This is a genomic window from Pseudonocardia adelaidensis, from assembly GCF_039543345.1.
GTDB lineage: Bacteria > Actinomycetota > Actinomycetes > Mycobacteriales > Pseudonocardiaceae > Pseudonocardia > Pseudonocardia adelaidensis.
This window is the reverse complement of the sequence record NZ_BAABJO010000032.1, coordinates 55594-106314: the sequence shown is the minus strand read 5'-3', so window position 1 is coordinate 106314 and position 50721 is coordinate 55594. Positions and strand designations below refer to the sequence as shown.

General features: G+C 72.4%; 53 protein-coding genes and 1 tRNA gene (1 of these 54 only partly in view). 24 read left to right on the top strand and 30 right to left on the bottom strand.

All coding sequences use genetic code 11. The features are described 5' to 3' along the window. Positions 1–170: 170 nt before the first annotated feature. Entirely contained in the window at positions 171–407 is a 237-nt protein-coding gene (locus ABEA81_RS32715; protein WP_345610511.1) for a hypothetical protein, read from the bottom strand. Between the two features lie 12 nt (positions 408–419). After that, positions 420–1652 (bottom strand): S8 family serine peptidase, encoded by a 1233-nt coding sequence (locus ABEA81_RS32710; protein WP_345610510.1) that lies wholly within the window; start codon positions 1650–1652, stop codon positions 420–422. Between the two features lie 217 nt (positions 1653–1869). Here ABEA81_RS32710 and hemQ point away from each other — a divergent pair, with 217 nt between their 5' ends. The 3 genes from hemQ to ABEA81_RS32695 are packed head-to-tail and all read left to right on the top strand — an operon-like array spanning position 1870 to position 3242. Further along, positions 1870–2565: a hydrogen peroxide-dependent heme synthase gene (hemQ, locus tag ABEA81_RS32705; protein WP_345610509.1), complete on the top strand. Its 696-nt coding sequence runs from the start codon at positions 1870–1872 to the stop codon at positions 2563–2565. Positions 2566–2607: 42 nt separating this feature from the next. Then, positions 2608–2847 (top strand): FitA-like ribbon-helix-helix domain-containing protein, encoded by a 240-nt coding sequence (locus tag ABEA81_RS32700; RefSeq protein WP_345610508.1) that lies wholly within the window; start codon positions 2608–2610, stop codon positions 2845–2847. After that, entirely contained in the window at positions 2844–3242 is a 399-nt protein-coding gene (locus ABEA81_RS32695) for a type II toxin-antitoxin system VapC family toxin (RefSeq protein WP_345610507.1), read from the top strand. The genes ABEA81_RS32700 and ABEA81_RS32695 overlap by 4 nt, the downstream gene beginning before the upstream one ends. Here ABEA81_RS32695 and msrB read toward each other — a convergent pair. Then, entirely contained in the window at positions 3235–3660 is a 426-nt protein-coding gene (gene msrB / locus ABEA81_RS32690) for a peptide-methionine (R)-S-oxide reductase MsrB (protein ID WP_345610505.1), read from the bottom strand. The genes ABEA81_RS32695 and msrB overlap by 8 nt on opposite strands. Positions 3661–3722: 62 nt before the next feature. Beyond that, complete coding sequence (locus ABEA81_RS32685) at positions 3723–3986, bottom strand: hypothetical protein (protein ID WP_345610519.1); 264 nt, start codon at positions 3984–3986, stop codon at positions 3723–3725. Between the two features lie 67 nt (positions 3987–4053). On the opposite strand from ABEA81_RS32685, the gene ligD reads away from it, so the two are divergent. Continuing rightward, positions 4054–5088: a non-homologous end-joining DNA ligase gene (gene ligD / locus ABEA81_RS32680; protein WP_345610504.1), complete on the top strand. Its 1035-nt coding sequence runs from the start codon at positions 4054–4056 to the stop codon at positions 5086–5088. A 35-nt stretch (positions 5089–5123) separates the two neighbouring features. On the opposite strand, the gene ABEA81_RS32675 is transcribed toward ligD, so the two are convergent. Continuing rightward, positions 5124–5666 carry a GNAT family N-acetyltransferase gene (locus tag ABEA81_RS32675; RefSeq protein WP_345610502.1) on the bottom strand — a complete coding sequence of 181 codons (543 nt, stop codon included), beginning with the start codon at positions 5664–5666 and terminating at the stop codon, positions 5124–5126. An 11-nt stretch (positions 5667–5677) separates the two neighbouring features. After that, a complete protein-coding gene (locus ABEA81_RS32670; RefSeq protein ID WP_345610501.1) occupies positions 5678–6478 on the bottom strand; it encodes an SDR family NAD(P)-dependent oxidoreductase in 801 nt (266 codons plus the stop codon). Between the two features lie 83 nt (positions 6479–6561). Here ABEA81_RS32670 and ABEA81_RS32665 point away from each other — a divergent pair, with 83 nt between their 5' ends. Continuing rightward, on the top strand, positions 6562–7770 hold the full coding sequence (locus tag ABEA81_RS32665; RefSeq protein WP_345610500.1) for a zinc-dependent alcohol dehydrogenase: 1209 nt from the start codon (positions 6562–6564) through the stop codon (positions 7768–7770). Positions 7771–8090: 320 nt separating this feature from the next. Here the strand turns inward: ABEA81_RS32665 and ABEA81_RS32660 are convergent, their stop codons facing one another. From ABEA81_RS32660 to ABEA81_RS32635, 6 genes are all read right to left on the bottom strand, one after another. Then, positions 8091–8714, bottom strand: a complete 624-nt coding sequence (locus tag ABEA81_RS32660; protein WP_345610498.1) for a maleylpyruvate isomerase family mycothiol-dependent enzyme — start codon at positions 8712–8714, stop codon at positions 8091–8093. Positions 8715–8830: 116 nt separating this feature from the next. Then, positions 8831–9019, bottom strand: a complete 189-nt coding sequence (locus ABEA81_RS32655) for a hypothetical protein (protein WP_345610497.1) — start codon at positions 9017–9019, stop codon at positions 8831–8833. A gap of 72 nt (positions 9020–9091) precedes the next feature. Further along, a complete protein-coding gene (locus ABEA81_RS32650) occupies positions 9092–10756 on the bottom strand; it encodes a glycerol-3-phosphate dehydrogenase/oxidase (RefSeq protein WP_345610495.1) in 1665 nt (554 codons plus the stop codon). Then, complete coding sequence (locus tag ABEA81_RS32645; protein ID WP_345610494.1) at positions 10753–12225, bottom strand: FGGY-family carbohydrate kinase; 1473 nt, start codon at positions 12223–12225, stop codon at positions 10753–10755. Before ABEA81_RS32645 ends, ABEA81_RS32650 begins: the two co-directional genes overlap by 4 nt. Further along, positions 12222–12869 (bottom strand): class II aldolase/adducin family protein, encoded by a 648-nt coding sequence (locus ABEA81_RS32640; RefSeq protein ID WP_345610493.1) that lies wholly within the window; start codon positions 12867–12869, stop codon positions 12222–12224. The genes ABEA81_RS32645 and ABEA81_RS32640 overlap by 4 nt, the downstream gene beginning before the upstream one ends. Before the next feature lie 41 nt (positions 12870–12910). Next, positions 12911–13735, bottom strand: coding sequence for a DeoR/GlpR family DNA-binding transcription regulator (locus ABEA81_RS32635; protein ID WP_345610491.1), 825 nt, complete (start codon positions 13733–13735; stop codon positions 12911–12913). 226 nt (positions 13736–13961) lie between these two features. Here ABEA81_RS32635 and ABEA81_RS32630 point away from each other — a divergent pair, with 226 nt between their 5' ends. Genes ABEA81_RS32630 through ABEA81_RS32595 form a run of 8 tightly spaced genes read left to right on the top strand, consistent with a single transcriptional unit; the run spans position 13962 to position 22733 of the window. Beyond that, on the top strand, positions 13962–15467 hold the full coding sequence (locus tag ABEA81_RS32630; protein WP_345610490.1) for an FGGY-family carbohydrate kinase: 1506 nt from the start codon (positions 13962–13964) through the stop codon (positions 15465–15467). Further along, a complete protein-coding gene (locus ABEA81_RS32625; protein ID WP_345610488.1) occupies positions 15464–16132 on the top strand; it encodes a histidine phosphatase family protein in 669 nt (222 codons plus the stop codon). Before ABEA81_RS32630 ends, ABEA81_RS32625 begins: the two co-directional genes overlap by 4 nt. Then, entirely contained in the window at positions 16129–17562 is a 1434-nt protein-coding gene (locus ABEA81_RS32620) for an ABC transporter substrate-binding protein (RefSeq protein ID WP_345610487.1), read from the top strand. The genes ABEA81_RS32625 and ABEA81_RS32620 overlap by 4 nt, the downstream gene beginning before the upstream one ends. Positions 17563–17601: 39 nt before the next feature. After that, entirely contained in the window at positions 17602–18603 is a 1002-nt protein-coding gene (locus tag ABEA81_RS32615; RefSeq protein WP_345610486.1) for a carbohydrate ABC transporter permease, read from the top strand. Beyond that, positions 18603–19472 (top strand): carbohydrate ABC transporter permease, encoded by an 870-nt coding sequence (locus tag ABEA81_RS32610; RefSeq protein WP_345610484.1) that lies wholly within the window; start codon positions 18603–18605, stop codon positions 19470–19472. Before ABEA81_RS32615 ends, ABEA81_RS32610 begins: the two co-directional genes overlap by 1 nt. Further along, positions 19472–20584, top strand: a complete 1113-nt coding sequence (locus tag ABEA81_RS32605; protein ID WP_345610483.1) for an ABC transporter ATP-binding protein — start codon at positions 19472–19474, stop codon at positions 20582–20584. Before ABEA81_RS32610 ends, ABEA81_RS32605 begins: the two co-directional genes overlap by 1 nt. Next, positions 20581–21693, top strand: a complete 1113-nt coding sequence (locus tag ABEA81_RS32600) for an ABC transporter ATP-binding protein (RefSeq protein ID WP_345610481.1) — start codon at positions 20581–20583, stop codon at positions 21691–21693. Before ABEA81_RS32605 ends, ABEA81_RS32600 begins: the two co-directional genes overlap by 4 nt. Beyond that, positions 21690–22733: an NAD(P)-dependent oxidoreductase gene (locus ABEA81_RS32595; RefSeq protein WP_345610480.1), complete on the top strand. Its 1044-nt coding sequence runs from the start codon at positions 21690–21692 to the stop codon at positions 22731–22733. Before ABEA81_RS32600 ends, ABEA81_RS32595 begins: the two co-directional genes overlap by 4 nt. A gap of 14 nt (positions 22734–22747) precedes the next feature. Here ABEA81_RS32595 and ABEA81_RS32590 read toward each other — a convergent pair whose 3' ends face one another. Both ABEA81_RS32590 and ABEA81_RS32585 read right to left on the bottom strand, forming a co-directional pair. After that, positions 22748–22996 carry a hypothetical protein gene (locus ABEA81_RS32590; protein WP_345610479.1) on the bottom strand — a complete coding sequence of 83 codons (249 nt, stop codon included), beginning with the start codon at positions 22994–22996 and terminating at the stop codon, positions 22748–22750. Between the two features lie 174 nt (positions 22997–23170). Next, positions 23171–24028: a LysR family transcriptional regulator gene (locus tag ABEA81_RS32585; RefSeq protein WP_345610477.1), complete on the bottom strand. Its 858-nt coding sequence runs from the start codon at positions 24026–24028 to the stop codon at positions 23171–23173. Between the two features lie 88 nt (positions 24029–24116). Between ABEA81_RS32585 and ABEA81_RS32580 the strand changes: the two genes are divergently transcribed. Next, positions 24117–24992 carry an NmrA family NAD(P)-binding protein gene (locus tag ABEA81_RS32580; protein ID WP_345610476.1) on the top strand — a complete coding sequence of 292 codons (876 nt, stop codon included), beginning with the start codon at positions 24117–24119 and terminating at the stop codon, positions 24990–24992. A gap of 31 nt (positions 24993–25023) precedes the next feature. Here ABEA81_RS32580 and ABEA81_RS32575 read toward each other — a convergent pair whose 3' ends face one another. Further along, a complete protein-coding gene (locus ABEA81_RS32575; RefSeq protein WP_345610475.1) occupies positions 25024–25803 on the bottom strand; it encodes a phosphotransferase in 780 nt (259 codons plus the stop codon). 88 nt (positions 25804–25891) lie between these two features. Here ABEA81_RS32575 and ABEA81_RS32570 point away from each other — a divergent pair, with 88 nt between their 5' ends. Together ABEA81_RS32570 and ABEA81_RS32565 are read left to right on the top strand one after the other, a co-directional pair. Then, on the top strand, positions 25892–26374 hold the full coding sequence (locus tag ABEA81_RS32570; protein ID WP_425570770.1) for a MarR family winged helix-turn-helix transcriptional regulator: 483 nt from the start codon (positions 25892–25894) through the stop codon (positions 26372–26374). Next, positions 26371–27618 (top strand): MFS transporter, encoded by a 1248-nt coding sequence (locus ABEA81_RS32565; RefSeq protein WP_345610473.1) that lies wholly within the window; start codon positions 26371–26373, stop codon positions 27616–27618. Before ABEA81_RS32570 ends, ABEA81_RS32565 begins: the two co-directional genes overlap by 4 nt. Positions 27619–27643: 25 nt before the next feature. Here the strand turns inward: ABEA81_RS32565 and icmF are convergent, their stop codons facing one another. From icmF to ABEA81_RS32550, 3 genes are all read right to left on the bottom strand, one after another. Next, a complete protein-coding gene (gene icmF, locus ABEA81_RS32560) occupies positions 27644–30841 on the bottom strand; it encodes a fused isobutyryl-CoA mutase/GTPase IcmF (RefSeq protein ID WP_345610472.1) in 3198 nt (1065 codons plus the stop codon). Between the two features lie 100 nt (positions 30842–30941). Then, a complete protein-coding gene (locus ABEA81_RS32555; protein WP_345610471.1) occupies positions 30942–31547 on the bottom strand; it encodes a response regulator transcription factor in 606 nt (201 codons plus the stop codon). Next, complete coding sequence (locus ABEA81_RS32550; RefSeq protein ID WP_345610469.1) at positions 31544–33469, bottom strand: sensor histidine kinase; 1926 nt, start codon at positions 33467–33469, stop codon at positions 31544–31546. The genes ABEA81_RS32555 and ABEA81_RS32550 overlap by 4 nt, the downstream gene beginning before the upstream one ends. Before the next feature lie 207 nt (positions 33470–33676). Here ABEA81_RS32550 and ABEA81_RS32545 point away from each other — a divergent pair, with 207 nt between their 5' ends. Together ABEA81_RS32545 and ABEA81_RS32540 are read left to right on the top strand one after the other, a co-directional pair. Then, entirely contained in the window at positions 33677–34273 is a 597-nt protein-coding gene (locus ABEA81_RS32545) for a dihydrofolate reductase family protein (RefSeq protein ID WP_345610468.1), read from the top strand. A 125-nt stretch (positions 34274–34398) separates the two neighbouring features. After that, on the top strand, positions 34399–34872 hold the full coding sequence (locus tag ABEA81_RS32540) for a VOC family protein (protein WP_345610467.1): 474 nt from the start codon (positions 34399–34401) through the stop codon (positions 34870–34872). 23 nt (positions 34873–34895) lie between these two features. On the opposite strand, the gene ABEA81_RS32535 is transcribed toward ABEA81_RS32540, so the two are convergent. Together ABEA81_RS32535 and ABEA81_RS32530 are read right to left on the bottom strand one after the other, a co-directional pair. Continuing rightward, positions 34896–35492, bottom strand: a complete 597-nt coding sequence (locus ABEA81_RS32535) for a phosphotransferase (protein ID WP_345610465.1) — start codon at positions 35490–35492, stop codon at positions 34896–34898. A gap of 53 nt (positions 35493–35545) precedes the next feature. Continuing rightward, positions 35546–35818: a hypothetical protein gene (locus ABEA81_RS32530; protein WP_345610464.1), complete on the bottom strand. Its 273-nt coding sequence runs from the start codon at positions 35816–35818 to the stop codon at positions 35546–35548. 73 nt (positions 35819–35891) lie between these two features. On the opposite strand from ABEA81_RS32530, the gene ABEA81_RS32525 reads away from it, so the two are divergent. Beyond that, positions 35892–36635, top strand: a complete 744-nt coding sequence (locus ABEA81_RS32525) for a maleylpyruvate isomerase family mycothiol-dependent enzyme (protein ID WP_345610463.1) — start codon at positions 35892–35894, stop codon at positions 36633–36635. Between the two features lie 87 nt (positions 36636–36722). Further along, positions 36723–37313, top strand: a complete 591-nt coding sequence (locus ABEA81_RS32520; protein WP_345610462.1) for a hypothetical protein — start codon at positions 36723–36725, stop codon at positions 37311–37313. Here the strand turns inward: ABEA81_RS32520 and ABEA81_RS32515 are convergent. Genes ABEA81_RS32515 through ABEA81_RS32505 form a run of 3 tightly spaced genes read right to left on the bottom strand, consistent with a single transcriptional unit; the run spans position 37279 to position 40425 of the window. Further along, positions 37279–37803 carry a GNAT family N-acetyltransferase gene (locus tag ABEA81_RS32515; RefSeq protein ID WP_345610460.1) on the bottom strand — a complete coding sequence of 175 codons (525 nt, stop codon included), beginning with the start codon at positions 37801–37803 and terminating at the stop codon, positions 37279–37281. The two genes, ABEA81_RS32520 and ABEA81_RS32515, sit on opposite strands and share 35 nt — an antisense overlap. A gap of 13 nt (positions 37804–37816) precedes the next feature. Next, complete coding sequence (locus ABEA81_RS32510; RefSeq protein WP_345610459.1) at positions 37817–39442, bottom strand: alkaline phosphatase D family protein; 1626 nt, start codon at positions 39440–39442, stop codon at positions 37817–37819. Positions 39443–39483: 41 nt separating this feature from the next. Beyond that, positions 39484–40425: an ROK family protein gene (locus ABEA81_RS32505; RefSeq protein ID WP_345610516.1), complete on the bottom strand. Its 942-nt coding sequence runs from the start codon at positions 40423–40425 to the stop codon at positions 39484–39486. A 117-nt stretch (positions 40426–40542) separates the two neighbouring features. Here ABEA81_RS32505 and ABEA81_RS32500 point away from each other — a divergent pair, with 117 nt between their 5' ends. Continuing rightward, positions 40543–41523, top strand: coding sequence for a DoxX family protein (locus ABEA81_RS32500; RefSeq protein ID WP_345610457.1), 981 nt, complete (start codon positions 40543–40545; stop codon positions 41521–41523). 12 nt (positions 41524–41535) lie between these two features. Here ABEA81_RS32500 and ABEA81_RS32495 read toward each other — a convergent pair whose 3' ends face one another. From ABEA81_RS32495 to ABEA81_RS32480, 4 genes are all read right to left on the bottom strand, one after another. Continuing rightward, positions 41536–42468, bottom strand: coding sequence for a glycine betaine ABC transporter substrate-binding protein (locus ABEA81_RS32495; RefSeq protein WP_345610515.1), 933 nt, complete (start codon positions 42466–42468; stop codon positions 41536–41538). A gap of 107 nt (positions 42469–42575) precedes the next feature. Then, a complete protein-coding gene (locus tag ABEA81_RS32490; protein ID WP_345610456.1) occupies positions 42576–43379 on the bottom strand; it encodes an ABC transporter permease in 804 nt (267 codons plus the stop codon). Then, positions 43376–44545 carry an ABC transporter ATP-binding protein gene (locus tag ABEA81_RS32485; protein ID WP_345610454.1) on the bottom strand — a complete coding sequence of 390 codons (1170 nt, stop codon included), beginning with the start codon at positions 44543–44545 and terminating at the stop codon, positions 43376–43378. Before ABEA81_RS32485 ends, ABEA81_RS32490 begins: the two co-directional genes overlap by 4 nt. After that, complete coding sequence (locus tag ABEA81_RS32480; protein ID WP_345610453.1) at positions 44538–45185, bottom strand: ABC transporter permease; 648 nt, start codon at positions 45183–45185, stop codon at positions 44538–44540. The genes ABEA81_RS32485 and ABEA81_RS32480 overlap by 8 nt, the downstream gene beginning before the upstream one ends. Before the next feature lie 397 nt (positions 45186–45582). On the opposite strand from ABEA81_RS32480, the gene ABEA81_RS32475 reads away from it, so the two are divergent. After that, positions 45583–45657: transfer RNA gene (locus ABEA81_RS32475), tRNA-Ile, on the top strand. An 81-nt stretch (positions 45658–45738) separates the two neighbouring features. Then, complete coding sequence (locus tag ABEA81_RS32470; RefSeq protein ID WP_345610452.1) at positions 45739–47007, top strand: site-specific integrase; 1269 nt, start codon at positions 45739–45741, stop codon at positions 47005–47007. A gap of 137 nt (positions 47008–47144) precedes the next feature. Here ABEA81_RS32470 and ABEA81_RS32465 read toward each other — a convergent pair whose 3' ends face one another. Next, positions 47145–48602: an ApeA N-terminal domain 1-containing protein gene (locus ABEA81_RS32465; protein ID WP_345610450.1), complete on the bottom strand. Its 1458-nt coding sequence runs from the start codon at positions 48600–48602 to the stop codon at positions 47145–47147. A 194-nt stretch (positions 48603–48796) separates the two neighbouring features. Between ABEA81_RS32465 and ABEA81_RS32460 the strand changes: the two genes are divergently transcribed. After that, on the top strand, positions 48797–49363 hold the full coding sequence (locus ABEA81_RS32460; protein WP_345610449.1) for an NUDIX hydrolase: 567 nt from the start codon (positions 48797–48799) through the stop codon (positions 49361–49363). 164 nt (positions 49364–49527) lie between these two features. Here ABEA81_RS32460 and ABEA81_RS32455 read toward each other — a convergent pair whose 3' ends face one another. Both ABEA81_RS32455 and ABEA81_RS32450 read right to left on the bottom strand, forming a co-directional pair. Beyond that, complete coding sequence (locus ABEA81_RS32455; protein ID WP_345610448.1) at positions 49528–50076, bottom strand: hypothetical protein; 549 nt, start codon at positions 50074–50076, stop codon at positions 49528–49530. Positions 50077–50365: 289 nt separating this feature from the next. Continuing rightward, a protein-coding gene (locus ABEA81_RS32450) for a hypothetical protein (protein ID WP_345610447.1) crosses the window boundary here: on the bottom strand, positions 50366–50721 show its end. It continues 580 nt past the right edge of the window; 356 of the gene's 936 nt are visible here — the last part of the coding sequence; the start codon falls outside the window, past its right edge; its stop codon occupies positions 50366–50368.

Genomic DNA, 50721 nt, shown 5'->3' with positions numbered 1-50721 from the left:
CAGCCCCACGCTGCGCGCACCGGCCGACGTCCCGAGTACGCCCGGTACGAGGGCCGCCGCCCGGCACACGCAGCGAGAACCTGGATCCACCGACTTACCCAACGGACTTCCGGCGGGGGGACACTAGGAGCGCGCGAACCGGCCGCCTGCTCCGCGCGGCGGCTGCCGGGCTACTGCACGTCCGAGTCCGGTGGCGGCAGCTGCACCGTCCCCTGCGGCTCGACGGCGGCGACCCCGGCCACGCTGCCGAGCGCGTGGACGTGCCGGGTGTCCACCGAGCCGGTGATCACGCCGATCGGCCGCAGCACCTGCTCGACCTGCAGCCCGCCGCCCTCCAGGGCGGCGACGACCTCGTCGATCCGTTCGATCGCGTCGTCCGCGACGGAGATGGTGACCTTCTCGGGCACGGTGTTCCCCTCTCAGGCGCCGGGGGCCCGGACGAGCCCGGACCCGACGTCGCTCGCCGGAAGCGGCAGCCGCTGCGCGGCCTGCACGAGCTGCGCCCACAGCTCCTGGCCGGTGGCACCGGTGCGCTGCGACCAGAGTGCCGCGATCCCGGCGACGTGCGGGGTGGCCATGCTGGTGCCGGAGATCGTGTTCGTCCCCCTGGGCCGCGGCCAGGACGAGTACACGTCGACGCCCGGCGCCGCGATGTCGACCTGCCCGCCCTCGACGCTGGTGCTCGCCGCGGAGAAGTCGGCGATCGCCAGCGCGCCGTCCACCGCGCCCACGGCCATGATCGAGGGGCTGTTGGCGGGCACCCCGACGAAGCCGGGGTCGCCCGCGCCGCGGCGCGCGTTGTTCCCGGCGGCGGCCACGACGAGGGTGCCCGCGGCGAGGGCGCGCCTGCCCGCGGTCTCGTAGGCGGTGGAGACCTCCCGGACGTCGGTGCCCAGCGACATCGAGATGACGCGGGCGCCCGCGGAGATGGCCCAGCTCATGCCGGCGAGGATGTCGGCGTCGGTGCCGGAGCCGTCGTCTCCCAGCACCTTGCCGACGAGGATGCGCGCCTCGTGGGCGATCCCGTAGCGCCGCCCGGTGCCCGGGGCGAGCGCGCCGCAGGACGTCCCGGTGACGTGGGTGCCGTGCCCCTGCACGTCCTGCGCCGGCTGGCCATCGACGAACGACCTGGCCTCGATGTCGCGCCCGGCGAAGTCGGGGTGGTCGAGGTCGAGCCCGGTGTCGAGCACCGCGACGGTGATGCCCGCGCCGGTCTCCGGGGAGTCCGCGACGCCGGTGGCCTGCAGACCCCAGGTCAGCTTGTCGGTGTCGCCGAACTGCGCGGCCGCCACCGCACCCGCGTCCGCGACCCGGGAGTGCAGGAACTGCGCCGCGTCCCGGAAGCCCCGCAGGTACTCCTCGGAGAGCGACCCGCCGATCGCCCGCTGCACGCGCTCCGGCTCCACGCCCAGCAGCCGCCGGTCGGTGCGCGCCGCGGCCAGCTGGTCCGCGGACAGGTCCACGACGGCGACGCCGAGCTCGGCGAAGAGGGTCGGCCGGGCCGGCGCGGCGGCACGGTCGGCGTCCCGGGTGCTCGTGACCTCCGCGCCGCTCAGGTCCCGCACCGCGGCGCGGGCGCCGTCGTCGTCGTCCAGCAGGTCCTCGTTCAGCACCAGCAGATAGCGGCCGGTCAACCCCGCCCCGATGTCCACCACTCGACCCCTCTCGATCATCGTCCGGCGTAGGGGTCACATCGTGCCGGGGTGATCAGCTGGTGGCCACCGAGAGCGACGCTCCGCGTACCCGTCGTCGGTACCGCCTGCAGCACGGCCGTTGCTCGCGGACCTGGCGCGGCGGCTGGACGCGACCGTGCTCGGCGCCACCCTCGGCGGCGCGGGCGGCTGAGGCCGTGCGTGGCAGGATGGAAGCGTGGCACGCCTGGACTACGCAGAGCTCAACAGCGCCATCCGCTACGCGATGTGGTCGGTGTTCCGGGTGGAGCCCGGCCGGCTGGGCGACGACCGCGCCGCGGTGGCGAGCCAGCTCGGCGAGTTCCTCGACGCGCTGGCGGGCAAGGGCGTCACCGTGCGCGGCGTGTACGACATGGCGGGCCTGCGCGCCGACGCCGACTACATGATCTGGTGGCACGCCGACAACATCGAGACCCTCCAGGCGGCCTACGCCGACCTGCGCCGCACCACCGCGCTCGGCCGAGCGAGCACCCCGGTGTGGAGCCAGGTGGCCCTGCACCGGCCCGCCGAGTTCAACAAGAGCCACCTCCCGGCGTTCATCGCGGGGGAGGCGCCCCGGCGCTACATCTGCGTGTACCCGTTCGTCCGCTCCTACGAGTGGTACCTGCTGCCCGACGAGGAGCGGCGCCGGATGCTCGCCGAGCACGGCATGGAGGCCCGCGACTACCCGGACGTCCGCGCCAACACCGTGCCCGCGTTCGCGCTCGGCGACTACGAGTGGATCCTCGCGTTCGAGGCCGACCAGCTCGACCGGATCGTCGACCTGATGCGCCACCTGCGCGCCACCGACGCCCGCCGGCACGTCCGCGAGGAGACGCCGTTCTTCACCGGGCCGCGGGTGGAGCCGGGGGACCTGGTCGCCACGCTGCCGTGAACCGAGTAGCGCTGAATCAGCGCTACTCGGTACTCTGTCCACGTGGCCACGATCCAGATCCGGGACATCCCGGACGATGTCTACGAGTCGATCCGGCAGGAGGCCAAGGCCGCCGGCCAGTCCCTGCAGGCTTACATGCGGGAGCAGGTGACCGAGCTCGCGCGGCGGCGTGCGCGGTGGTCGGAGATCGTGGCCGAATGGGAGGCGGAGCTCGAGCGGTTCGGGCCGACGGTCAGCCGGGAGCAGGTCCTCGCTGACCTCGACGAGGACCGGCGCCGTTGACCGATGTCGTGCTGGATGCCTCGGTCACGGTGGCTGCGCTCGTCGAGCGCACGTCCGAGGCGCACGCGCTTCGGGAACGCCTTGGTCGGTTGGGGCGGCATGCACCCCACCTCATCGACGCAGAAGTCGGCAGTGTGCTGCGTCGGCGAGTTGCGGCAGGGGAGCTGCCTGCCGAGCTGGCCGAGGGCGCCCTTCGGGCCCTCGACACCCTGGTCGTCGACCGGTACCCACACGGCCCGTTGGCCCCGGCAGCCTGGCGGTTGCGCCACAACTTCTCCTACTACGACGCGCTGTACGTCGCTCTTGCCGCCCGGCTCGGCGCAACGCTGCTCACCGGGGACAACCGGCTCGCGAACGCCCCCGGCCTGCCGTGCGAGGTCGAGGTGATCAGCTAGCGTCCGGCTCCAGGCGGAGCGAGATCGAGTTGATGCAGTACCGCAGGTCGGTGGGCGTGTCGTAGCCCTCGCCCTCGAAGACGTGGCCCAGGTGGCTGTGGCAGGTGGCGCACAGCACCTCGACGCGACGCATCCCGAGGCTGGTGTCCACGCGCTCGATCACGGCGTCGCCCGCGAGCGGGGTGAAGAACGACGGCCAGCCGCAGTGCGACTCGAACTTGGTGTCGGAGCGGAACAGCTCGGCGCCGCACGCCCGGCAGGAGTAGACGCCCTGGGTCTTCGCGTCGGTGTACTCGCCGGTGAACGGCCGCTCGGTGCCGGCCTGGCGCAGGACCTGGTACTCGGCGGGGGTGAGCTGGGCTCGCCACTCGGCATCGGACTTGACGACCTTCGGGGCGGGCTCGGTGGCGGGATCCATGCTCCCCAGACTATGTCCGCGGCCCGGGAGGCGCACCGAGCCTGCGCCGGTGAACAGTGCGGCTACAGGAGCGCCGTGAAGACCAACGCCTCCCACACCACGTACGCCACGCCGAGGAGCAGCAGCACGACCACCGCCACCGCGGCCAGCCGCCGCCCGCCCCGGGCCCGGTTGGCGGACTCGGCGAAGTCGCGGACGCCGTCGAGGTAGCCCTCCACGGTGAAGGCGGGGCGCTGGCGCTGCATGCGGTCGAGGTGCTCGGCGAAGGCCTGGGCCTCCGGGTCGTCGGGGTCCAGCCCGAGCAGCTCGTCGTCGAACTGCCGGATCGGCCCGGACGGTCCGGTTCGTGGAGATCGGGCATCTCGTGCAGGGTAGCGGGTACCGTCCGCACTCGTGGCGAGCAAGAGCGCGGCGGTGCTGTTGTCGGTCCCCGGCCCGGACGGCGATCGCGAGGTGCGGCTGACCAGCGCCGACAAGGTGTACTTCCCGGAGCGGGGGATCACCAAGGGCGAGGTCGTCGAGTATTACCGCGCGGTGGCGGAGCCGCTGCTGGGCGCCCTGCGGGAGCGGCCGACGAACCTCAAGCGCTACCCGGACGGCGTCGACGGTGAGTCGTTCTTCTCCAAGCGGCTCCCGAAGGGAGCCCCGCCGTACGTCGAGACGGCCCGCGTGACGTTCCCCTCCGGCCGCACCGCCGACTCGCTGTGCCCCACCGAGCAGGCCGTGCTGCTCTGGGCGGCCAACATGGGCACCTTCGACTTCCACCCGTGGCCCGTCCGGCTGGCCGACACCGACCACCCCGACGAGCTGCGCATCGACCTCGACCCGCAGCCGGGCACCGACTTCGCCGACGCCGTCGCCGTCGCGGCGGTGCTGCACGAGGTGCTCGACGAGGCCGGGCTGGTCGGCTGGCCGAAGACGTCCGGCGGGCGTGGCGTGCACGTGTTCTGCCGCATCCGACCGGAGTGGGACTTCGTCGCCGTCCGGCACGCCGTGATCGCGGTCGCGCGGCGGGTGGCCGACCGGCTGCCGGAGAAGGCCACCGTCGCGTGGTGGAAGGAGGAGCGCGGCGAGCGGGTGTTCCTCGACTACAACCAGGCCGCGCGCGACCGCACCGTCGCGTCGGCGTGGTCGGTCAGGGGACGGCCGCGGGCTACGGTGTCCATGCCGCTGACGTGGGACGCGCTGCCCGACGTCGAGCCGGAGGACTTCGACGTGCGCACCGTGCCCGGGTTCTACGCCGAGCACGGTGACCCGCACGCGGGCATGGACGGTGAGGTGGGCGGGCTGGACACCGCGCTCGAGTGGTACGCCGCCGACGAGCGCGACCTCGGCTTGGGTGACCTGCCCTACCCGCCGGAGTACCCCAAGATGCCCGGCGAGCCGATGCGGGTGCAGCCGAGCCGGGCCCGCAACCCGGAGGCGTGACGGGTCGGTTTCGGCGACGGACGGCTCGGCCGGGATCACCGCGGTGCGGCGTCGACGTCCGGTCGGCCGGAGCCGCCGGCGCCTGCTCCGGCGACCCGCTTCGCGTAGCGGTGCGCGGGCACGCGGATCGGACCGTCCGGCCCCTCCGCGGCGTGGTCGAACGGGCCCTCGTCGGCCCACCCGTTGCGCTCGTAGAACCGGCGCGCCCGCGTGTTGCCGGCGACGACGGCGAGCCACGCCCGCTCGTGGCCACCCGCCCTGACGAGGCGCTCCGCCTCGGCCAGCAGTACGGCGGCAACCGCCGTGCCCCGGTGTTCCGTGGCGACGTAGACCTGCTCGACCTCGTCTCCGACGACCATGACGAACCCCGCGACGGCACCCCTGACGACCGCGACAGCGGTGTCGCCGGTCCGCTCGGCGGCGCGGGCGTCGAACGAGGCGTCCGTGCGCGCGGCGAGCAGCTCGTCGGGGACGTGGCCGAGGTGGCCGTCGCGCCAGCCGCTGCGCCAGATCGCCGCGACCGCGGGCGCGTCCTCGGGGCGTGCCGGCCGGAGCGTGACCGCGTCGCTGCTCACCACGCACGGAGACGCTAGCGTTCTGCCGAACCCGGTTCCGCCATCTTCCGGTGCATCTTCGCCTTGAGCGCGTCGGGAATGGCCTTGCCCGCGGCCTCCTGGGCCCGCGTGCCCAGCGACCCCGCGACGACGCGCCGCTCGCCCTTCATGAGCGCCTCGAAGCCCTGCTGCGCGACCTGTGCCGCGTCGTCCTTGTCCGAAGCGCCGACCTTCGTGTCCTCCATGTCGGCCCGCCGGAAGAAGTCGGTCTCGGTTGGGCCGGGCATGAGCGACGTGACCGTGACGGCGCTGTCGCGCAGCTCCTCCTGCAGCGCCTCGGCGAACGACTGCAGGAACGACTTCGACGCGTTGTAGACGGCCTGGAAGCTCCCTGGCATCGTCGAGGCGATCGACGATGTGATCAACACGCGGCCGTCGTCCCGGGCGGTCATGTCGCGCAGGACGTGCTTGGCCAGCCGCACCGTCGAGGTGATGTTGAGGTCGATGATCGCGAGCTCGTCGGCGAGCTCGGTGTCGACGAACCGGCCGCCCTTCCCGACACCAGCGTTGAGCGCCACGGCGTCGAGGGGGCGGCCGATCGCCGACGCGGCCGACCAGAGCCGCTCGACGCCCTCGGCCGTGCGCAGGTCGGCGCGCACGGACCGGACGCCGACGCCGGTGGCCGTCAGCTCGGCGGCGGCCCTGTCGAGCCGATCGTCCTCCGCGTTCAGCAGGAGGTCGAACCCGTGCCCCGCGAACTGCTTCGCGAGCTCGAGGCCGATCCCGCTGGACGCACCGGTGATCATCGCGAGGGGCCTGCTGGTGGACGAGGTCATGCCGGTCGGGCTACCCCGGCTCGTTTCCCGCAACCCCTCGCGGGAATGGCATGGGGCGACGGCGCCCAGCAGGAGGAGTCCCCATGCGAGCGGTCACCTGGCACGGCAAACGGGATGTGCGCGTGGACACCGTGCCCGATCCGGCCATCACCGAGCCGACCGACGTCATCGTGCGCATCACCTCGACCGGCATCTGCGGCTCGGACCTGCACCTCTACGAGGTGCTCGGGCCGTTCCTCTCCGAGGGGGACGTACTCGGGCACGAGCCGATGGGCGTCGTCGAGGAGGTGGGGAGCGGGGTCGCCGCCGTGGCGCCGGGCGACCGGGTCGTCGTGCCGTTCAACGTCTCCTGCGGCACGTGCTGGATGTGCGTGCGCGGCCTGCACTCCCAGTGCGAGACGACGCAGGTGCACGCCCACGGCAAGGGTGGGTCGCTGTTCGGCTACACGAAGCTGTACGGGCAGGTGCCCGGGGGGCAGGCCGAGTACCTCCGCGTCCCGTTCGGGGACACGTTGCCGATCAAGGTCCCGGACGGCCCGCCGGACGACCGGTTCGTGTACCTCTCGGACGTGGCGCCGACGGCCTGGCAGGCAGTGGAGTACGCGGCCGTGCCCGACGGCGGGTCGCTCGTGGTGCTCGGTCTCGGCCCGATCGGCGACATGAGCACCCGGGTCGCGCGGTACCGCGGCATCGAGAACGTGATCGGCGTCGACCTCGTGCCCGAACGGCTGGAACGGGCCCGCGCCCGCGGGGTCACCGTGCTCGACCTGTCCCGGCACGGCCGCGACCTCGTCGACCACGTCCGCGAGCTCACAGATGGTCGCGGCGCGGATGCGGTGATCGACGCGGTCGGGATGGAGGCGCACGGCTCCCCGCTCGGGAAGATCGCGCAGCAGCTGACCGGCATGCTGCCGGACGCGGTGGCGGCCCGGCTCATGGAGACCGCGGGCATGGACCGGCTGAACGCCCTCTACTCGGCCATCGAGCTCGTCCGCAGGGGCGGCACGATCTCGCTCAGCGGCGTCTACGGCGGCATGGCCGACCCGCTGCCGATGCTGACGCTGTTCGACAAGCAGATCCAGCTGCGGATGGGGCAGGCCAACGTGCACCGGTGGGTGCCGCAGATCCTCCCGCTGCTCGTCGACGGCGACCCGCTGGGCATGGACGACTTCGCCACCCACCGCCTGCCGCTCGACGCGGCCCCCGAGGCCTACGCCACCTTCCAGGCGAAGAAGGACGGGATGGTGAAGACGCTGCTTCAGCCGGCGTCAGGCCGCGCCCCGGCCCGATGATCAGCGGGGCGGCGGTGTTCGGCGATCACGGGCAGATGGTCGCTGGTCGATCTCCAACCGCGACCATCAGCCCTTGGTCACCGTGCTGTGCGGCCCGGAGCATCGCCGCACATCGGGTGTGCGTCCTGCCCCGCCCGCCGGGAATCGGTGGCCGGCCGCGGCTGGGCAGGGCCACCGCGAGCAGCACACCATCGCTCTCGCCACCACCGTGATGTGCTGATCGGTCGCTCGCCGCCGCCCGTCGCGACGAGCAGCAGCCGACCGCAGCGGCGCCACTACCGGGTAGCCCGATCACGCCCGGGTTGCTGTACGGCGGACAACTAGCCCTGGATCCGGGCAGCGAGCGTGGGCCGGCCGGGCCCGGTGAGCTCGCCGACGACGCCGCGGCGGCCGGAGATCGCCATCAGCAGGGACTCTCCGGGCCCGCGCACCTCCGGGCCCCGCCCGGCGGACCAGCCGAGATCGGTCGCGACCAGCCGGAGCCCGCGGGCGCGCCAGAACGCGCCGACCGGCGGCGCGAAGCGGGCGAACGAGAGCGCGGGCAGCAGCCGCTCCGGCGGGATCGTGCGCGGGGCGCCGAGGGGACGGCGGATGTCCTGCTGGTGGATCAGCGCGTCCAGCAGGGCGATGCGACCGCCGAAGCCGGTGGTGAGCCCGGTCGGTTCCAACCGCTGTTCCAGCAGGGTGAGCAGTTCGTCCGGGCCGGCGTCGCGCATCTCGGCCACGCCGACGGCGTTGGTCCGGCGCAGCCGGAACCGGCCCCGCGTGAGCCTGCGGACGAGAGCACGCCCGCGGAGCCCCTCGTAGCTGATCATGTGGGCCACCACGTCGCGGACCAGCCAACCGGCGCACAGCGTGGGCGTGTCCCACTGCTGCGGCGCCAGGCCTTCGAGGAGCGCGAGGAGGTCCGCCCGCTCCGCACGGGCGAGGGCCGAACACGTCATCGCCGGCGCACGCTACCCGACGGCGAGCCGGATCACCCTCTCGCGGTGGATCTGCGGCTCAGCCGACCGCTGATCACGCCTCCCGCACCGGACGGCCCCGCGTGCTGCACGCGGTCTCAGGCGCGCCGGGCCCGGACCGCCCGCACCACCAGCCAGATCCCGGCGACCAGAGCCAGCAGCCCGATCGCCAGCCACAGCCGCGAACCGGACATGAAGCTGCCGCCGAGCAGGTTGCTGCCCTGCAGGGTCCACAGTGCGCCGACCAGTACCAGGACGACGCCGAAGGCGGCGAGCACGAATCGCATCGGCCGATGATGCTCCCTCCCGACGGCGCCGAGAACCCCGTCTCGTCGGGGCATGCGACGAGGCCCTGCGATTCAGGATGCCCCCGCGGGTTCGGCGGCCAGGCCCGCCCGGTCGCGCTCCACCTCCGCCCGGTACGCGGCCACCTCCCGCGACTGCCGGTCGGCGTCCCAGCCCAGCAGCGGGGCGAGCAGGGCGGCGACGGCCGGGGCGGCCGGCAGGCCGGCGTCGCTGCGCTCGATCGCCAGGTGGGTGCGGCGGTGCAGGACGTCGGCGAGCGTGAGCGCGCCCTCGTGCGTGACCGCCCGCCGGAACTCCACGGGGAGGTAGCCGGCGATCGGCTCGCCGAGCGCGGGGTCGGTGTGGATCGGCGCGAGAACGTCCGGCAGCTCGTCGCCGTATCGGTGCAGCATCCGGCGCACGTGCTCCTCGGCCACCCCGTGCTCCGCGGCGAGCCGCGCCACCCGGTTGCCGACGGCCTGCCACCCGGCGGCGCCCACGAGCGGGAGGCTCGCGGTGGGGGACGCGGGCAGCCCGGTGCCCATGGCGCGGCCCACGGCGTCGACGGCGTCGCGCGCCATCCGCCGGTAGGTCGTGTACTTGCCCCCGACCACCGTGACCATCCCGGCGGGCTCCTCGACGACCGTGTGGTCGCGGGAGAGCGCCGACGTGGTTGCGGCGTCCTTCGCGATCGGCGCGAGCAGCGGCCGCAGCCCCGCGAACGTGCCGAGCACGTCCTCGCGCGAGAGCGGGCGGGCGAGGTAGCGGTTGACGTTGCGCAGCAGGTAGTCGACGTCCTCCCGCTCGACGGTGGGGGCGCGGCGGTCGCCGTCGTACGCGGTGTCGGTGGTGCCGAGGAGCCAGTGCCCGAACCACTTCCGCAGGATGATCACCGAGTCCTCGGCGCGGGCCAGGATGCCGGTCCGCGAGTCGAACGCTTCCTGGTCCACGAGCAGGTGCACGCCCTTGGCCGGCTGCACCGCGAACGTCGGCGGGCCGGCCATCGCCTGGATGTCGGCCGCCCACACGCCCGCTGCGTTGACCACCACCGACGCCGCGACGTCGAACCGGCTGCCGGACACCGTGTCCTCGGCGGAGACGCCGGTGACGCGCGGTCCGTCCCGGATCACGTCCACCACGGGCGCGTGGCTGAGCACGACGGCCCCGTGCGCCGCGGCCGTGCGGGCCACGGCGAGCGTGTGGCGGGCGTCGTCCATGCGCCCGTCGTAGTACTGCAGCGCCCCGGTGACGACGCGCGGGTCGAGGCCGGGCGCCTCCCGCAGCGCGCCGCGGCGGCTCAGGTGGCGGTGGTGCGGCACGCCGCCCCGGCCGCCGGTCCGCCCCGCCGCGGCCATCAGGTCGTAGAGCAGCACGCCCGCGCCGATGTAGGGCCGCTCCCAGTGCTTCGTCAGCGGGAACAGGAACGGTTCCGGTGTGACCAGGTGCGGGGCGAGCGTGCGGACCATCAGGTCGCGTTCGTGCAGCGCCTCGGCGACGAGCGTGAAGTTCAGCTGCTCGAGGTAGCGCAGGCCGCCGTGCACGGTCTTGCCCGAGCGGGACGACGTGCCCGACGCGAGATCGCCCGCCTCGAGCAGCACGACCGACAGGCCTCGGGCCGCGGCGTCGAGGGCGACACCGGCCCCGGTGACCCCGCCACCGACCACCGCGACGTCGAACGAGCCGCCCTTCACGGCGGCGAGGGCGGCCTCCCGGGCGGCGGGGGAGAGGACGGCGGTCATCGCGCCACCGCCGCCGACGCCCGCCGCGTGGCCCAGAACGGCCGCGCCGCCTGCACGTGGTCGAGGTAGCGGGCGTAGCCGTCGGTGTAGAACGCCTGCCGGGCCGGGTCGGGTTCGACGACGTCCTCCGGCGCGGTCCAGGTCTCGGCGTCGAGGTCCTCGCCGCGGGCGGCGGCCGCGCAGAGCACGGCGCCGCGGGCCCCGACCTCGGGGGTGCGGGCGAGTTCGAGCGGGACGCCGAGCACGTCGGCGAACACCTGCAGCCACGGCCGTGACCGGGTGCCCCCGCCGGCCGCGACGATCCGCGAGGCCCCTCCTGCGGCGTCGAAGCAGTGCCGCGCCGCGTACGCGAGGCCCTCGCACATCGCCCGCAGCAGATCGTCCCGGGTGGTGGTCAACCGCACACCCGTGACCTGTCCGGACGCGTGCGGGTCCACGAACGGGGCCCGCTCGCCGGACGTCGCCAGGTAGGGCAGCACCTCCACGCCGCCCGCGCCGGGCGGGCTGACCCCGAGCGCGGCGTCGATCGCCTCGACGCCGAGGCCGAGGGTCTGCAGCATCCAGTCCATCGACGCCGTGCCGACCATCGCCGGCATCGCCCGCAGCCAGCGGCCGGGCTCGCCCGTGGCCACCGAGAACCCGGCGGGATCGCCGCCGGTGGCGAGCTCGTCGACGTGGACCATGCAGCCCAGCGTCGTGCCGACGATCAGCAGCGCGTCACCGACCTCCCGCACCCCGCCGCCGCGGGCGCAGGCGGGGAAGTCGAAGGGCCCCGAGCTGATCGGCGTGCCGGCGGGCAGCCCGAGCAGCTCGGCGCCCGCGGCCGAGAGCGGCCCCTGGGGGACCGGGAGGGTGATCGGCGCGAGCAGGTCGCGGCGGTGGGCGAGCCCCATCGCGCCGAGTGCGTCGTCGCTGTAGCCGGTGCCGGTGCCGTCGCCGAAGGGCAGCGAGCTGTCGCTGGGGTCGGTGGCGCGCTCGCCGGTGAGCCGGGTGAACACGGCGTCCTTGCACGCGCCCGCCGTGGTGGCCCGGTCCAGGACGTCCGGCTCGTGCTCGTCGAGCCAGGCCAGCAACGGCCCGGGCGCGCCGGGGAAGACCGTCGTGCCGTTGACGCGGAAGATGCGCTCGGTCACGCCCTCGGCGTTCCAGCGGCCGAGGATCCCGCTCGCACGGCCGTCGAGCCACGAGAGCGCGGGCCGCACGGCCCGGCCGGCCTCGTCGGTGACCCAGCAGCCGTCGCCCTGGCCGGTGATCGCGACGACGTGCGGGGTGTTCCCGGCCGCGACCTCGCGGGTGACCTCGGCGATCGCCGTGACGATCGCGTCGAGGTCCTGCTCCACCCCGTCGTCGGCGGCGTGCACGAGCTCCAGCGGCCGCCCCGCGACGGCAAGGGCCTCGCCGCCGTCGTCGAAGAGGGCGGCCTTCACCACCGACGTGCCGGCGTCGATGCCGAGCCAGGTGCGCGTCATGACTTGTCCGGCACCGTCTGCCCGTAGGTGGTCAGCTTCTCCGCGACGCGGGCGATCTCGTCGTCGGGCAGGATGTTCGGCTGCCCGAGCAGCTTCGCCTGGTAGTACATCCGGCACACCCACTCCAGGTAGACGCTGCGGGTGTAGGCCTTCGCGATGCTCTCGCCGTAGGTGGTGGCGCCGTGGTTCTGCAGGATGGCGCCGAAGCGGCCCTTCATCGCCTCCACGCTGTTGTCGGCCAGTTCGGGGCTGCCGAACGTCGCGTAGGGCGCCACCCGGACCGGCCCGCCGAGCAGCGCCACCATGTAGTGCACCGCGGGCAGCTCGTCGACCACCGCGGAGAGGGTGCTGGCGTAGAGCGGGTGGGTGTGCACCACCGCCTTCGCGTCGGTGCTCCGGTAGACCGACGTGTGCATCGGCACCTCCGACGACGGGTCGAGCCCGTCCTCGAGGCGGTTGCCGTCCAGGTCGATCACGCAGATCGACTCCGGGGTCAGGTCCTCGTAGGCCGCGCCGCTCGGCGTGATCGCGATGTGGTCGCCGGAACGGATCGACAGGTTGCCCGAGGTGCCGACGGTCAGCTCGTCGGCCTGCATCCGGCGGCAGTACTCCACCAGCTGGACGCGTTCGTCGTGCAGGAGCATGGGCGATCCTCTCGATGTCTTCTCAGCCAGCGTCTTCTCACTCAGCCGGCACCGCTCGCGACCTCCACGAGCACGTCGTTCTCGCGCAGCGCGGCCAGGTCACGGGGGGAGGCACCGGCGTCGACGACGACCGTCGCGAACCGGTGCAGCGGCAGCAGCCGGTGCAGGGCGTTGCGGGTGAGTTTCGTGTGGTCGATCAGCAGGTGGCTGCGCGCGGCGACGTCCACCATGGCGCGCTTCACCGCGACGATCTTGTCCTCCTGGTGGAAGGCGTAGCCGTCGCTCACCGCGGACGTGCTGACGAACGCGGCGTCGAAGCGCATGGACTGCACCGCGTCCACGCAGGTGGACCCCAGGAACGAGTCGTGCTGCACGTCGTAGTGCCCGCCGAGCGCCACCACCTGCACGTCGCGCATCCTGGCGAGCTCGATGAGCGCGGCGAGGTAGTTGGTGGCGACCGTGAGCGGTGCGAGCGCGGCGAGGTGGGGGAGCATCTGCAGCGCGGTGGTGGAGTCGTCCAGGAGCACCGACATCCCGGGCTCGACGTGGCGGCACGCGTGCTGCGCGATGAGCCGCTTGGCCTCCATGTTGGCCTTGGCCCGGTACTCGACGTTGGACTCGAAGGTGCCGCTCGGCTGCGCGGTGGCCACCCCGCGCGCCTTGCGGAGCACCCCCTGGCGCTGCAGCTCGTCGAGATCGCGGTGGATCGTCATCACGGACACGCCGAACGTCTCGGCGAGCTCCTGGGCGGAGACCGAGCCGGTGGTGAGCACGAGGTCGGTGATCCGGGCCTGGCGACCGTCGGGTCCGAGCGTCCGCGGCGCGTCCGGAACGGGGCCCGTCGCGTCCACCTCCCGCTCGGTCACCGCTCGCCTCCATCCTCGGCCTGTTGCGACTGGCATCACAGCGCGCGAAGCACGATCCGTCAAGCTTCGATGTGAACAACGCTGCTTTCTCTGTGAAGTTCGGGTCGGACGTGATCCAGGCCGGCCAGCACTTCACGGATCGCAGTGTGACAACAACGTGTTGACGTGAGATGAGGGCCGTCCTACTGTGTCGCCGCGCATAGCGCGACGACCCGAAGGAGCACCGGTGCCCGATCCCGCGCCCGTCGACGCCCCCCTCTGGGTGGGGGTCGACCTCGGCACCCAGGGTGTGCGCGCCGTGCTCGTCGACGGGTCCGGCGCGGTGCTCGGCAGCGGCTCGGCGCCCCTGTCGAGCGACGTGCGCGCGGGTGAGCGGCACGAGCAGGACCCCGCCGACTGGTGGCGCGCCACCTGCATCGCCACCCGCGCCGCGCTCGCCGGGCGTGGCGGGCGCCCCGTGGGCGGCGTGAGCATCGACTCGACGTCCGGCACCCTCGTCGTCCAGGACGAGCGCGGCCACGCCGCGGGCCCCGCGCTGATGTACGACGACCGGCGCGCCGCCGCGGAGGCCGCGCGCGTCCAGGACGAGGGCGCCGAGCTGTGGACCGCGCTCGGCTACCGGATGCAGGCGAGCTGGGCGCTGCCGAAGGTGACGTGGCTCGTCGCCCGGGGCGCCGTCCCGGCCGGGCACCGGCTCGCCCACCAGGCCGACCACATCGGTGCGCTCCTCGCCGGGCACCCCGTGCCCACCGACTGGAGCCACGCGCTGAAGACCGGGTACGACCTGCTCGCCGCCGCATGGCCCGGCGCCGTGCTCGACCGGCTGGGTGTCGACCCGGCCGTGCTGCCGCCCGTGGTGGCGCCGGGGGAGCGGGTCGCCACGGTGGCCGCGGCCGCCGCCGAGGAGACGGGCATCCCGGCCGGCACGCCGATCGTCGCCGGCATGACCGACGGCTGCGCCGCCCAGGTGGCCACTGCCGCGCTGGAACCGGGCCGGTGGTGCTCCGCGCTGGGCACCACGCTGGTGCTGAAGGGGTCCACGCGCGACCTGCTGCACGACCCGTCCGGCGCGGTGTACTGCCACCGCAACCCCGACGGCGGCTGGCTGCCCGGCGGTGCCTCCAGCACCGGCGCAGGCGTCCTCGCGAGCGAGCTCCCCGGCGCCGACCTCGACGAGCTGACCGCGCGGGCGCGGGAGCGAGGGGTACCCGCGGGCACCACCTACCCCCTGGCGGGCCGGGGGGAGCGGTTCCCGTTCGTCGCGGACGGCGCCGAGGGGTTCGACGTCGGGGCTCCCGCCGACCCGGATCCGGCCACCCGGTTCCAGCGCGTGGCGCACGGCGTCGCGTACGTGGAGCGGCTGGCGTTCGACGTGCTCGCCGGGCTGGGCGCCGACGTCTCCGGCCCGGTCGTCGCCACCGGCGGCACCAGCCGCAACGACTGGTGGACACAGCTGCGCGCCGACGTGCTGCAGCGCCCGGTCGCGGTGCCGGAACACGCGGGCTCGGCGATCGGCTCGGCCGTGCTCGCCGCGGCCCCGCCCGGGCGGCTCGCCGCCACCGCCGCCGCCATGGTGCGGATGCGGCGCCGGTTCGAGCCGGACCCGTCCCGGGCGGACGAGCTGACGGAGGGCTACGAGCGGCTGGTCGTGGCGCTCGAGGACCGCGGCTGGCTCGAGCGGGGACACGCGAGGTTCCTGAACGCCGAGACCGCAGGCGGAGCCGCGTCATGAGCGCCACCGAGCTCACCCTCGTCCGCCACGGGCGGACGATCTGGCACGCCGAGAACCGCTACACGGGCGTGAGCGACGTCCCGCTGGACGAGGTCGGCCGCGCACAGGCCGACGCGCTCGCCGGTTGGGCCCGCCGCCAGCAGTTCGACGTGCTCGTCTGCTCTCCGGTGCCGCGTGCCGTGGCCACCGCCGCACCGGTGGCCGCGGCGCTCGGGCTCGAGCCCGAGACGGTGCCCGATCTGCGGGAGGTCGACTTCGGCATCGCCGAAGGCCGCACCCTGTCCGAGCTGCGCGTGAGCTGCCCCGCGGCGGCCGAGGCGTTCGTCGCGGACCCGGTCGCGAACCCCTTCCCGGGTGCCGAGCCGCCCTCCACCGCCGCCGAGCGCGCGGTCGCCGCCCTGCGCGGGATCGCCGAGCGCCACGCAGGCCGGTCCGTGCTGGTGGTCGCGCACAACACGCTCCTGCGCCTGGCGCTCTGCGCGTGGCTGGGCATCCCGCTCGCGCGCTACCGGGCCGTGCTGCCGCGGCTGGAGAACACCGCTGCCACCCGCCTGCGCGTGCCGGCCGACCCCGCCGCCCCGCCGGCGCTGCTGGCCCTCAACGTCCCGACCTCTCCGGCCGTCACCGCAGACGAGCCGGCCCCGACCGCAGGGAGGACCGCATGACCCGCCGCGAGCTCTGGACCCCCACCCGACGCGACGTGCTGCGCATGTTCGGCGTCGGCGGCGCTGCCGTCGGCGCGTCGTCGCTGCTCGCCGCCTGCGGCCTCGGCACCGGTGGCGGCCCCGCGACCGAGAACGGCGCCGCCGAGGTCAGCGGCGGGTTCGACTGGCGCAAGGCCGAGGGCACCGAGATCTCGGTGCTGCAGACGCCGCACCCGTACCAGGTGGCGTTCCAGCCGCTCTTCGCCGAGTTCACCGAGCTCACCGGCATCACGGTGAAGGCCGACCTCGTGGCCGAGGCCGACTACTTCACGCGCCTCAACACCGAGCTCGCGAGCGGCGCCGGCAACTACGACGCGTTCATGACCGGCGCCTACTTCATCTGGACCTACGGTCCTCCCGGGTGGATGGAGGACCTCAAGCCGTGGCTGGAGAACACCTCGGCCACCAACCCGGACTACGACTTCGACGACATCTACGAGGGTCTGCGCCGGTCCACCTCGTGGGACTTCCAGGTCGGCAGCCCCCTCGGCACGGGTGGGCAGTGGGCGATCCCGTGGGGCTTCGAGACCAACGTCCTCTGCTACAACAAGGCCGAGTTCGACCGCCGCGGGATCCGGCCCGCCGAGACCTTCGACGAACTCATCCAGCTCGCCACCGACCTCACCGACCGGGCCAACAACAAGTACGGCATCGCGTTCCGCGGGTCCCGGTCGTGGGCCACCATCCACCCGGGCTTCATGACCCAGTTCACCCGCGAGGGGTGCAAGGACTACGAGCTGCACGGCGACCAGCTGCAGGCCACCATGAACTCGCCGCAGGCCGTCGACTTCACGCGCAAGTGGGTGGAGCTCGCCCGCTCCGCCGGGCCGACGTCGTGGACGAACTACGAGTACCCGGACTGCACCGGTGACCTGGGCGCGGGCACCGCGATGATGGTGTACGACGCCGACTCGGCCACGTACCCGCAGAACATCGCCGGCAACAGCGCGCAGGCGGGCAACCTCGCGTGGCACCCCGGCCCCGCCGGCCCGGACGGCAACTACGGCACCAACCTCTGGACGTGGTCGCTCGCCATGAACTCCGCGTCGCAGAAGAAGCTCGCCGCGTGGCTGTTCATCCAGTGGGCCACCGGCAAGGACGCCCAGACCAAGGCCGTGCGGACCGGGCAGGCAGGCTTCGCCGACCCCACCCGCAAGTCGGTCTTCGAGGGCGCCTTCCAGCAGACCCTCGGCGGCTTCCCCGGCTACCAGGAGACCTTCGAGAAGGTCATCGGCTCCACCGACATCAAGTTCACCCCGCAGACGCAGTTCTTCGAGACCACCGAGGACTGGGCGGTGGCGCTGCAGGACATCTACGCGGGCCAGGACGCGAAGACGAGGCTCGACGCACTGGCGGCGGCCAACACGGCGGCCGTGAACAAGGCGGGCTGACGTGTCGACCCGCCGGGGCCTCTCCCGTATCGCAGCGAGGTGGCTCTGCTCCGGTTCCACCGCAGCAGGGTGGCCTTGTCCCGGCTCGGGTGGGGGTGCGCCGTGACCACCACCGCCCCACCGAGGACTCCGGCACCGGTCGTGCGGCGCGAGCCACGGCCGGTGCCGGCCTGGCGGCGCTCGCTGCGGCCGTACGTGCTGTCGATCCCGGCAGTGTTGATCATCGTCGGGATCCTGTACCCGTTCGTGCTCGGCGCCTACTACGCGTTCCTCAACTACGCGGCGGTGGTGCGGCGGCCGGTGTTCGTCGGGCTGCAGAACTTCGGGGAGATCCTCTCCGACCCGGCGTTCTGGTCGAGCGTGCGGGTGACGCTGGTCTACGCCGTGGTCGCCACCGTGGTCGAGACGGTGCTGGGGATCGGGATCGCGCTGCTGCTCAACCGCTCGAGCCTGGTCGGGCGGATCTTCGAGCGGGTGCTGATCCTGCCTCTGATGATCGCGCCGGTGATCGCGGGCGTGATCTGGGGGCTGATGTTCAACCCGCAGTACGGCGTCCTGAACTACGTGCTGGGTCTCGGCTCGACGTTCGACTGGCTCGGCGAGGGCACCGCGATCTGGTCGGTGATCCTCGTCGACGTCTGGATCTACACGCCGTTCGTGGCGATCCTGGTGCTGGCCGGGATCCGGTCGCTGCCGAAGGAGCCGTTCGAGGCGTCCGCGGTGGACGGGGCGAGCTGGTTCTACATGTTCCGGCGGCTGATGCTGCCGATGATGTGGCCCTACATCCTGGTCGCGGTGATCTTCCGCTTCATGGACTCGCTGAAGATCTTCGACCACGTGTTCGTGCTGACGGCGGGTGGCCCGGGTGACGCCACGCGCACGCTGCAGATCGGCGCGTACCAGAACTCGATCATCCAGCTGCAGTACTCGCAGGGCAGCACGTACATGTTCCTGCTCTGGGTGATCGTCTTCCTGACCGCCCGCTACCTGGTGAGCGTGCTGGGCAAGGCCCAGCGGCGCGCCGCAGGATCGGAGGACTAGTGGCTTCGAGGGAGCTGGGGCCGGGGCAGCGGCGGTTCTCGCCCGCGTCGGTCGGCGCCGACGCCGCGCTGCTGGTGTGGTTCGTGTTCTCGCTGTTCCCGCTGGTCTGGATGGTGCTGCTGGCGCTCAAGACCAACGCGGAGCAGATCAGCACCTACTTCGCGTTCACGCCGACGCTGTCGAACTTCGCCACCGTCCTCTCGGACGAGGGCGAGCGGCTGACCAGCGTGAACTTCACCGACGCGCTGCTCACGAGCGTGATCAACTGCGTGGGCGCGGTGATCGTCTCGCTCGTGATCGGCATTCCCGCGGCGTACGCGGCGGGGCGCTGGCAGTACCGCGGCTCGAACGACGTGATGTTCACGATCCTGTCGTTCCGGTTCGCGCCCGAGCTGATGGTGATCGTGCCGCTCTTCGTCATCTACAACCAGATCGGCCTGTTCGACACGACCGTCGGCATGATCTGGGTGCTGCAGCTGGTGACGATGCCGCTGATCGTCTGGATCCTGCGCTCCTACTTCCAGGACATGCCGGCCGAGCTGGAGCAGGCCGCGCTGCTGGACGGGTACACGCGGCGCCGCGCGTTCGTCATGGTCGCGCTCCCGCTGGTGCGGCCGGGGATCGCGGCGGCGGCGCTGCTCGCGTTCATCTTCGCGTGGAACAACTACGTGTTCCCGCTGATCCTCACCGGTAGCCAGCACACGCCGGTGACCGTGGCCGTCACCCGGTTCCTGGGCGGCGGCGGGCAGGCCTACTACAACCTGACGGCCGCGGCCGCGCTGATCGCCGCGCTGCCGCCGCTGCTGGTTGCCCTGTCGATCCAGCGCTACCTGGTGCGCGGCCTCTCCTTCGGGGCGGTGAAGTCCTAGTGGGAACCCTCTCGGTCAAGGGCCTGACCGCGCGGTACGGCAAGACGGTGGCCCTGCGCGGGATCGATCTGGAGCTCGCCGACGGCGAGTTCTTCGTGATCCTCGGCCCCTCGGGCGCCGGCAAGACCACCACCCTCAAGAGCGTGGCCGGCCTCGTCGACCAGGTCGAGGGCGAGGTGCACATCGCGGGCCACGACATGACCGGCGTGGAGCCGTACGACCGCGGCGTCGCGATGGCGTTCGAGAGCTACGCGCTCTACCCGCAGAAGACGGTGGAGCAGAACCTCGCGTCGCCGCTGCGGTCCGGGCGGAACGGCACGTGGACGCCGCAGGAGCAGGCCGAGCGGATCAAGCAGGTGACCACCACGCTGGGCATCGACCACCTGCTCGCGCGCTACCCGCGCGAGCTGTCCAACGGGCAGCGCCAGCGCACCGCGCTGGGCCGGGTGCTGGTGCGTCCCGCCGAGGTCTACCTGCTCGACGAGCCGCTGTCGCACCTGGACGCCAAGCTGCGCGCCGCCATGCGCGCCGAGCTCAAGCAGCTCGGGGAGCTGTCCGGCACCACCACGCTCTACGTCACGCACGACTACCAGGAGGCACTCGCCCTCGGCGACCGGGTCGGGGTGCTGCGCGAGGGCAGGCTGGTCCAGGTCGGCACGCCCGCGCAGGTCTACGCGGAGCCGGTGGACACGTTCGTCGCCCGCGCAATCGGCCAGCCGGAGATGAACCTCCTGGACGCCGCGGTCGAGGCCGGCGTCGCCCGCGTCGGCGACGCCTTCACCGTCGGTGTGCCCGGGGACGCCGAGGGTGGGGCGCGGGTCGGGATCCGGCCCCGCGACCTCGAGATCGTGAACGGGACACCGCCCGCCGACCGGCTCGTGCTGCGCGGCCGGGTCGTGCTGGCCGAGCGCCTCGGCAGGTCGGTGGAGCTCGCCGTGGACGTGGCCGGGGTGCAGGTCATCACCGTCACGTCGGACCACCGCGTGCACGAGGGCGACGACCTCGCGCTCGCCGTCGAATGGGATCGCGTGCACGTCTTCGCCGCCGACGGCGCCCGGCTGGGCGCCGCCCGGCGGCCGGAGGGTGCCGCGCTCGCGGGAGGGACCCGATGACCGCGGCACCGACGACCGACGGCACGGCGCAGACCGGAACGGCACAGAGCCTGCGGCTCGAGTCGCTGCGCAAGACCTACACCGCGCGCGGGCGCGAGCCGTTCGAGGCCGTGAAGGGAATCGACCTCGACATCGAGCCGGGCGAGCTGGTGGCACTGCTCGGCCCGTCCGGGTGCGGGAAGACCACCACCCTGCGGATGATCGCCGGGCTGGAGACGGTGACGTCCGGGCGGATCGTGATCGGCGACCGCTCGGTGGGCGACCTGCCGCCGGGCAGGCGCAACGTCGGGGTCGGGTTCGAGAGCTACGCGCTCTACCCGCCGCTGACCGTGCGGGAGAACCTCGCCTACGGGCTCAAGGCACGCCGGGCGCGCGACGCGGACGCCCGCGTCGACGCGATCGCCGAGCGGCTCGAGATGACCGACCTGCTGGACATGCGCCCGGCCAACCTGTCCAGCGGGCAGAAGCAGCGGGTGGCGCTGGCCCGCGCGCTGGTGCGCAACCCGCCGGTGCTGCTGCTGGACGAGCCGCTCTCGCACCTGGACGCCGGGCAGCGCCAGCGGGTGCGCCGGGAGCTCAAGGTCCTGCAGCGCGAGTTCGGCTACACCACGATCGTCGTCACCCACGACCAGCTGGAGGCGCTGAGCCTCGCCGACCGGATGGCCGTGATGGACGCCGGCGTGATCAAGCAGTTCGGCACCCCGGACGAGGTCTTCGACCAGCCCGCCGACCGGTTCGTGGCCGACTTCGTGGGCGAGCCGTCCATCACGATGCTGCCCGGCGTCGGCACCGGCAGCGGTGTCCGGGTCGGGGGAGTGGGTGGGCTGGCGACGGCCGTGCGCGTCGCCGAGGGCCGCGACGTGCTGGTCGGGCTGCGCCCGCAGGACTGCCATCCGACCGAGGGCCCGGGCCTGGAGGGGACCGTTCTGGTGTTCGAGGACCTGCTCGAGTTCGGCCTGGCGACCGTGGAGCTTCCCGGGGTGGACACCCGGCTCGTCGCGCAGGTGGAGTCGGGGCACCCGCTGCGCGCGGGCGACCCGATCACGATCGCCGCGCCACCGGAACGCGTGCACGTGTTCGACCCGGCCACGGGGGAGCGCGTGCGATGAGGGTCGTCGTGTGTGCGGGGGACGGGTTCATCTCGTCCGACCTGCTCGCCCGCGCGCTCGCCGACGCGGGCGTCGAGGCGGAGTTCCGCCGGATCGACACCGCGTGGCCCACCGAGCCGTTCGGCTCCATGGACGGGGTGCGGGAGGCGGCCGGTGATCCGGCCCGGCTCGCGGAGCTGGTGCGCGGCGCCGACGCGCTGGTCACGCACCTGGCCCCGCTCACGGCCGAGGTCCTCGACGCCGGCCGGGGGAGCCTGCGGGTGGTCGGGGTGACCCGCGGTGGCCCGGTGAACGTCGACGTCTCCGCGGCCACCGCCGCCGGCGTGGTCGTGGCGCACCTGCCCGGGCGCAACCTGGGCGCCGTGGCCGAGTTCTGCGTCGGCACGATGATCTGCGCGATGCGCGGCCTCCCCGCCGCCGCCACCGAGCTCGCGGCCGGGCGCTGGGACGCCACCGGGTTCCGCTACGAGCGCACCGGGCTGGAGCTGCGGGCCGCGACGGTCGGGCTCGTCGGGCTGGGTGCGGTCGGGCTGCGGGTGGCGGAGCTGCTGCGCGGGTTCGGCTCCCGGGTGCTCGCGCACGACCCGTACGCCTCCGCGGAGGACGCCGAGCGGGTGGGCGTGCGGCTGGTGGACCTGCCGGAGCTGCTGGACACGAGCGATGTCGTCAGCCTGCACGCCCGGCTCACCCCCGAGACGAAGCAGATGATCGACGCGGCTGCGCTCGCCGCGATGCGGCCGGGGTCGGTGCTGGTCAACACCGCCCGGGGGGAGCTGGTGGACACCCGCGCCCTCGACGCCGCGCTGGAGTCCGGGCACCTGCGCGCCGCAGTGCTGGACGTGTTCGACCCGGAGCCGCCCGCCCCGGACGACCCGTTGCCCCGGCGGCCCGAGGTCTTCGCCACCCCGCACCTCGCGGGCGCGTCCCGCCAGGTGGCGGAGGAGTCGGCGGCCCGGATCGCGGCCGAGGTGGCGACGGTCCTCTCCGGGGGCCGCCCGACGAACTGCGCGAACCCGGAGGTGCTGGACCGGGCCGGGTGACCGGTGCCGGTGGGTCAGGCGCCGTCGCGATGCGCCTGCTGCGCCTCGTTCCAGGCGCGCCAGTTGCGGGTCGAGCGCCACAGCATCCACGCGGCGAAGAGGAAGCCGAAGAAGGCCGCGCGTGACGCGTCAGCACCCTTGATGAGCCCGAGGGGGAGCATGGCGAGGACGAGCGTCACCGTGGTCACCGACCAGGCCCGCGCGGGCAACAGCGGCCGCCCCACCCGCGGTTCCGCGGCGGGGTTCCCGGCGCGTTCCGACACCTGCATCCCCTCCTCGCACGGCTGCGATCGATCGCCCGGAGGTCGCGCTCGGGAAGCGCCCCGTTACCGGTAGCACCGAGCGGTGCCGCTCGACCGTTGTACGCGATCGAGGGTCGGAACGGCGGGAGCCGCTCCGGCCGGTGGCCTCCCCCGATCGGGTCCGGCCGGGGCCGATCACGGCGTGCGGACCACGCCGTCCGCGCTCGTGGCGGCGCGGACGAGCGCGGCGGTGGCCCGCGAGCGGGACTGCTGCGGCCACGCGATCGCCAACGTGAGGGGTGGCGCGTCCGGCACGGGACGGTACGCGATGCCGGGCCGGGAGTACCGGGCGGCGACGGACTCGGGCAGCACCTGGATGAGTTCGCCGAGCTCGACGAGCGTGAGCACCTGGGAGAGGTCGCGCACCCGGTGCGCGCGGGCGGCGGGCGTCAGATGGCGGCGGAACGCGGTCGGGTGGACGGGCTCGGCGGCGAGGCCGAGCTGGGCGAGGGTCACGGTCTCGCGGGCGGCGAGCGGGTGCGTGGCCGGGAGCGCGGCGATGCGTGGCTCCGCGATCAACGGCTCCGCGTCGAGGCCGGTGCGGTCGAACGGCTCGTGGACGAGCGCGACGTCGGCCTCGCCACGGCGCAGCAGCTGCGGTTGCTCGCCCCACTCGCACAGGCGGATCGCGACCGGCCGGGCGGCGGGGTCGGCCTCGTACCGCGCGAGGATGGCGTCCAGCATCCCGGCATGCCCGTCGGCCTTGATGGCGAGGACCAGCTTCGGGTCGGCGCTGCCCGCCCGCTGTGCCCGCCGCTGGGCGGCCTGCAGGGCGTCGAGCGCGATCCGGGCCTCCGCGAGCAGTTCGGCGCCCGCGGCGGTCAGCGTGACGCTGTGGGTGCTCCGCTCGAACAGCGCGACGCCCAGCTCGGTCTCGAGCTTGCGGATCGCGCGGGACAGCGGCGGCGCGGAGATGCCGAGCCGTTCGGCCGCGCGGGCGAAGTTGAGCTCTTCGGCGACCGCGACGAAGTAGCGCAGTGGTCGGGACTCCACGGGACTCCGATCGGTATTACCGCCAGGGTAACAAGTCGGAGCCCCGGGGTCCTTCAGTTCCGGTGCGCGGCGCCGCAGGGTGGATCGCATGATCGTCGTCACCACCCCCACCGGCCGGATCGGCCGTCATGTCCTCGGCCACGTCCTCGACGGGGCCGAGAAGGTCCGCGTGATCGTGCGCGACCCGGAACGACTCCCCGCGCCGGTGCGGGAGCGCGTCGACGTCGTGCGGGGCTCGCACGACGACCCCGGCGTCGTCGCCGAGGCGCTCGCCGGCGCCGGCAGCGTCTTCTGGTTGATCCCGCCGAACCCCCGCGCCCAGAGCGTCCAGGACCACGTGATCGACTTCGTCCGCCCGCTCTGCACCGCGATCGGCGACCACGGGGTCGAGCGCGTCGTCGCGGTCTCGACCCTGGGCCGGGGGATCACGAGGAACGCCGGGCTGGTGTCCGCGACCTACGCCATGGACGACCTGATCGAGAGCACCGGCGTGCACTACCGGTCGCTGTGCCCGCCGGCGTTCATGGAGAACCTGCTCTCGCAGGTCGAGACGATCAGGAGCCGGGGCACGTTCTTCGCACCGATCTCGGCGGACCGCAGGTTCCTCACCTGCGCCGTCCGCGACATCGCGGCCACCGCGGCCGCGCTGCTGCTCGACGGCTCCTGGACCGGGCAGGACAGCGTGCCGATCGTCGGCCCCGACCTGCTGTCCTACGAGGAGATGGCGCAGATCATGACGGAGGTGCTGCAGCGGCCGGTCCGCTTCCAGCAGATCTCCGGGGAGGCTTTCACGGCGGCGCTGCGGCGGGCCGGGGTGTCCGAGGCGTGGGCCGGGGGTGGCGCGGCCATCATGGCCGCGACCGATCGAGGCACCTACGTCGCCGAGGCCGGTTCGCCCGGGCCGACCGCTCCCACGAGCTTCCGCCAGTGGTGCGAGGAGGTCCTGGAACCAGCCGTGGGCTGACGCCCTCGTCCGATGCGCTGGCCTCGGGTCGTCAGCGCATCAGCGCGGCCAGCCATTCGCCCTCGTGGTGCCTGATGTAGGTCGTGTCCCGCTCCCAGACCTGGCCGTGGCCCTCCACCCACAGGCGGGCCCACGGTTGGGTGCCCGTGGCGTCGCCCGCGGCCAGCAGGTCGTACATCGCACGGGAGCGGCGGGCGAGCATGGGGGCCAGGCGGCGGCGCTGCTCCTCGTCGAGCCCGTAGGCGTCGGCGAGGACGCGGACGCGTTCGGCGGCGTCCGGCCGCTGCCACGCCGGGTCCGCGGACAGGGGCACGAACGCCTTCACCGCGTAGGCGAGGTCCCACAGCCGGGACCCGGGGCCCGCGACGTCCCAGTCGATGAAGATCCAGCTGCCTCCGCCGGTCACGAGGTTCCACGGCGCCAGGTCGTGGTGCGCGATGATCTCGCCGCCTCCGTCGTCCTCGGGCGGGATGGCCACCCGCCAGGCCGCGTCCGGCGGCGGGGTGAAGCCGGCGACCGCGTCGTGGAAGTCGCGGATCATCCGGCCGACCCGCGCGAGCCGGGTACGCGGCTCGACCTCGGCGAACCGGTCCGGCCACGCCGTCGCGCCCGGCACGAACCCGAGCACCTCGCGGCCCTGCTCGTCGAGCCCGAGCGGGCGCGGCGCCCCGGTGAAGCCCGCGTCGTGCAGGTGGGTCAGCAGGGCGTGCACGGCCGGGGTCCAGGGGCCTGCCGGGCGGCGGACGGTGTCGCCCACCCGGACGACCCCGGCGCTGACGTTGCCCCCGGCGAGCGGGATCTCTTCGAGCACCACCCGAGCATCGCGTGATCGGGCACCGCGGTCCTGATCACCCGGAAATCGTGACAGCACTTGTATAAGTGCTGTTACGATTCGCGCCGTGGCCCAGCCGCCGGACCCGACCGAGCAGAACCGCTGGCGCCCGCTGCGCCAGCTGCTGGACGCCATGGACGCCGACATCGCCCGCCTCTACACCGAGCGCGGCATCACGGGGGTGCGGCCGCGGTTCGTCGCCCCGCTGATCCGGCTCGGCCGCCGGGGCGGGATGACGATCCGGCAGCTGGCCGACTCGCTGGAGGTCACCCACTCGGCGATGAGCCAGACCGTCGCGGCCCTGCGGCGCGACGGCCTGGTGAGCACCGCGGCGGGGGCCGACGCCCGCACCCGCGAGGTGACGCTCACCGAACGGGCGCGTGAGCTGCTTCCCTTCCTCGAAGCCGAGTGGCGGGCCACCGAGCAGGTGGTCGCCGAGCTGGATGCGGAGATCCCGTACGCGCTCACCCGGGTGGTGCAGGACCTGCAGGCAGCGCTGCAGCGCCGCTCGTTCCACGACCGGATCGCCGACCGGATCGGGGACGCGTGAAGCTCCTCCTCGACGCCCGGCCGCTGCGCTCCAGCCCACCGTTCCGCCGGGTGTGGGTGGGCAACGCCCTCTCGACGGTGGGCGGCCAGCTCGCCGTCGTCGCCGTTCTGCAGCAGACGTGGGAGCTCACCGGCAGCCCGGTCGCGGTCGGCGCCATCGGGCTCGCCCAGGCCGTGCCGATGATCGTGTTCGGGCTGGTGGGCGGCGCGCTCGCCGACGCCGTCGACCGCAGGCGCCTGGTCCTCGTCACGACGCTCGGCCAGATGGTGGTCGCCGGGTTGCTGGCCGTGCAAGCGTTCGCCGGGGTCGGTTCGCTCTCCGTGCTGCTCGCCCTGGTGGCGCTGCAGTCGGCGGCCGGTGCGCTCGGCGCCCCCGCCCGCCGCACGTTCGCGGCCCGGCTGCTGCCCGCCGACCAGGTCGGGGCCGGCCTCGCGCTGTTCAACCTCGGCTTCCAGGTCTCCATGCTGGTGGGGCCGGCGATCGCCGGGGTCATGGCGGCCCGCTTCGGGGTGGGCGCCTGCTACGCCGTCGACACGCTGACCTTCCTCGCCGCGCTCTACGGCGTGGTGCGCCTCCCGCCGCTTCCGCCCGACGGTGCGGCCACCCGGCCGGGCGTCGCGGCCGTCGTCGCGGGGTGGCGGTTCATCCTCGGCCGGCCGGTGCTCGCGGGAGCGTTCCTCACCGACGTGATCGCCACGGTGCTCGCGATGCCGATCGCGCTCTTCCCCGTGGTCAACGCCGAGCGCTTCGGCGGCGACCCGCAGACCCTCGGCCTGTTCCTCTCGGCGATCGCCGTCGGCGGGATCGTCGCCGGGCTCGCGTCCGGGACGGTCACGCGGTCCCGCCGGCCCGGCCTCGTCATGCTCGTGGCGGCCGGGATCTGGGGCGTGGCGCTGGCAGCGTTCGGATGGGCGCCGTCGGCGTGGCTCGCGCTCGGCTGCCTCGCGGTCGCGGGCGCCGCCGACACGATCTCGGTGATCTCCCGCGGCGCGCTCGTGCAGCTCGCCACGCCGGATGTCTACCGCGGCCGGGTCAGCGCGGTCGAGGACATCGTGGGAATGGCCGGCCCGTACCTGGGCAACTTCCGGGCCGGCTTGGTGGCCGGGGCCACCACGGCGGGCTTCGCCGCGGTCTCGGGCGGTCTCCTCTGCGTGCTGGGAATCGCGTTGGTCGCCCTGACGACTCCCGCGCTCCGCCGCCCCGCGATGTCAGCAAAGCCACTTTCACGACGCCAGACGTCATGAAAGTGGCTTTGCTGACACCGGCGCCCTACATGTTGCGCCGGTACTGGCCACCCACCTCGAAGAACGCGTCCGTGAGTTGGCCCAGGCTGCAGACCCTCGCCGCCTTCATCAGCTCGTCGAAGACGTTGCCGTCGCCGGTCGCCACGTCCTGCAGCCGCCGGATCGCGTCGGCCGCGTCGCAGGCGTGACGCTGCTGGAAGTCGGACAGCCGGTCGAGCTGGCTGCGCTTCTCCGCCTCCGTGGCCCGGGCGAGATCGATCTCCTGCGGCTCGCCCGCCTCCTCGCGCACGAAGGTGTTCACGCCGACGATCGGCAGCGACCCGTCGTGCTTGCGGTGCTCGTACAGCAGCGACTCGTCCTGGATCCGGCCGCGCTGGTAGCCGGTCTCCATCGCGCCGAGCACGCCACCGCGCTCGGAGATGCGGTCGAACTCGGCGAGCACGGCCTCCTCGACGAGGTCGGTGAGCTCGTCGATGATGAACGAGCCCTGCAGCGGGTTCTCGTTCATCGACAGGCCCCACTCCTTGCCGATGATCAGCTGGATCGCCATGGCCCGGCGCACGGACGACTCGGTGGGCGTGGTGACGGCCTCGTCGAAGGCGTTCGTGTGCAGGGAGTTGGCGTTGTCGTACAGCGCGCAGAGGGCCTGCAGGGTGGTGCGGATGTCGTTGAAGTCCATCTCCTGCGCGTGCAGCGACCGGCCCGAGGTCTGCACGTGGTACTTGAGCTTCTGCGACCGCTCGTTCGCCCCGTACTTCTCCCGCATCGCGATCGCCCAGATCCGCCGGGCCACCCGCCCGATCACCGAGTACTCGGCGTCCATGCCGTTGGAGAAGAAGAACGACAGGTTGGGCGCGAAGTCGTCGATGTCCATGCCGCGCGCGAGGTAGCTCTCGACGAACGTGAAGCCGTTGGCGAGCGTGAACGCGAGCTGGCTGATCGGGTTCGCCCCGGCCTCGGCGATGTGGTAGCCGGAGATCGAGACCGAGTAGAAGTTGCGGACCTTGTGCCGGATGAACCACTCCTGGATGTCGGCCATCATCCGCAGTGAGAACTCGGTGGAGAAGATGCAGGTGTTCTGGCCCTGGTCCTCCTTGAGGATGTCGGCCTGCACCGTGCCGCGCACGTTGGCCAGGGCGAAGGCGGTGAGCTCCTCGCGCTCCGCGGCGTCCGGCTCGCGGCCCTCCTCGGCGCGGAACCGGTCGATCACCTGGTCGATCGCGGTGTTGAGGTAGAACGCCAGTATCGTCGGCGCCGGCCCGTTGATCGTCATCGAGACGGACGTGGTGGGCGAGGTGAGGTCGAAGCCGTCGTAGAGCGCCTTCATGTCCTCGAGCGTCGCGATCGAGACGCCGGACGTGCCGACCTTCCCGTAGACGTCCGGGCGGGTGTCGGGGTCGCGCCCGTAGAGCGTCACGGAGTCGAACGCGGTCGAGAGCCGCTTGGCCTCCGAGTGCTCGGAGAGCAGCTTGAACCGGCGGTTCGTGCGGAACGCGTCGCCCTCGCCCGCGAACATGCGGCCCGGGTCCTCGCCCTCGCGCTTGAACGCGAACACGCCCGCCGTGAACGGGAACCGCCCCGGCAGGTTCTCGGCGCGCAGGAACCGCAGCAGCTCGGCGTCCTCGGTGAATCGCGGCAGCGCGACGCGCGGCACTTTGTTGCCCGAGAGCGTCTCGCGGGTGAGCCGGGTGCGCAGCTCCTTGTCGCGGACCTGCACCACCATCTCGTCGCCGCTGTAGGCCTCGACGACCTGTGGCCACTCGTCCAGCAGCGCCGCGGACGACGCCGGCAGGTCCCGCTCGGCCTGCCGCAGCGCCTCGTCGACGGCGTCCCCGACGAGCTCGCGGGCCGTTCGCAGGTGCTGGCGCCGCCGCGCGGCGTCCACGTGCTTCGCGGTGCCGGCGTGGTAGCCACGCACCGTTTCGGCGATCTCGGACAGGTACCGCACCCGCTGCGGCGGGATGATCGCCGCGTACTCGCTGGAGGTCTTGCGCTCGGGGCGGCGCAGCCTGCCCTCGCCGACCGTGAGGCCGTCCTTGGCGAGCAGGTCGCGCACGTGGTGGTAGAGCGCGGTCACGCCGTCGTCGTTGAACGTGGCGGCGCTCGTGCCGAAGACCGGCATGTCCTCCCAGGATGCCCCGAACTCCTCGCGGTTGCGGACCAGCTGCCTGCCGACGTCGCGGCGGGCGTCCTCGGCCCCGCGGCGCTCGAACTTGTTGATCGCCACGGCGTCGGCGAAGTCGAGCATGTCGATCTTCTCGAGCTGCGACGCGGCGCCGAACTCGGGCGTCATCACGTAGAGCGAGCGGTCGACGAACGGCACGATCCCGGCGTCGCCCTGCCCGATGCCCGGCGTCTCGACGATCACCAGGTCGAACCCGGCCGCCTTGAGCACGCCGATCACGTCCCCGAGCCGCTCGGGAAGGCCGGCCTCGGCGCCCCGGGTGGCCATCGAGCGGAAGAAGACCTGGTCTCCCGTGAGCGAGTTCATCCGGATCCGGTCGCCGAGCAGCGCGCCCCCGCCGCGGCGGCGGGTCGGGTCGACGGCGAGCACGGCGATCCGGAGCTTGTCCTCCTGGTCGAGGCGGAAGCGCCGCACGAGCTCGTCGGTGAGGCTCGACTTGCCGGAGCCGCCGGTGCCGGTGATGCCCAGTACGGGAACCTCGTGCCGCGGGGTGAGGTCGAGCTCCGCGGGCAGGCGGCCGGCCTCGGCGAGGGTGAGCGTGCGGGCGAGGGTCGCGGGCTCGCCGGTGAACAGCCCGTCGAAGGAGTCGGGGGGAGTGGCGGCGAGGTCGACGTCGCACTCCCGGATCATGCTGTTGATCATCCCCGGCAGCCCGAGCCGCTGGCCGTCCTCGGGGGAGAAGATCCGCGAAACCCCGCGCGAGTGCAGCAGCTCGATCTCGCGCGGGACGATCACGCCGCCGCCGCCGCCGTAGACCTTCACGTGCCCGGCGCCGCGCTCCCGCAGGAGCTCCACGAGGTAGGTGAAGTACTCGATGTGCCCGCCCTGGTAGGAGCTGACGGCCACGCCCTGGGCGTCCTCCTGGATCGCCGCCGTGACGACCTCGTCGACCGAGCGGTTGTGCCCGAGGTGGATCACCTCGGCGCCCTGGCGCTGCAGGATGCGCCGCATGATGTTGATCGCCGCATCGTGGCCGTCGAAGAGGCTGGCGGCGGTGACGAAGCGCACCGGATGCACCGGCTCGTGCAGCTCTGCCATGGGTCGTCCTCTCACCCGTACCTCAATTTAGTTTGGCTTCCGAGTATCGGACGTGCAAGTTCCGGGGCGGTGTCCTGCGCCACGGGGGCTGTCGGAGGCGCTAGATCCAGCCCATCTCGGTTGCGATGCGGATGCCGTCGACGCGGTTGCGGGCGCCGAGCTTGACGGTGGCGGACGCGAGGTAGTTGCGCACGGTCCCGACGGTCAGGAACAGGTCGGAGGCGATCTCACGGGGCCCGGTGCCACGGGCGAACAGGCGCAGTACCTCGGCTTCCCGTTCGGTGAGGGGGTTGGGGCGGGTGGTCAGGGTGGCCACGGCGAGCGCGGGGTCCACGACCCGGCCGCCGGCGGCGATCTGCCGCACCGCGTCGACGAGCGTCCGGGCGGGTGCGTCCTTGCCGAGGAAGCCGCTGGCGTGGTTGGCGAGCGCCGTGCGGAGGTTGCCCGGTCGCGCCAGCGCGGTGAGGATCAGCACGCGGCAGTCCGGCAGCTGCTCGCGCAGGTGGGCGGCGGCGGTGAGGCCATCGGTGCCGGGTAGGTCGATGTCGAGCACGGCGACGTCGGGTCGGTGGTGCAGAGCGGCCGGCACGATGGCGTCGCCGGTGCCGACGGCGGCGACCACCTCCAGATCGGGCTCCAGGTCGAGCACGACCACCAGGCTGTCGCGCAGGATCGCGGTGTCCTCCGCGACCAGGATCGTGGTCACGCGAGACTCCCGGCGGCGACGGGCAGTGGCACCGCGGCCTCCAGGACGAACCGCCCGTCCGTGTGCCGCCGCTGCAGACTGCCGTCGATTGCGGCCAGTCGGTCGCGCAGGTTCGCCAGGCCCTGCCCGGGGCCGTCGGACTGCGGGCAGGCACCGTCGCTGCGAACGGTGAGCCCGACGCCGGCACCGGCGACCGTGACGTCCAGCTCGACCCGCGTGGGCCTGCTGTGCCGCAGCACGTTGGTCACCGCCTCGCGCAGCACGGTGGCGAGTGCGGCGTCGACCTCTGCCGGGAGCGGCGGCGCCTCGAGGCTGCCGCGCACCTCGATCCCACCCCACCGGAGGATCTCGGCGGCCGTCCGCAGCTCGGTGGCCAGCGCGGGTCGCGGCGGTCGAGTGGGAACCGCGCCGGCGTCCTCGCGGGTCGCGGCCGCGACGGCGAGCAGCTCGCCGATCTCGTGCCGCGCCCGGCCCGGGTCGGTGGCCAGCAGCGCGGCGGCGATATCGGTCTTGAGCGCGATCGCCGAGAGGCCGAGCCCGAGCAGGTCGTGGGTGTCGCGGGCGATCCGCAGCTGCTCGCGGACCGTGGCCAGCTCGGCGAGCTCCGCCCGCGCCTCGACCAGCTCGGCGACGACGCCGGTCAGCCGCGACAGCCCGTACACCACCAGCCCCCAGGCCGCGGCGACGCCGGCCACGTACCCGGTCCACAGGACCCACGCCAGCAACGGAAGCGGGCCGAGCGGGGCCACCGCGACGAGCGTGGGCATGCTGAGCACGGCCGCCGCGAACCCGGCCCACCGCAGCCGCGGTGCGAGCAGCAGCAGCGCGCTCCCGGCGAGGAACGCCACCAGCGTCATGCTGCCCGAACCGACGAAGGGGTAGAAGGCGTAGGTCAGAACGGCCTGCAGCGCGAACGTCCACCTCCAGCCCCGTGGTCTCGTCCCGGCAGCCGAGTGGCGCCATTGCAGCAGGACGATCGCCGCGGACACGACGACTGCCGCGAGGACCACCGGAGGCGAAGGGACCGGGACTCCGGCGTCCGGGTACGCCACGTTCAACACGTTGAGCACACCGAACATCACGAGCGTGGCCAGCAGGACGAACCGGGCGATCCGGGGCGCCAGCACCCCGGTGCGCTGCGCAACCGGATCACCGGAGGGATCGGGCGGGCCCGCGGGCAGGTTGCGACGGATCTCGGCGGCCGCATCGCGAACGATCCGCCCGGCCCGCTCCAACTCCCGGCGGGCTCGGCCGGGTGCCGTGTCGACGCCGCTCAGCGCGAGGGCGGCGCACCGGAGGACCTCGTCGAGGCGGTCGACCACCGCGGCCCGCAGTCGCTGGGCTCCGGCGAGGCGCTGGTGGGCGACGGCGGCGTCGACCAGGTCGGAGCGGGTCGCGTGCAGCGCAGCGGCCATCTCGCTGAGGCGGACCAGGCCGTAGAGGGCGATCCCGGAATCGGCGTAGGCGATGAGGACCCAGGTGGGCGCGACGTCCGGGTTCACTTCGGGCAGCCCGACCGCGAACCGCACGGCCAGGTCCGCCGCGGCGGCGACGACGAAGAGCACCCAGTTCCGCGGCGTGCGCAAGGTGAGCAGCAGCAGCCCGCCCAGGGGGCCGGTCACCCCGCCCGGCCATCCGGCCCCGAACAGGGCGAACGGCGCGAACGTCACGACGGACTGGAGCGCGAGCAGCGCGACGTACCAGCGCGCCCACACCGCTCGACCGACACCGGACACGTACCAGAACGGCAGCACGAAGACGGCCACGACGAAGGGGACGTGCGAGAAGTCCGGGTGGGGGCTGGGGTAGCTGGCCCTCGCCAGCAGCACGCCTGCGAGGAAGACGGGCGCCAGCAGGCCGAGCCGCCCGAGTGACGGGTCGCTGCCCTGCCCGCTCGGTGCCGTCGACCGCTGCGCCTGCACGGGCCGGACGGTATGCGGTTGCCGCCCGTTCCGGCAACGACCCCCGGCGGTGGGGCTGACCTGCGCGATGTGCGGAACGCACATCGCCGGCCGGGCGTAACCCACGGGCGGTCGGTGCGCCGTGCACTGGGGCCGTCCGGGCGGCCCGGAAGAGACTGGTCGCGCCGCCGGGACGGTCCCGGGGTTCCGCAGGACCGAGGAGCCGACATGCCGCTGGTGACCGCCGATCTCGCCGTCTCGATGGACGGCACCGCCGCGGGCCACGACCAGTCCGCCGAGCACCCCATGGGCGCCGAGGTCGGGTTCCGCCTGCACGACTGGTTGATCGAGCACGCCGACGACCACGCCGCCGAGTTCGCCGCGATGCACGACGCAGGGGCGTTCGTCATGGGCCGCCACATGTTCGGCCCCGACCGGGGCGAGTGGGATCTCGACTGGACCGGCTGGTGGGGCCCCAACCCGCCCTACCAGGCGCCGGTGTTCGTGCTCGGGCACCGGCCGCGGCAGCCCGTCGAGATGGAGGGCGGCACGCGCTTCACCTTCGTGACCGAGGGCGTCGAGGCCGCGCTGAAGCTCGCGCGCGATGCCGCGGGCGACCGGAACGTCGCGATCGCGGGCGGCCCCACCACGCTCAACGCGTACCTGCGCGCCGGTCTCGTCGACGAGCTGCGCCTGCACGTCGCACCGCTCGTGGTCGGCACCGGGATCCGCGTCTTCGAGGGCGTGGCCGAGCAGGCCTACGTCCCGGTGTCGAGCCGCACCACACCGCACGTCACGCACCTGACGTGGCGCCGCGGCGGCTGACCCGACCACCACCCCGTGTCGAGGCGCCGCGCCCGGCTCCGTCCCCGTGGCGACCATCGGCCGCAACGGCAGAGGGAACGCCGGCGCGGCTGGACACGCACGGCCGAACCCGACAGGAGATCACCATGGACGACACCGATCAGCAGGACCTCCGGCCCCGGCGCGGGACGATCGAACGGATGGACAACGTCGCCATCGTCGTCGACGACCTCGCGGCCGCCGTGGCGTTCTTCACCGAGCTCGGACTCGAGCTGGACGGCAGGACGACGGTCGAGGGCGGCGCGGTGGACCGCATCGTCGGGCTCGGGGGAGTCCGGTCGGACATCGCGATGATGCGCACCCCGGACGGCCACGGACGGCTCGAGCTGATCAGGTACCAGACGCCGTCGGGTCCACGGGGTGACCGGTGCGCTCCGGCGAACACGCTGGGCCTGCACCGCGTCATGTTCGCGGTCGACGACATCGAGGACGTCCTCACCCGCCTGCGCGGCCACGGCGCTGAGCTCCTCGGCGAGCTGGTGCGGTTCGAGAGCTTCCTGATGTGCTACCTCCGCGGCCCCGCGGGGATCATCGTCGCGCTGGCGGAGCAGATCAGGTGACCGGGCGGAGTTCCGGACCAGCGCTACGTCGCCGCCGCCGTGACGAGGGCGGCGGCGTCGGCGAGCAGGGCGACCTCCGCCTCGCTGAGCGAGCGGTCGGCGGCCCGCCGCGCGATGGCGCCGTCGAGCATGGGGAGCGGGTCCTCCTCGGCGGCGCCGAGGAACGCCGTGAGCATCTCCGCCGCCACGCCGGCGTACTCGTGGCCGGGTTCCACCGCGGCTTGGGCGAGGATCACCGCGGAGAGGGCGACGTCGAGCCCGGGCGGCCCGTCGGCGGCGTTCGTCCAGTCGATCAGCACCGGCCCGCTCGCGGTGAGCACGACGTTGGCGGGGTGCAGGTCGAGGTGCAGCAGCCGTTCGCCGGGGGCGCCGGGCCGGGGCGGGAGGGCGTGCAGCCTGCCGTGCAGGTCGGCGAGCACGCGGCCGGCGTCGTGGACGTCGTGGTCGCCCGCGGCGACGGCGTCCAGGAGGACCGGGCCGTACAGCCGCTCCATCACGAGGTCGGTGCCGGCGGCGGTGAACACCCGGGGCGCGGGGAAGCCGTGGGCGGTGACGTGCGCCATCGCCGCGGCCTCGCGCGTGACCTCCCCGCGGCCGTGCTCGCGGTAGCGGCGCAGCACCCTGCGGTCGTCGAGGGCGTAGACGTCGGCGGTGCGGCCGGTTCCGATGAGCTTCAGGCGACGCGCTCGACCGGCGGGAGCTCGACGGTGGGCAGCTCCACCGTGGGGCGGTCGTCGATGCCGCGGGGCGCGGGACGGGACCGGCGGAGGCGCCGGAGCGCCATCGGGACGACGGCGCCGAGCAGCATGAGCACGGCCCCGGAGGCGGCGATGCCCACGGCTGCGGACTCCGGCGCGACCATGACCAGCACGAACGCGACACCGGGCCACCACAGTAGGGCCCGGATCGGGCCGGGGACCGACCATTCCCGTTTCTCTGGCGCCATATGAGTTTCCTACCCGGTCCGGTCTTCAGCCATGCGCCCACCCCCGCTACCCCTAAAGGTCTAGCGTCAGGGTATGAACCACGAGGGTGCACTTGTCGACCAGAACAGTCGACTGGGTGAACTCCTGACCACGGCCGATCCCGAGACGCCCGTCCCGACGTGTCCGGGCTGGGTGCTCCGGCAGTTGCTCACACACGTGGGCCGCGGCGACCGGTGGGCCGCGAAGATCGTGCGGGACCGGGCCGATGCGCGGGTCGACATCCGCACGGTGCCGGACGGCAAACCGCCCGCCGACGACCCGGTCGGCTGGCTCGCCGACAGCGCCCGGATGCTGATCGACGAGGTGGCCCGCACGGGCCCCGACGCCCCGGTGTGGACGTTCACCGGCCCCAAGCCCGCCGCCTGGTGGATCCGGCGTCGGCTGCACGAGTCCACGGTGCACCGCGCCGACGCCGCGATCGCCCTGGGCGTGCCGTTCCTGGTCGAGGCCGAGCTCGCGGCCGACGGCGTCTCCGAGTGGCTCGACATCCTCGCCTCCCGCCCCGTCCCGGACGCCGGGCCGATGCTCCCCGACGGCGCGACCCTGCACCTGCACGCCACCGACGACGGCCTCGCGAGCGGGGAGTGGCTGGTGCGGTCCGAGGGCGGCCGGGTCGCCTGGGAGCACGGGCACGGCAAGGGAGCCGTCGCGGTGCGGGGGAGCGCTGCCGATCTCCTGCAGGCTGTGATGCGGCGGATCCCGGCCGACGACCCGCGCCTGCAGGTGCTCGGCGACGCGGCGGCCTGGCGCACCTGGCTGGAACGCACCCCCTTCTGACCGCACCCCGCGTCATCCTTTCCGCCGACGCGGATCTCGGCACTTCTCGGGATTCCCCGGCCCGGCCCTCGACCTAGCGTCCGGGCAGTGGAGAACGTGGTGCAGCTGGTACGGGAGAACCCGATCGTCGCCCTGATCCTCGGGTGCGAGGTCGGACTGTGGGTCCTGCTCGGGCTCGGTCTGGTCGCCCGCTACCTGCTGCGGCTGCGCACGCTCAGCACGCTCCTGCTGGCCGCGATCCCGCTGCTCGACGTCGTGCTGGTCGTCGCCGTGACGCTGGATCTCCTGCGGGGCGCCGAGCCGCGGTCCGTGCACGGGCTCGCCGCGGTGTACCTCGGGTTCAGCGTGGCGTTCGGGCCGAGCATCGTGCGGTGGGCGGACGTGCGGTTCGCGCACCGCTTCGCGGGTGGCCCGCCGCCGGTGCGGCCGGCGAAGGGCACGCCGGAGCGCGTCGCGTCCCTGTGGCGGGAGTGGAGCCGCGTGGTCGTGGCCGCCGCGATCGCTTCAGCGGTGCTCGGCGCGCTCATCCTGTTCGTCGCGACGCCGGAGCAGTCCGGGCAGCTGTCCTCGTGGATATCGCGGCTCTGGGTGGTCGTCGGGATCTGGTTCGTGGCCGGACCGCTCTGGGAGAGCGGCTCGCGCGCTACGACGGAGGGTCGTCGTCGAGGAGGTCCATGAGGAGGCAGTCGTGCCACCCGCCGTCCGTCGACCGCTCGTAGCTGCGCATCACGCCGACGGGCTCGAACCCGGCGCGGGCGCAGCTGCGGATCGCCCGCTCGTTGTGCGCTGCCGGGTCGATGGTGACGCGGTGGTGGCCGCGGGTCCGGAACAGGAACCGCACCATCGCCCGCAGCGCGTCGCAGCCGAGGCCCTGGCCCTGGTGGTCGGGGTGCAGCGCGAGGTCGAGCGCCGCGTGCCGGTGGTCGGGGTCGTTCTCCTCGCGGTAGAGGATCAGACCGACCACCTCGCCCGCGAGCTCGATCGCGTAGCACTGCGGCCCGAGCAGCTCGCGCCGCACCCGCTCCAGGTCGTAGCCGCCCCACCAGGGGGCGATCTCGGGGTGGCGCAGGATCGCGAGGAACACCGGCACGTGCTCGGGAGTGGTGGGACGCAGTACGACGGTCTGGCCGGCGATCGCGGAGGGTGCTTCGGTGGCGGTGGCCGTCATCCGGTGATCCCCTTCATCTCGTGAGGTCGGTGCTCGTGAGGTCGAGGCGGGCGCGCTCGACGAGCGACGCGGACGAGCGCGGTTGCTCGAAGATCGCTTCCGCGCGACGCCCGTGCAGGTCGAGCGTGGCGATCGTGTTTCCGAACAGCGGTCCGAGCAGGCGCCGCCACGACAGCGGCTTGGGCGCGGCACCGGCGCGCAGCGCCCACCGCTCGGCGAAGCGGCGGGCGGCGCGGGACCACGCGAGCCGGAACCCCGGCCGCACGAACCAGTGGATCTTGTTGTGCACCGGGGAGCAGGTGAGCTGGTGGACCCGGGCGGGCGGTGCCCCCGGCAGGTCGGCCAGCGCGGCATAGCTGTGGTGGACGTCGCCGGACAGCACGCTCACGGTGGCGACCCCGCTCCCGGCCGCGCGGCCGATCATCGCCGTCAACCGGTCGAACGAGGTGCGGAACGCCGCCCAGTGCTCGAGGTCGGCGGCCCGGCGGACGCTCTCGGCGATCCGCCCCCGCCGGCCGGGGCGGGCCGCGGCGATCTCGTTGACGGTCTCGAGGTCGCCGATCGCGTGCGGCAGCAGCCACGGCACCGACGTCGCGATCAGGAGGTGGTCGACGTCGCCCGCGGCCGCGGCCTGGTCTTCGAGCCACGAGAACTCGGACTCGCCCAGCATGAGGTGCCGGCCACCCTCGAGGATCCGGCCGTTCCGGGAGTCGATCATCAGCAGGCGGCTTCGCCCGAGGTCCCAGCGGAAGCTGAACCGCGCGCCCTTCTCGCCGTCGGTCTCGGTGTCCGCCCGGTCGGCGAGCTCCACCAGCAGCGGCCACGTGTCGCCGCCGTGCTCCACGACCTTGCGGTAGTCGGCGTCCGAGGCGAGGTCGTCCGGAGCCAGGTTGCCGATGTGCTGGTACACCCAGTAGGAGGCGAGCGCGGCGCGGATCCGCTCGCGCCACCACGGCTTCTCCTGCATCTCGGCACGCCAGCTGGCCGAGGTGTTCCAGTCGTCGCGCACGTCGTGGTCGTCGAAGATCATCGCGGTGGGCACCGTGGACAGCAGCCAGCGGATCTCCGGGTCGGTCCACGAGTCGCCGTAGAGCCCCACGTACTCGTCGAAGCCGACGATCTCGTCGTCCGGCCAGTCCGGGTGCCGGTCCGACCGCACGGCGATCCGGCGGCGGTTGCGGGGCGTCAGCTCGTCGGCGTACACCTGGTCGCCGAGCAGCAGGAGCGTGTCGGCCCACTCCTCGTGCGGCAGGTTCGCCATGCGCGCCGCGTACGCGTCGAGCGCGTCGATGCCGAGCTCGGCCGAGAGCTTCTGGTCGACCACCTTGGCGTAGCGGCACGACCCGAAGACGACCCGCTGCCGCGCCTCGCCGCCCCCGCGCGTGCGGATGACGCTCGGCGGGAACGGGCTCGTGGCAGGCGGCCAGACCCGCTCGCCGTCGACCTCCACCTCGTAGGCAACCCGGTCACCCGGCTCGAGCCCGGTGACCGGCACGAGCGCGTAGTGGTGCCCGGCCACCTCGAACGTCCGTGCGCTGCACCCGAGCACCGACACCGTGGCCGCCCGCTCGGTCTGGACCCAGATCGACGCCGTCGTCTCACCGACATGGCGCAGCACAGGGCCGAGGACCAGGGGCACGGCACCACCCTAGTGAGTGACCAGGCGCGTCGCCGTCCGCCTCAGGCGTGGTCGAGCGCGAGCAGGGCCGCGCCGATCTTGCCCGCGTCGCCGCCGAACGTCGCCGGGACGACGGGCGGGACGCCGCGAGCGGTGGGGGCGTAGGCGTACTCGCGCGCCGTGGCCCGGGCGGGCCCGAGCAGCAGCTCGCCGGTCTCGACCAGCCCGCCCCCGACGACCACGGCGTCGACCTCGAAGATGTTCGCCAGCGACGCGATACCGACTCCCAGCCAGCGGCCGAGCCGGGCGAACAGCGCCTTCGCGACCTCGTCGCCCTGGTGCACGGCCTTCAGTACGGTGTGCCCCGTGACCTCGCCGTCGTCGGCGCCGATCCGGGCGATCAGGCCGTCCGGGTCGTCCTCGGCGGCCTCGCGCGCCATTCGCGTCAGTGCCGTGCCCGACGCGAACGCCTCGAAGCAACCGTGGTTGCCGCAGCCGCAGCGCGGGCCGTCCGGGTTGAGGATGATGTGGCCCAGCTCGGCGCCGAGGCCGGTGGGCCCGCGGTAGATCCCGCCGTCCATCACCAGTCCGCCGCCGATGCCGGTGCCGACCGTCACCAGCACCATGTTCGGGTACGGCTCCCCGAGCCGGGCCTCGGCCAGCGCGGCGACGTTGGCGTCGTTGTCGACGGTGACCGGGAGGTTGGTGACCTTCTCCAGCTGCTCGCGTACGGGCCAGTCGCGGTAGGCGTTGTTCGGGGCCCACAGCATCCTGCCCGCGGGCCACTCGACGATCCCCGCGGCGCCGACCCCGATCGTGACGACGTCGTGGTCCGCCCTGAGCCGTTCGATCAGCGAGAGCAGCACGGCCGTGACCGACTCGGCGTCGGACTCCTCCGGAGTCGGCTCCACGAGCTCCGCCACCACCGTGCCGTGCTCGTCGACGACCGCACCCGCGATCTTGGTGCCGCCGATGTCGAGCCCGATGGCCAGCCTGGGGGTCATCACCCTCGCATGATGTCACCACCGATTGATCGATACAGCGAACGGTCGATCCGGCGTTTGGACACGGTCTTTCGCGGGGATGCGCTCGACATGCTCCTTCGACGAGTCGCCCGACCCATGCTCGCCGCCCTGTTCATCCAGGGTGGCATCAACGCCCTCCGGGCCCCGGCGGCGCACGCGCAGGCCGCCAAGCCCGTCCTCGACGCGGTGGCCCCGGCGGTCGACAAGGTCGTCGAGGTCGCCCCGGTCCAGCAGCGCCCCGACGAGGAGATGCTGGTCAAGATCGACGCCGGGGTGAAGATCGTCGCCGGGACGATGCTCGCGTTCGGCAGGTTCCCCCGGCTCGCCGCCACCGCGCTCGCGGCGACGCTGGTCCCGTCCACCCTGGCCGGCCACCGGTTCTGGGAGGAGACCGACCCGGCGCGCAAGCAGGAGCAGCAGATCCACTTCCTGAAGAACGTCAGCATGTTCGGTGGCCTGCTGATCGCCGCCGCCGACACCGAGGGCAAGCCGTCCATCGGGTGGCGCGGCCGCAGGGCGGCGAAGCTCGCCGCGATGCAGGCGGGCGCGGTGACCGGCGCCGCGGCCGACGCCACCGGGCGCGTCACCGGCGTCGTGCACGACGCGGGCGGCAAGCTCTCCGGCTCCGCGACCCAGGCAGGTGGCACGGTCGCGGGCCTCGCCGCCGGGCTGGCCGGGCTCGCCCCGGCCACCGGCGCTGCCGTCTCCTCACGCGCGTCGCGGGCCGGCTCGGAGCTGACGTCCCGGGTGGAGGAGATCGCGGCCGACGTGTCGCGGCGCGCCGCCAAGGCCCGCAAGCGGGCGGAGAAGCGCGGTGCCAAGCTGCAGAAGATGGCCGACAAGCGCGGCGCCCACCTGCAGAAGGCCGCCGCGAAGCGCAGCGCGCAGTTGCAGAAGCGCGCCGCGAAGCGGACGGCCGACCTGCAGAAGCGGCTGGACAAGGCCCCAGGGCTGGCGAGCAAGCTCGGCCACGACGTCGCCGCCCGCGCCTCCGCGGTGGGCAGCGAGGTCGCCCACCAGGCCGGCGGGCTGGCCAAGGACGCGCGCAAGCGCGCCCACGCCCTCACCGCCCACTGACGGACGGGCCGCTCAGGCGGTGTCGGAGCCGATGAACCCCTTGGAGATCATCCAGTTGCGGGCGACGATGCCGGGGTCGTCGCCGTCCACGTCGACCTTCTTCCCCAGCTCGATCATCTCCTCGTTGTTCAACGCCATCGCGACGGGCTGCATGACCTGCTCGATCTCCGGGTGGCGCCGGTAGAGCTCCTCCCGGAGGACCACGCAGATGTTGTACTGCGGGAAGAACCGCTTGTCGTCCTCCAGCACGCGCAGGTTCAGCCCGGCGATCCGGCCGTCGGTCGTGAAGATCTCACCGAAGTTGCAGGTGCCGTTCGCGATGCCCGCGTAGATGGCGCCGGTGCCGAAGGTCTTCACCTCGGTGGTCGGGAAGCCGTAGGTCGCCTGCACCCCCGGCAGTCCGTCCTGCCTGCTCGCGAACTCGGTCTCCACGCAGAACACGGCCTGGTCGGGGTTCTGCTGCAGGAACGCCGTCATGTCCGAGGTCGTGCGCAGGCCGTGCTCCTGCGCGTAGGCCTCCGTCACGCCGAACGCGTAGGTGTTGTTCAGCTGGGAGTACGGTAGCCACCGCAGCCCGTTCTTCTGCAGGTCCTCGTCGCGGACGGCCTCGTACTGCGCCTGCTCGTCGGGGATCGGGTCCGTGTGGCCCAGGTAGTTGATCCATCCCGTCCCGGTGTACTCCCAGGTCAGATCGATGTCCCCGGTCTGGAGGGCGAGCCGGGAGTTCGACGACCCCTGGATGTTGGTCAGGTCCCGCACGTCCGCCCCCGCCGCCGACAGGGCCAGCTCGGCCATGTACCCGACGAGGATCTGCTCGGTGAAGTCCTTGGACCCCACCGTGATCGTCACGTCCTCCAGTCCCGGGACCGGGGCGATGGTGCCGGGGGTGACGGTGAACGGGACCGCGGTGTTCTGGCTCAGCCCACAGCTCGACAGGACGAGCATCGCGGCGGCCACCAGCGCCGTGGCGGGCCTGCTCACCGCTCGGCCTCGCTGCGCTCGGCCGGCGCTTCGCGCGGGGCGCTGTGACGTTGATTCGCTCGCAAGCTCGCTCATGCCGCCCCCCTCGGTGCGAGCCAGCGCTCGGCCATCCCGCCGACCCAGTCGACGAGCAGCGCCAACCCGATGGCCAGCGCCGCCCCGACGTACATGACGGAGTTGAGCTGCAGCTTGTAGCCGGTGTCGATGAGCTCGCCGAGCCCGCCCCCGTTGACGAAGAAGGCCAGGGTCGCGGTGCCGACGGCGAGCACCAGCGCCGTCCGCAGGCCGGCCAGGATCAGCGGGACCGCCAGCGGCAGCTCGACCCGCATCAGCACGCCCCATGCGGACATCCCGATGCCGCGCCCGGCGTCGATCAACGACGCGTCCACCTGTTGGATGCCGACCATCGTGTTCCGCAGCACCGGGAGCAACGTGTAGAAGACCAGTGGGATCGCCACCGCCCAGAGGCCCTCGATCCCGGACCACAGGAAGAACAGCACGATCACGCCCAGCGCGGGCGCGGCCTGCCCGATGTTCGCGATGGCCAGGAACACCGGGCTCAACCAGCGCAGGCGCGGCCGCGTCAGCGCGATGCCGAGCGGCACCGCGATCACCACCACGAGCGCGCTCACGACCACCGTGATCAGCACGTGCTGGCCGGTCAGGCCGAGGATCGTCGGGAGGTTGAGCGTCTCCCGCTCGTTCGCGCTGAGCTCGCCGCTCAGCGCCCAGACGACCACAGCGCCGACGATCAGCACGACCGCGACCGGCTGGATGAACAGCCGCAGCCGGTCCGACCGCAGCGCGACGTTCGGTCGCTGCCCGACCGGCCGCGTACCGCTGACGCCGGGCAGGCCCTCCACCGCGGCCGTCATGCGCCGTGCTCCTCACGGACGTTCGCGATCACGCTCGTGACGGTGCCGATGTCGATCGTGCCGAGCAGCTCGCCGCGGTTGCCCGTGACGACCGTCCGGCCGCCCTCGGTGAGGATCGCCTCCAGCGCGTCCTGCAGCGTGGACTGCATCGACACGGAGTCGCCGACCGGCTTGCCCACGCCGTCGAGGGACTGCCTGCCCGGCAGCTCCCGGACGTGCACCCAGCGCTGCGGGCGCCGTCGCGCGTCGAGGACGAGTGCATAGGTCCGGCCCGCCTTCGCGAGCTTCTCGGCGACGGCGGCGGGGCGCTCGTGGTCGCCGACCGCGAGCACCTCGCTCGTGTCGATCTCGACGTCGCGCACCCGCATCAGGGTGAGCTGCTTGAGCGAGGCGCCCGCGCCGACGAACCCGGCGACCGTGTCGGTGGCGGGGTTGGCGAGGATCGCGTCCGGGGTGTCGTACTGCTGGATGGTCGAGCGGTCCCCGAGCACGGCGATCTTGTCGCCGAGCTTCACGGCCTCGTCGAAGTCGTGCGTGACGAACACGATCGTCTTGCCCAGCTCGGACTGCAGGCGCATGAGCTCGTCCTGCAGGTTGCCGCGGGTGATCGGGTCGACGGCACCGAACGGCTCGTCCATCAGCAGGACGGGTGGGTCGGCGGCGAGTGCCCGGGCCACCCCGACGCGCTGCTGCTGGCCGCCGGAGAGCTGGCGCGGCAGCCGGTGGGCGAACGTCGCGGGGTCCAGCCCGACGAGGTCCATCATCTCCTCGACGCGGTCGGCGATCCGCTTCTTGTCCCACTTGAGCAGCCCGGGCACCACGGCGATGTTCTGCGCGACGGTGTAGTGCGGGAACAGCCCGGCCTGCTGGATGGCGTAGCCGATGGTGCGGCGCAGCTGGTCGGGGTCGATGTGCAGCGCGTCCTCGCCATCGATGGTGATCGTGCCGGACGTCGGCTCGACCATCCGGTTGATCATCCGCATGGTCGTGGTCTTGCCGCAGCCCGACGGGCCGACGAACACGATCACCTTCCCCGCGGGGATGGTCATGGTGAACTCCTCGACCGCGGGGGCCGAGGTGTTCGGGTACTTCTTGGTCACCTTGTCCAGGCGGATCTCGGCGCCGCAGACGCCCCGTTCCGTCGGCTGCTCGATGGTCTCAGTCACGGATCCCCCTCGGGACGGTCAGACGGGAGATCAACACGAAGATCCCGTCGAGGATCAGGGCGAGGACGACGACGCCGAGCGTCCCGGCGAGCGCCTGGTTGAGCGAGTTGGCCGAGCCGGCGCGCGTCAGGCCGGAGAACACCTCGGAGCCCAGCCCGAAGCCCTTGGCATAGGCGGCGATCACCGCGATGCCCATCAGCATCTGCGCCGAGACGCGCATCCCGGTGAGGATCGCGGGCCACGCGAGGCGCAGCTCGACGCGGGTGAGCACACCCGCCCGCCCCATCCCGATGCCCTTCGCGGCGTCGGCGACCGCGGGATCCACCCCGGCCAGCCCGACGATCGTGTTGCGCACGATCGGCAGCAGGCCGTACAGGGTCAGCGCGATGACGCTGGGCGTCACACCCAGCCCGACGATCGGGATCAGCAGGCCCAGCAGGGCGAAGGACGGGATCGTCAGGACCGTGCTGGACAAGGCCGTGGCGATCGCCGACCCCGCCGGGCTGCGGTACACCATGATCCCGACGGCGACCCCGATCACCGCCGCGAGGATCGTGCACTGGACGACTCCGCTGACGTGCAGCCAGGCCTGCAACGACAGCCGGTCCCACCGTTCGGCGATGTACTGCCAGAGACTCACCCGCGACCCCCTCCCACTGTTCATCGACCGCTTGCACACCGTCCGCGGCTCGGCCCGGCGGTGCGGGCACCCTATGCCGCCCGGACCGCTCCTGCCGGACAAGCTTCGGAGCGGTGTCACCGCGCGCCCGGTGGTCCCGGCCCGCCCGACCGCGGGGAACGCGGCTCATGGTGCTTCCCGGCTCGGACGCGCGGGCGCGTGACGACGGCCTGGCCGCTGTGCGCCCGCCCGCGTCGTTGATCAAGGGGAGATGGTGGCGAGTTGATCTCTGGGAGCGACCATCCGCCTTGGTCACCGACCGGGGCGCGGGAGGGTGGGGACAGCGGCAGCCGGGTGCTGGTCGATCACGGCGGCTGAGGTCCTCGTGGCCGCGGGGGTTCGGTAGCCTCGCTGGGCCGGGGCGGTAGCTCAGCTGGTTAGAGCAGCGGACTCATAATCCGTCAGGTCGTGGGTTCGAGTCCCACCCGCCCCACCTCTGACCAGCTAATTTAGTCGTCCAACGATCAACTTCGAGCGCCCGGGTGCGGGTTTGGGTGCGAGTGGCATCCGAAACATGCCTGGTCAGGACGCTGAGAGCCGCAAGCGGGGCCGGATCGAGAAGCGCGGCAACTCGCTGCGCGTGCGTGTCTACGCCGGCGACGATCCGGTCTCCGGCCGCCGCCTGTACCGCAATGAGACTGTGCGGGGCACGGACCGGGCTGCCGAGAAGCGCGCGCAGAAGGTGCTGACCAAGCTGCTCGCCGAGGTGGACGCGCAGCGCGCCCCGACGTCCACGGTGGCGCTCTCCTACGTGCTCGCCGAGTGGCTGCGGACGGCCGAGCTGGAGGACGCGACGCGGCGCACGTACGTCGGCTACATCGACCGCACGATCGTGCCCGCGATGGGCGACGTGGCGGCCGACCGGCTCACCGCGCGGACGCTGGAGAAGCTGTACGGCGAGCTGCGCCGCTGCCGCGTGCGCTGCGACGGCCGCCCGTTCGTCGAACATCGTTCCGACGACGCAGAACACGACTGCGGGAAGACGAAGTGCCGCCCGCATGTCTGCCGCCCGATGGCGGCGTCCACGGTGCGGCAGATCCACTCGATCATCAGCGCCGCCCTGTCGGCCGCCCTGCGGTGGGAGTGGATCGCGTCGAACCCCGCACGGGTCGCTCAGCGCCCGCGGCAGAAGGCACCGGAGCCCGACCCGCCGTCGGCGGTCGACGCCGCCCGCCTGCTCGATGCCGCGTTCGAGATGGACGACGACTGGGGAACGCTGGTGTGGCTCGTCATGACGACGGGCATCCGGCGCGGCGAGGTGTGCGCACTCCGGTGGCGACATGTCGATCTCGACGGCGAGACGATCGAGATCCGGCGCGCCTACACCCTGCACAAGGGCGTCGGCGTCGAGAAGGACACCAAGACCCACCAGATGCGGCGCATCGCGCTCGACTCGGAGACGGTGGCACTCCTGCGCGAGCACCGGGCTCGGGTTCAGGCTCGACTTGCGGATCTCGGCGGACCGTTCTCGGAGCAGACGTACGTGTTCACGAGCGTGAGGGCCCCCGACCACAGCAAGCCGTACTCGCCGCACGCGGTGTCGAGCCGCTACAAGGACATGGCGGAGCGGCTGGGGATCGACACGCACCTGCATGCCCTCCGCCACTACTCGGCAACCGAGCTGCTCTCGGCGGGTGTCGATCTCCGTACGGTCGCCGGTCGTCTCGGCCATGGCGGTGGGGGAGCTACAACGCTGCGCGTGTACGCGGCATGGGTCGCGGCGTCGGACCGGAAAGCCGCGGAGCTGCTCGGGTCTCGCCTGCCGAAGCGCCCGACGACCTAGCAGAGTCGATCCTGACGCGCGAATGCGGCTGTCTTCACGGCCGCCCGCGCGAGGTCCAACCGAATCAATGAAACTGGTGGGTAGGGCGGATTTCCCTCTCGACGCTGGTCGAACCTCCTAGGTGTTCTATGTTCTCACTACCTCGCGAGGACCTTCGGAAGATGCTCTGGCGCCTTCTCCCGGAGCCAGCGGAAGGAATGATGCTGTCTTGTGAGGCGTGTGAGCTGCGAGGTGTCGAGGCCGATCTCCTTAAGGAGAATCAAGGTGATCACGGCTGCCGTCAGCTCTGCAAGGGCATACATCGCTGGACCGGTGAGCGGCTCCTCAGGCTCATCGACGTCGAAGCGATGCACCAACACGTTCCTCGCATCTGTGGCCGCTCTCGCCCACCGGTTCGACCGAGGCATGAATGGCTCGACAACCTCGGTCCCCAGCCGGTCTACCAGCTGCATCAGCCGCTGCTTGAGACTCGGCTCGTTCCAAAGTCGACTGGTGAGCCACTCCTCGTGCTCGGGGGATATCGCCGCGATGAGTGCGGTCCGCATCGTCTCGAACTCTGCGCGAGACACGTACCTACTCTCGGGCAACAGCCGACGGTGGAGTCCTTCGGCAGCTGCGACCGCCGTGATCAGCCGGTTCTCCACGAAGGACTTGCCCATGTAGCGCTGGCCAAGAAGCATGCCGATCACGGGCCCGAGGCGATCCATCACCTTGAACCACCTGGGCAGAAGATCAGCGAATGCGAGGTCCTTGAGTGTGAAGAGCGCCCGATGGCTGGCAACTGCCTTGTCGTCGGGCTGTGCCCTGTAGAGCGGTGCGAGGTATGCCTCCACCACCAGGGGGTGGGCTGGCGTCGTGTCTGTGTCGGGAGGCGTGGGCTGCGCCGGCTTGGTGCGGATCAGGCTGATGTCATGCAGGCCGCAGGGCGTATCCATAGCCAGGGTGAGGAGGTCTTGAAACGGCTTCGTCCACTTCGTGATCAAATCCTGTGCGCCGCGCGACCCGGGAACAGTCACCACTAGGTGGGCTCGCTCCGTGATCGACTCGACCGTGCGGCCAGCGCGGGCGTCTTCCCCGGTCGAGCCGCTGAGGCGCAGCTGAATCGATGCGCCTTCAACGTGCGTTGTGAGCGACTCTACCTGTTTCCAGCTGGCCGTGACTGAGCTAGCGCGGCCGTCGACCTGCTCAAACCCGCGGTCGAGACCGGACTCCTTCGACCAGGGCAGAAGGTGATCGATCCCGATGACGATTCTGTCGAAGAACTGCTCCTCGGGCTCTTCTAGCCAGACGCCGACGAGCATGAGCCGGGCACGCAGCGTCTGCCGCCAGCTGTCGATCCCACCGAGCCCGGTACGAAAGCGGCGTTCGTGACAGTCCAGCAGTGTCACTGCCTTGCCGTCACAGGCGCCGCGGATAAGTGGAACATCTGCCGCCGGTTCCATCGACAAGCCGCCGGGCGCCTGTTCGTCAGACTCCCTGATGGCGCCCAGGAGCCGCAGACTCGGCTCGGATCCGTCGTAGGTCAGGATTCCGGCGATCTTGTGGTCTTCTCGGCCTGGCAACCACCAGTGCCCTTCCAGCGTGCGGTCACGCACCTCTACGACTCCAGGGTTCCGCAGCGGATCACCAGCGAGATGATGGCAGACAGCTTGGTTCTCACTGGTCGGTGGCGTCGTACCACAGCGCACCGTTGCGGTCTCGCGCCGATATCGGCGATCTTGCGCTGACCTCGCCCCGCGCGGTCAGTCATCCGATGCTGCGCGCCCCGGATGCTCCTACTGTGCGCTGTGTGGCGGACGAGCATGGAGCGTGGCGCACGTTCGGCGAGAAGACGATCTACGAGAGCAGCCCGTGGGTTCGCTTGGGGCTCGTCGACGTCGAGGCGCCGAACGGCGAGCGGTGGGACTACCACGTTGTCCACTTCGGACGGATCGCCGTCGCCATGATCGTCGATGAGGATGCCGACACCGTGCTCATGCTGCACCGCTACCGCTTCCCCACGGACCAGTGGGGGTACGAGCTGCTCGGCGGGCTGGTCGAGGACGGCGAGGACCCGGCCGCCACCGCGGTGAGGGAGGCTTTCGAGGAGTCGGGTTGGTCCCCGGTCGGCCCTCCGGAGGAGCTGATCGGGTTCGAGCCGCTACCCGGCAACGCCACCGCTCATATGTCGGTCTACCTGTGGCGCCAGGCGGAGCGGGTCGGCGAGCCGACCGACACTGAGGAGGTGGGCCGCGTCGAGTGGGTGCCCCTCGATCGCATCCCAGAGCTGGCGCGGCGCGGCCAGCTTCTGGGCAGCGGCGCGCTGGTCCCGCTGCTCTACTACTTGGCCACCCGCACCCCGCGGCCGACGTCTTAGGCGTTCGAGCAGCGAGAGCAACTGCGGGCATGCATGGTCCGGCCCACAATGTTCGCCGCCATCTCGTCGAGAGCGACTCGCAGGGCGCTCGAGGCGCGATCGGAACGTCCGTCGCGCCGGCGAGAGGCGTTCAGCTTGTGGCGAAGCCGCATGAGCCGCGACGGTCAACCTGACTCATCCGAGTCGGCTTCGCGCTGCGGGGAAACGTTCGGGCCAGTATCGTTCGACTGGTCATCCTTGGAGCCGGGGCGGTTCTTTCCGGACATCTCTCCACCGGAATGGTTTGCCTCGCCTCCGTCCTCCGAGACAGAAGCGTCCGGCATGGACACGTCGGGGCTGCTGTTGACCGGCGGGTCTACTGATATCTGAGTGTCGGAGTCTTCGTGTGGGTCACGTGTCGCCGGTGGCGTGCTAACAATTTCGTGTGTCTTCGATGCAGTACCGCTGTCCGCGACTACCTCGACGACGACGGTTTTGCGAAAAATGCCCACTGAGGGCGCAGCCCAGTAGATGCGGATTAGGCAAGATGAGTCCGGGCCGATCGCGGCATCGATACAGTCGGTCGGATCGAGGCGGAATACCGATGTGTCAGATATGGATACTGAGCGAACTACGTCGGGCGCCTTGGCGGTGACCTCAAACGCCTCATTGTATTGAACGTCATTACTAGCGCCACGGCCAGCAATGCCTATCGCTACGTTGTTGGATTCCACTGGCGGCGGTCGCTCACCCTCTTCGACCGACCGATCAATCCTAGGTGAATCGTCGTTTCGGGGCGGCGAATTGTTGCGGCCTGATGCAATGTCGCCCGGCGTCGCGGCGCCAATGTCTGATTCGCCATTCTCAGGCGATTGCCTGATCCCGGCCGACCCATCTACTCCAGGAGTCGAGTTCGCCCGAGTTATCATTGGCGAATGATCTTCCGTGGAAGCGTAGGGGGCGTTATCACACGCGCATGCGAGCGATAACGCCATCAGTAGCACAGGCACTGCACGATGCATCTCAACCCCCAGGACCGATTTCCACGCGTAGCTCCGCGGTGTCGGCAAGGATCACGACCGTGCCCCCGTCCTGGGTCCACGTGTCAGGCAGGAGGAAGTACTTCCCTCCGGAGAAGAGGAGCAGCCGCAGGCCGGAGTATTGGCGCGTGTAGCGCCCGCTTTCGCTCGCGGCAAGCGGTTTACTCGGAACAGTGTGAAGGGCGAGGGAGCGCTCGCTGTAGACGGTGACCGCCGGCAGTGATCCGAGATCGTTTGCCAACTGTTGTCCTCGGCCGCGGCCTAGCGCTTCGGCATAGAGGGAGGTCGCCCAGAAGACGCCGAGCACGGCGAGCCCGATGGCTGCAATGGCCGCGGCCC

What these genes read in the sequence shown, in the direction of transcription:
- ABEA81_RS32505 (WP_345610516.1), bottom strand. Translation starts at nt 40,425, where the DNA reads ATGACCCCCAGGCTGGCCATCGGGCTCGACATCGGCGGCACCAAGATC.
- ABEA81_RS32660 (WP_345610498.1), bottom strand. Translation starts at nt 8,714, where the DNA reads ATGACGTGTTCGGCCCTCGCCCGTGCGGAGCGGGCGGACCTCCTCGCG.
- ABEA81_RS32645 (WP_345610494.1), bottom strand. Translation starts at nt 12,225, where the DNA reads ATGACGCGCACCTGGCTCGGCATCGACGCCGGCACGTCGGTGGTGAAG.
- ABEA81_RS32500 (WP_345610457.1), top strand. Translation starts at nt 40,543, where the DNA reads ATGCTCGCCGCCCTGTTCATCCAGGGTGGCATCAACGCCCTCCGGGCC.
- ABEA81_RS32470 (WP_345610452.1), top strand. Translation starts at nt 45,739, where the DNA reads ATGCCTGGTCAGGACGCTGAGAGCCGCAAGCGGGGCCGGATCGAGAAG.
- ABEA81_RS32515 (WP_345610460.1), bottom strand. Translation starts at nt 37,803, where the DNA reads ATGACGGCCACCGCCACCGAAGCACCCTCCGCGATCGCCGGCCAGACC.
- ABEA81_RS32650 (WP_345610495.1), bottom strand. Translation starts at nt 10,756, where the DNA reads ATGACCGCCGTCCTCTCCCCCGCCGCCCGGGAGGCCGCCCTCGCCGCC.
- ABEA81_RS32625 (WP_345610488.1), top strand. Translation starts at nt 15,464, where the DNA reads ATGAGCGCCACCGAGCTCACCCTCGTCCGCCACGGGCGGACGATCTGG.
- ABEA81_RS32580 (WP_345610476.1), top strand. Translation starts at nt 24,117, where the DNA reads ATGATCGTCGTCACCACCCCCACCGGCCGGATCGGCCGTCATGTCCTC.
- ABEA81_RS32490 (WP_345610456.1), bottom strand. Translation starts at nt 43,379, where the DNA reads ATGACGGCCGCGGTGGAGGGCCTGCCCGGCGTCAGCGGTACGCGGCCG.
- ABEA81_RS32525 (WP_345610463.1), top strand. Translation starts at nt 35,892, where the DNA reads ATGAACCACGAGGGTGCACTTGTCGACCAGAACAGTCGACTGGGTGAA.
- msrB (WP_345610505.1), bottom strand. Translation starts at nt 3,660, where the DNA reads ATGGATCCCGCCACCGAGCCCGCCCCGAAGGTCGTCAAGTCCGATGCC.
- ABEA81_RS32665 (WP_345610500.1), top strand. Translation starts at nt 6,562, where the DNA reads ATGCGAGCGGTCACCTGGCACGGCAAACGGGATGTGCGCGTGGACACC.
- ABEA81_RS32540 (WP_345610467.1), top strand. Translation starts at nt 34,399, where the DNA reads ATGGACGACACCGATCAGCAGGACCTCCGGCCCCGGCGCGGGACGATC.
- ABEA81_RS32495 (WP_345610515.1), bottom strand. Translation starts at nt 42,468, where the DNA reads ATGCTCGTCCTGTCGAGCTGTGGGCTGAGCCAGAACACCGCGGTCCCG.
- icmF (WP_345610472.1), bottom strand. Translation starts at nt 30,841, where the DNA reads ATGGCAGAGCTGCACGAGCCGGTGCATCCGGTGCGCTTCGTCACCGCC.
- ABEA81_RS32670 (WP_345610501.1), bottom strand. Translation starts at nt 6,478, where the DNA reads ATGACCTCGTCCACCAGCAGGCCCCTCGCGATGATCACCGGTGCGTCC.
- ABEA81_RS32640 (WP_345610493.1), bottom strand. Translation starts at nt 12,869, where the DNA reads ATGCTCCTGCACGACGAACGCGTCCAGCTGGTGGAGTACTGCCGCCGG.
- ABEA81_RS32620 (WP_345610487.1), top strand. Translation starts at nt 16,129, where the DNA reads ATGACCCGCCGCGAGCTCTGGACCCCCACCCGACGCGACGTGCTGCGC.
- ABEA81_RS32530 (WP_345610464.1), bottom strand. Translation starts at nt 35,818, where the DNA reads ATGGCGCCAGAGAAACGGGAATGGTCGGTCCCCGGCCCGATCCGGGCC.
- ABEA81_RS32545 (WP_345610468.1), top strand. Translation starts at nt 33,677, where the DNA reads ATGCCGCTGGTGACCGCCGATCTCGCCGTCTCGATGGACGGCACCGCC.
- ABEA81_RS32600 (WP_345610481.1), top strand. Translation starts at nt 20,581, where the DNA reads ATGACCGCGGCACCGACGACCGACGGCACGGCGCAGACCGGAACGGCA.
- ABEA81_RS32655 (WP_345610497.1), bottom strand. Translation starts at nt 9,019, where the DNA reads ATGCGATTCGTGCTCGCCGCCTTCGGCGTCGTCCTGGTACTGGTCGGC.
- ABEA81_RS32595 (WP_345610480.1), top strand. Translation starts at nt 21,690, where the DNA reads ATGAGGGTCGTCGTGTGTGCGGGGGACGGGTTCATCTCGTCCGACCTG.